The organism is Exiguobacterium sp. N4-1P (genome assembly GCF_002214325.1).
Genome location: NZ_CP022237.1, coordinates 57,672 through 113,808, shown reverse-complemented (window position 1 = coordinate 113,808; position 56,137 = coordinate 57,672). Strand labels below are relative to the sequence as shown.

The 56,137-nt window shown below is 47.5% G+C and carries 70 protein-coding genes, 1 rRNA gene and 3 other annotated features (2 of these 74 only partly in view); all 71 genes read right to left on the bottom strand.

Annotation, left to right across the window (positions count from 1 at the left end; translation table 11 throughout):
* Positions 1–311, bottom strand: partial view of a 30S ribosomal protein S11 gene (gene rpsK / locus A0126_RS16215; protein WP_029332272.1) — the 5' portion only. 85 nt of this gene lie to the left of the window's left edge; 311 of the gene's 396 nt are visible here — the first part of the coding sequence; it begins with the start codon at positions 309–311; the stop codon falls past the left edge of the window.
* A 16-nt stretch (positions 312–327) separates the two neighbouring features.
* A complete protein-coding gene (gene rpsM, locus A0126_RS16210) occupies positions 328–693 on the bottom strand; it encodes a 30S ribosomal protein S13 (protein WP_012369033.1) in 366 nt (121 codons plus the stop codon).
* A gap of 20 nt (positions 694–713) precedes the next feature.
* Positions 714–827 carry a 50S ribosomal protein L36 gene (gene rpmJ / locus A0126_RS16205; protein ID WP_003156543.1) on the bottom strand — a complete coding sequence of 38 codons (114 nt, stop codon included), beginning with the start codon at positions 825–827 and terminating at the stop codon, positions 714–716.
* Positions 828–860: 33 nt separating this feature from the next.
* Positions 861–1,079, bottom strand: a complete 219-nt coding sequence (gene infA, locus A0126_RS16200; RefSeq protein ID WP_012369032.1) for a translation initiation factor IF-1 — start codon at positions 1,077–1,079, stop codon at positions 861–863.
* A 150-nt stretch (positions 1,080–1,229) separates the two neighbouring features.
* Complete coding sequence (map, locus tag A0126_RS16195; protein ID WP_088836009.1) at positions 1,230–1,982, bottom strand: type I methionyl aminopeptidase; 753 nt, start codon at positions 1,980–1,982, stop codon at positions 1,230–1,232.
* Complete coding sequence (locus tag A0126_RS16190; RefSeq protein WP_026834297.1) at positions 1,982–2,629, bottom strand: adenylate kinase; 648 nt, start codon at positions 2,627–2,629, stop codon at positions 1,982–1,984. Before A0126_RS16190 ends, map begins: the two co-directional genes overlap by 1 nt.
* A 72-nt stretch (positions 2,630–2,701) precedes the next feature.
* Complete coding sequence (gene secY / locus A0126_RS16185) at positions 2,702–3,991, bottom strand: preprotein translocase subunit SecY (protein ID WP_088836008.1); 1,290 nt, start codon at positions 3,989–3,991, stop codon at positions 2,702–2,704.
* Complete coding sequence (gene rplO, locus A0126_RS16180) at positions 3,991–4,431, bottom strand: 50S ribosomal protein L15 (protein WP_029332269.1); 441 nt, start codon at positions 4,429–4,431, stop codon at positions 3,991–3,993. Before rplO ends, secY begins: the two co-directional genes overlap by 1 nt.
* A 35-nt stretch (positions 4,432–4,466) precedes the next feature.
* On the bottom strand, positions 4,467–4,652 hold the full coding sequence (gene rpmD / locus A0126_RS16175) for a 50S ribosomal protein L30 (protein WP_012369027.1): 186 nt from the start codon (positions 4,650–4,652) through the stop codon (positions 4,467–4,469).
* A gap of 18 nt (positions 4,653–4,670) precedes the next feature.
* The gene (gene rpsE, locus A0126_RS16170) at positions 4,671–5,171 is read right to left on the bottom strand and encodes a 30S ribosomal protein S5 (protein ID WP_012369026.1); all 501 of its coding nucleotides are present in this window, start codon (positions 5,169–5,171) and stop codon (positions 4,671–4,673) included.
* Positions 5,172–5,193: 22 nt separating this feature from the next.
* The gene (rplR, locus tag A0126_RS16165; protein WP_029332268.1) at positions 5,194–5,544 is read right to left on the bottom strand and encodes a 50S ribosomal protein L18; all 351 of its coding nucleotides are present in this window, start codon (positions 5,542–5,544) and stop codon (positions 5,194–5,196) included.
* Between the two features lie 37 nt (positions 5,545–5,581).
* Positions 5,582–6,118, bottom strand: coding sequence for a 50S ribosomal protein L6 (gene rplF / locus A0126_RS16160; protein ID WP_029332267.1), 537 nt, complete (start codon positions 6,116–6,118; stop codon positions 5,582–5,584).
* Between the two features lie 31 nt (positions 6,119–6,149).
* Positions 6,150–6,548, bottom strand: a complete 399-nt coding sequence (gene rpsH / locus A0126_RS16155) for a 30S ribosomal protein S8 (RefSeq protein ID WP_012369023.1) — start codon at positions 6,546–6,548, stop codon at positions 6,150–6,152.
* Positions 6,549–6,579: 31 nt separating this feature from the next.
* Positions 6,580–6,849: a 30S ribosomal protein S14 gene (gene rpsN, locus A0126_RS16150; RefSeq protein WP_012369022.1), complete on the bottom strand. Its 270-nt coding sequence runs from the start codon at positions 6,847–6,849 to the stop codon at positions 6,580–6,582.
* Between the two features lie 14 nt (positions 6,850–6,863).
* Entirely contained in the window at positions 6,864–7,403 is a 540-nt protein-coding gene (gene rplE / locus A0126_RS16145; RefSeq protein WP_029332266.1) for a 50S ribosomal protein L5, read from the bottom strand.
* Between the two features lie 31 nt (positions 7,404–7,434).
* Positions 7,435–7,746 (bottom strand): 50S ribosomal protein L24, encoded by a 312-nt coding sequence (rplX, locus tag A0126_RS16140; RefSeq protein WP_029332265.1) that lies wholly within the window; start codon positions 7,744–7,746, stop codon positions 7,435–7,437.
* Positions 7,747–7,780: 34 nt separating this feature from the next.
* Positions 7,781–8,149, bottom strand: a complete 369-nt coding sequence (gene rplN / locus A0126_RS16135; RefSeq protein ID WP_012369019.1) for a 50S ribosomal protein L14 — start codon at positions 8,147–8,149, stop codon at positions 7,781–7,783.
* Positions 8,150–8,197: 48 nt separating this feature from the next.
* Positions 8,198–8,461, bottom strand: a complete 264-nt coding sequence (gene rpsQ / locus A0126_RS16130; RefSeq protein ID WP_014969155.1) for a 30S ribosomal protein S17 — start codon at positions 8,459–8,461, stop codon at positions 8,198–8,200.
* 31 nt (positions 8,462–8,492) lie between these two features.
* Positions 8,493–8,696: a 50S ribosomal protein L29 gene (gene rpmC / locus A0126_RS16125; protein ID WP_012369017.1), complete on the bottom strand. Its 204-nt coding sequence runs from the start codon at positions 8,694–8,696 to the stop codon at positions 8,493–8,495.
* Positions 8,683–9,120 (bottom strand): 50S ribosomal protein L16, encoded by a 438-nt coding sequence (gene rplP, locus A0126_RS16120; protein ID WP_012369016.1) that lies wholly within the window; start codon positions 9,118–9,120, stop codon positions 8,683–8,685. Before rplP ends, rpmC begins: the two co-directional genes overlap by 14 nt.
* A gap of 33 nt (positions 9,121–9,153) precedes the next feature.
* On the bottom strand, positions 9,154–9,810 hold the full coding sequence (rpsC, locus tag A0126_RS16115; protein ID WP_026834299.1) for a 30S ribosomal protein S3: 657 nt from the start codon (positions 9,808–9,810) through the stop codon (positions 9,154–9,156).
* Positions 9,811–9,822: 12 nt separating this feature from the next.
* The gene (gene rplV, locus A0126_RS16110) at positions 9,823–10,155 is read right to left on the bottom strand and encodes a 50S ribosomal protein L22 (protein WP_029332264.1); all 333 of its coding nucleotides are present in this window, start codon (positions 10,153–10,155) and stop codon (positions 9,823–9,825) included.
* A gap of 20 nt (positions 10,156–10,175) precedes the next feature.
* Complete coding sequence (gene rpsS / locus A0126_RS16105) at positions 10,176–10,454, bottom strand: 30S ribosomal protein S19 (protein WP_012369013.1); 279 nt, start codon at positions 10,452–10,454, stop codon at positions 10,176–10,178.
* A gap of 63 nt (positions 10,455–10,517) precedes the next feature.
* The gene (gene rplB, locus A0126_RS16100; RefSeq protein WP_029332262.1) at positions 10,518–11,348 is read right to left on the bottom strand and encodes a 50S ribosomal protein L2; all 831 of its coding nucleotides are present in this window, start codon (positions 11,346–11,348) and stop codon (positions 10,518–10,520) included.
* A 32-nt stretch (positions 11,349–11,380) separates the two neighbouring features.
* On the bottom strand, positions 11,381–11,665 hold the full coding sequence (rplW, locus tag A0126_RS16095) for a 50S ribosomal protein L23 (RefSeq protein ID WP_029332261.1): 285 nt from the start codon (positions 11,663–11,665) through the stop codon (positions 11,381–11,383).
* Positions 11,665–12,288: a 50S ribosomal protein L4 gene (gene rplD, locus A0126_RS16090; protein WP_029332260.1), complete on the bottom strand. Its 624-nt coding sequence runs from the start codon at positions 12,286–12,288 to the stop codon at positions 11,665–11,667. Before rplD ends, rplW begins: the two co-directional genes overlap by 1 nt.
* 29 nt (positions 12,289–12,317) lie before the next feature.
* Positions 12,318–12,944 carry a 50S ribosomal protein L3 gene (gene rplC, locus A0126_RS16085; RefSeq protein ID WP_029332259.1) on the bottom strand — a complete coding sequence of 209 codons (627 nt, stop codon included), beginning with the start codon at positions 12,942–12,944 and terminating at the stop codon, positions 12,318–12,320.
* 68 nt (positions 12,945–13,012) lie between these two features.
* Positions 13,013–13,321: a 30S ribosomal protein S10 gene (gene rpsJ, locus A0126_RS16080; RefSeq protein WP_029332258.1), complete on the bottom strand. Its 309-nt coding sequence runs from the start codon at positions 13,319–13,321 to the stop codon at positions 13,013–13,015.
* 316 nt (positions 13,322–13,637) lie between these two features.
* Complete coding sequence (tuf, locus tag A0126_RS16075) at positions 13,638–14,825, bottom strand: elongation factor Tu (RefSeq protein ID WP_088836007.1); 1,188 nt, start codon at positions 14,823–14,825, stop codon at positions 13,638–13,640.
* Between the two features lie 117 nt (positions 14,826–14,942).
* Positions 14,943–17,021, bottom strand: coding sequence for an elongation factor G (fusA, locus tag A0126_RS16070; RefSeq protein ID WP_029332256.1), 2,079 nt, complete (start codon positions 17,019–17,021; stop codon positions 14,943–14,945).
* Positions 17,022–17,145: 124 nt separating this feature from the next.
* Positions 17,146–17,616, bottom strand: coding sequence for a 30S ribosomal protein S7 (rpsG, locus tag A0126_RS16065; RefSeq protein ID WP_023466623.1), 471 nt, complete (start codon positions 17,614–17,616; stop codon positions 17,146–17,148).
* Positions 17,617–17,665: 49 nt separating this feature from the next.
* Positions 17,666–18,088 carry a 30S ribosomal protein S12 gene (rpsL, locus tag A0126_RS16060; protein WP_012369004.1) on the bottom strand — a complete coding sequence of 141 codons (423 nt, stop codon included), beginning with the start codon at positions 18,086–18,088 and terminating at the stop codon, positions 17,666–17,668.
* A gap of 125 nt (positions 18,089–18,213) precedes the next feature.
* Entirely contained in the window at positions 18,214–18,465 is a 252-nt protein-coding gene (locus tag A0126_RS16055) for a ribosomal L7Ae/L30e/S12e/Gadd45 family protein (RefSeq protein ID WP_088836006.1), read from the bottom strand.
* Positions 18,466–18,545: 80 nt separating this feature from the next.
* Positions 18,546–22,145, bottom strand: a complete 3,600-nt coding sequence (rpoC, locus tag A0126_RS16050; RefSeq protein WP_088836005.1) for a DNA-directed RNA polymerase subunit beta' — start codon at positions 22,143–22,145, stop codon at positions 18,546–18,548.
* Positions 22,146–22,165: 20 nt separating this feature from the next.
* Entirely contained in the window at positions 22,166–25,723 is a 3,558-nt protein-coding gene (gene rpoB, locus A0126_RS16045; protein ID WP_088838389.1) for a DNA-directed RNA polymerase subunit beta, read from the bottom strand.
* Between the two features lie 231 nt (positions 25,724–25,954).
* Positions 25,955–26,551: a class I SAM-dependent methyltransferase gene (locus A0126_RS16040; RefSeq protein WP_088836004.1), complete on the bottom strand. Its 597-nt coding sequence runs from the start codon at positions 26,549–26,551 to the stop codon at positions 25,955–25,957.
* An 81-nt stretch (positions 26,552–26,632) separates the two neighbouring features.
* Positions 26,633–26,998 carry a 50S ribosomal protein L7/L12 gene (gene rplL, locus A0126_RS16035; protein ID WP_012368999.1) on the bottom strand — a complete coding sequence of 122 codons (366 nt, stop codon included), beginning with the start codon at positions 26,996–26,998 and terminating at the stop codon, positions 26,633–26,635.
* A 76-nt stretch (positions 26,999–27,074) separates the two neighbouring features.
* Positions 27,075–27,581, bottom strand: a complete 507-nt coding sequence (gene rplJ / locus A0126_RS16030) for a 50S ribosomal protein L10 (RefSeq protein ID WP_029332251.1) — start codon at positions 27,579–27,581, stop codon at positions 27,075–27,077.
* A gap of 50 nt (positions 27,582–27,631) precedes the next feature.
* Positions 27,632–27,786: a sequence feature (ribosomal protein L10 leader region), on the bottom strand.
* A gap of 54 nt (positions 27,787–27,840) precedes the next feature.
* Positions 27,841–28,527, bottom strand: a complete 687-nt coding sequence (gene rplA / locus A0126_RS16025) for a 50S ribosomal protein L1 (RefSeq protein WP_029332250.1) — start codon at positions 28,525–28,527, stop codon at positions 27,841–27,843.
* A 117-nt stretch (positions 28,528–28,644) separates the two neighbouring features.
* Positions 28,645–29,070 carry a 50S ribosomal protein L11 gene (rplK, locus tag A0126_RS16020; protein ID WP_012368996.1) on the bottom strand — a complete coding sequence of 142 codons (426 nt, stop codon included), beginning with the start codon at positions 29,068–29,070 and terminating at the stop codon, positions 28,645–28,647.
* 149 nt (positions 29,071–29,219) lie between these two features.
* On the bottom strand, positions 29,220–29,771 hold the full coding sequence (gene nusG, locus A0126_RS16015; protein ID WP_088836003.1) for a transcription termination/antitermination protein NusG: 552 nt from the start codon (positions 29,769–29,771) through the stop codon (positions 29,220–29,222).
* Between the two features lie 18 nt (positions 29,772–29,789).
* Positions 29,790–29,960 (bottom strand): preprotein translocase subunit SecE, encoded by a 171-nt coding sequence (gene secE, locus A0126_RS16010; RefSeq protein WP_029332248.1) that lies wholly within the window; start codon positions 29,958–29,960, stop codon positions 29,790–29,792.
* Positions 29,961–30,004: 44 nt separating this feature from the next.
* Positions 30,005–30,151: a 50S ribosomal protein L33 gene (gene rpmG, locus A0126_RS16005; protein WP_029332247.1), complete on the bottom strand. Its 147-nt coding sequence runs from the start codon at positions 30,149–30,151 to the stop codon at positions 30,005–30,007.
* Between the two features lie 156 nt (positions 30,152–30,307).
* The gene (gene sigH, locus A0126_RS16000; RefSeq protein WP_088836002.1) at positions 30,308–30,952 is read right to left on the bottom strand and encodes an RNA polymerase sporulation sigma factor SigH; all 645 of its coding nucleotides are present in this window, start codon (positions 30,950–30,952) and stop codon (positions 30,308–30,310) included.
* 179 nt (positions 30,953–31,131) lie between these two features.
* Complete coding sequence (locus A0126_RS15995; protein ID WP_088836001.1) at positions 31,132–31,662, bottom strand: NYN domain-containing protein; 531 nt, start codon at positions 31,660–31,662, stop codon at positions 31,132–31,134.
* Positions 31,659–32,420 (bottom strand): 23S rRNA (guanosine(2251)-2'-O)-methyltransferase RlmB, encoded by a 762-nt coding sequence (rlmB, locus tag A0126_RS15990; protein WP_088838388.1) that lies wholly within the window; start codon positions 32,418–32,420, stop codon positions 31,659–31,661. The genes A0126_RS15995 and rlmB overlap by 4 nt, the downstream gene beginning before the upstream one ends.
* Before the next feature lie 79 nt (positions 32,421–32,499).
* Positions 32,500–32,904 (bottom strand): Mini-ribonuclease 3, encoded by a 405-nt coding sequence (locus A0126_RS15985; protein WP_088836000.1) that lies wholly within the window; start codon positions 32,902–32,904, stop codon positions 32,500–32,502.
* Positions 32,901–34,298 carry a cysteine--tRNA ligase gene (gene cysS / locus A0126_RS15980; RefSeq protein ID WP_088835999.1) on the bottom strand — a complete coding sequence of 466 codons (1,398 nt, stop codon included), beginning with the start codon at positions 34,296–34,298 and terminating at the stop codon, positions 32,901–32,903. Before cysS ends, A0126_RS15985 begins: the two co-directional genes overlap by 4 nt.
* A complete protein-coding gene (gene cysE / locus A0126_RS15975; protein WP_088835998.1) occupies positions 34,252–34,935 on the bottom strand; it encodes a serine O-acetyltransferase in 684 nt (227 codons plus the stop codon). Before cysE ends, cysS begins: the two co-directional genes overlap by 47 nt.
* Positions 34,936–34,980: 45 nt before the next feature.
* Positions 34,981–35,198, bottom strand: a binding site (T-box leader).
* Positions 35,198–36,643, bottom strand: a complete 1,446-nt coding sequence (gene gltX, locus A0126_RS15970; RefSeq protein ID WP_088835997.1) for a glutamate--tRNA ligase — start codon at positions 36,641–36,643, stop codon at positions 35,198–35,200. (Overlaps the previous feature by 1 nt.)
* 44 nt (positions 36,644–36,687) lie before the next feature.
* On the bottom strand, positions 36,688–37,170 hold the full coding sequence (gene ispF, locus A0126_RS15965) for a 2-C-methyl-D-erythritol 2,4-cyclodiphosphate synthase (RefSeq protein WP_029332239.1): 483 nt from the start codon (positions 37,168–37,170) through the stop codon (positions 36,688–36,690).
* A gap of 2 nt (positions 37,171–37,172) precedes the next feature.
* A complete protein-coding gene (gene ispD, locus A0126_RS15960) occupies positions 37,173–37,856 on the bottom strand; it encodes a 2-C-methyl-D-erythritol 4-phosphate cytidylyltransferase (protein ID WP_088835996.1) in 684 nt (227 codons plus the stop codon).
* Between the two features lie 51 nt (positions 37,857–37,907).
* Positions 37,908–38,999, bottom strand: a complete 1,092-nt coding sequence (locus A0126_RS15955; RefSeq protein WP_088835995.1) for a PIN/TRAM domain-containing protein — start codon at positions 38,997–38,999, stop codon at positions 37,908–37,910.
* Positions 39,000–39,129: 130 nt separating this feature from the next.
* Positions 39,130–40,506 (bottom strand): DNA repair protein RadA, encoded by a 1,377-nt coding sequence (gene radA / locus A0126_RS15950; RefSeq protein ID WP_029332236.1) that lies wholly within the window; start codon positions 40,504–40,506, stop codon positions 39,130–39,132.
* 77 nt (positions 40,507–40,583) lie between these two features.
* Positions 40,584–43,031 carry an ATP-dependent protease ATP-binding subunit ClpC gene (clpC, locus tag A0126_RS15945; protein ID WP_088835994.1) on the bottom strand — a complete coding sequence of 816 codons (2,448 nt, stop codon included), beginning with the start codon at positions 43,029–43,031 and terminating at the stop codon, positions 40,584–40,586.
* Positions 43,031–44,104: a protein arginine kinase gene (locus A0126_RS15940; RefSeq protein ID WP_088835993.1), complete on the bottom strand. Its 1,074-nt coding sequence runs from the start codon at positions 44,102–44,104 to the stop codon at positions 43,031–43,033. The genes clpC and A0126_RS15940 overlap by 1 nt, the downstream gene beginning before the upstream one ends.
* Positions 44,097–44,525, bottom strand: coding sequence for a hypothetical protein (locus A0126_RS15935; protein WP_088835992.1), 429 nt, complete (start codon positions 44,523–44,525; stop codon positions 44,097–44,099). The genes A0126_RS15940 and A0126_RS15935 overlap by 8 nt, the downstream gene beginning before the upstream one ends.
* 17 nt (positions 44,526–44,542) lie before the next feature.
* Entirely contained in the window at positions 44,543–44,998 is a 456-nt protein-coding gene (locus A0126_RS15930; RefSeq protein WP_088835991.1) for a CtsR family transcriptional regulator, read from the bottom strand.
* A 140-nt stretch (positions 44,999–45,138) separates the two neighbouring features.
* Positions 45,139–45,254: ribosomal RNA gene (rrf, locus tag A0126_RS15925) — 5S ribosomal RNA — on the bottom strand.
* A 55-nt stretch (positions 45,255–45,309) separates the two neighbouring features.
* Positions 45,310–45,606 (bottom strand) — a sequence feature (most likely nonfunctional fraction of RNA operon).
* Positions 45,607–46,046: 440 nt separating this feature from the next.
* A complete protein-coding gene (gene lysS, locus A0126_RS15920) occupies positions 46,047–47,528 on the bottom strand; it encodes a lysine--tRNA ligase (RefSeq protein ID WP_157898521.1) in 1,482 nt (493 codons plus the stop codon).
* 170 nt (positions 47,529–47,698) lie between these two features.
* Entirely contained in the window at positions 47,699–48,694 is a 996-nt protein-coding gene (gene dusB, locus A0126_RS15915) for a tRNA dihydrouridine synthase DusB (protein WP_088835990.1), read from the bottom strand.
* Between the two features lie 31 nt (positions 48,695–48,725).
* On the bottom strand, positions 48,726–49,223 hold the full coding sequence (gene folK / locus A0126_RS15910) for a 2-amino-4-hydroxy-6-hydroxymethyldihydropteridine diphosphokinase (RefSeq protein ID WP_088835989.1): 498 nt from the start codon (positions 49,221–49,223) through the stop codon (positions 48,726–48,728).
* Positions 49,220–49,591, bottom strand: coding sequence for a dihydroneopterin aldolase (gene folB / locus A0126_RS15905; RefSeq protein WP_088835988.1), 372 nt, complete (start codon positions 49,589–49,591; stop codon positions 49,220–49,222). The genes folK and folB overlap by 4 nt, the downstream gene beginning before the upstream one ends.
* Before the next feature lie 2 nt (positions 49,592–49,593).
* Positions 49,594–50,385, bottom strand: a complete 792-nt coding sequence (gene folP, locus A0126_RS15900) for a dihydropteroate synthase (RefSeq protein WP_088835987.1) — start codon at positions 50,383–50,385, stop codon at positions 49,594–49,596.
* The gene (gene pabC / locus A0126_RS15895) at positions 50,382–51,221 is read right to left on the bottom strand and encodes an aminodeoxychorismate lyase (protein WP_088835986.1); all 840 of its coding nucleotides are present in this window, start codon (positions 51,219–51,221) and stop codon (positions 50,382–50,384) included. The genes folP and pabC overlap by 4 nt, the downstream gene beginning before the upstream one ends.
* Positions 51,205–51,786: an anthranilate synthase component II gene (locus A0126_RS15890; RefSeq protein WP_088835985.1), complete on the bottom strand. Its 582-nt coding sequence runs from the start codon at positions 51,784–51,786 to the stop codon at positions 51,205–51,207. The genes pabC and A0126_RS15890 overlap by 17 nt, the downstream gene beginning before the upstream one ends.
* Positions 51,783–53,171, bottom strand: a complete 1,389-nt coding sequence (locus A0126_RS15885; protein ID WP_088835984.1) for an anthranilate synthase component I family protein — start codon at positions 53,169–53,171, stop codon at positions 51,783–51,785. The genes A0126_RS15890 and A0126_RS15885 overlap by 4 nt, the downstream gene beginning before the upstream one ends.
* Before the next feature lie 92 nt (positions 53,172–53,263).
* Positions 53,264–54,208: a cysteine synthase A gene (cysK, locus tag A0126_RS15880; RefSeq protein WP_088835983.1), complete on the bottom strand. Its 945-nt coding sequence runs from the start codon at positions 54,206–54,208 to the stop codon at positions 53,264–53,266.
* 80 nt (positions 54,209–54,288) lie between these two features.
* A complete protein-coding gene (locus A0126_RS15875; protein ID WP_029332222.1) occupies positions 54,289–54,600 on the bottom strand; it encodes a SurA N-terminal domain-containing protein in 312 nt (103 codons plus the stop codon).
* Between the two features lie 12 nt (positions 54,601–54,612).
* Positions 54,613–55,539, bottom strand: coding sequence for an Hsp33 family molecular chaperone HslO (gene hslO, locus A0126_RS15870; protein WP_029332221.1), 927 nt, complete (start codon positions 55,537–55,539; stop codon positions 54,613–54,615).
* 11 nt (positions 55,540–55,550) lie between these two features.
* Positions 55,551–56,137: the 3' portion of a type III pantothenate kinase gene (locus A0126_RS15865; protein WP_088835982.1), read on the bottom strand. The gene runs 175 nt beyond the window's last position; only the last 587 of its 762 coding nucleotides appear in the window; its start codon lies beyond the right edge, outside the window — the gene reads right to left on this strand; it ends in the stop codon at positions 55,551–55,553.

Genomic DNA, 56,137 nt, shown 5'->3' with positions numbered 1-56,137 from the left:
GCTTGAAGCGCACGGATAGCAGCTTCACGACCTGCACCAGGACCTTTAACGTTGACTTCTACAGTACGCATACCGTTGTCCATTGCAGTTTTTGCAGCTGTTTCAGAAGCAAGTTGTGCTGCGAATGGAGTCGATTTACGTGAGCCTTTGAAGCCCATGTTACCTGCAGTTGCCCAAGAGATTGCATTCCCTTGCACATCAGTGATCGTAACGATTGTGTTGTTGAATGTTGAACGGATATGCACGATACCAGACTCAATATTCTTTTTGACTTTACGTTTACTACGAACGTTCTGTTTACGTTTTGCCATATTAGTTTACCCTCCCTTACTTCTTCTTGTTCGCTACTGTACGGCGTGGGCCTTTACGAGTACGCGAGTTGTTTTTAGTGTTTTGACCACGAACTGGAAGACCACGACGGTGACGAACACCACGGTAGCAACCGATTTCGATCAAACGTTTGATGTTGAGTGAGATTTCACGACGAAGGTCACCCTCAACTTTTACTTTATCTAAACCATCACGAAGTTGGTTGAGTTGTTCTTCAGTCAATTCACGAGTACGAGTATCTTCAGAGATACCAGCTTCTTTCAAGACTTTCTGAGCAGTCGTTTTACCAACACCATAGATGTAAGTGAGTGAGATAACGATGCGTTTCTCACGTGGAATATCTACACCAGCAATACGTGCCATGTGTGCACCTCCTTGTTTAATTACCCTTGTTTTTGTTTATGCTTAGGGTTTTCGCAAATAACCATTACTTTGCCTTTACGGCGGATAACTTTACACTTTTCACAGATCGGTTTAACCGAAGGTCTTACTTTCATTGTGAATACCTCCTCCTGAAAAAATCGGAGTTTTTATTTGAAACGGTATGTGATCCGTCCGCGAGTTAAGTCGTATGGTGACAACTCAACTGTTACTTTATCTCCTGGTAAGATCCGAATGAAGTGCATCCGAATTTTTCCTGAGACGTGCGCGAGGACCGTGTGGCCGTTTTCTAACTCCACCTTAAACATCGCATTTGGAAGTGGTTCGATAACCGTACCTTCCACTTCGATTACATCTTGTTTCGCCATCAATTATACCCCTTTCTCTATAAAGTTGATTGGGAGCCCAGACGATTTGTAGCGCTTAGGGGCTTTCTACAGTAGCCGTTGAGAGATCATCGGTCACAAACACGAGTGGATAGCGGCTTATAGAAAGGTGACACCAATAACGCGCACAGCTCACTCTGCATCGACCGTTAAGATCTCGTAGCCGTCGTCTGTGATGGCGATGGTGTGCTCAAAGTGGGCGCACATGCTACCGTCCACTGTCACTACCGTCCAATTGTCGGATAGTGTGCGAACATAGCGTTTCCCGACGTTGACCATTGGCTCAATCGCCAGTGTCATGCCGGTTTTCAGGCGCGGCCCTTTCCCCGGTGGTCCATAATGTGGGATTTGCGGATCTTCATGCAAATTTTGTCCCACGCCGTGGCCCACATATTCGCGGACTACAGAAAAATTCGCTGCTTCGACATGTGACTGAATCGCATGCGAAATATCTGTCAGGTGCACACCAGCTTTGGCGCGCTCCAATCCTTTATACAGAGATTCTTCAGTTACGTCAAGTAACTGCTTTGTCTCTTCAGAGATTGTACCGACCGGATATGTCCAGGCTGAATCTCCGTGATATCCATTATACTCCGCCCCGATATCAATCGAGATGATGTCTCCATCGTGGAGTACGCGGTCACCCGGAATACCATGGACAAGTTCTTCATTTACTGATGCGCAGATGCTACCAGTAAACCCATTATAACCTTTAAACGATGGTGTTGCCCCTTGACTTCGAATATAACGTTCAGCGATCGCGTCGAGTTGCCCCGTCGTGATGCCTGGACGAATGTGAGCTTTAAGCGCCTTATGCGTCCGAGCGACGATTTGTCCTGCCTTACGCATAATGTCGATTTCACGCGGCGCTTTCGTAATGATCATTACTGACCACCAAGAAGTGCTTGAACATCGGAGTAAACTTCATTAATCGGACGATCACCGTCCAAATTACGAAGATACCCTTTTTCAGCGTAAAAGTCAATCAAAGGTTGCGCTTGCGCGACGTTGACTTCAAGACGACGGCGAACCGTTTCTTCTTGATCATCTTCACGTTGAACAAGTGCTGATCCGTCGATATCACAGACACCTTCCACTTTTGGTGGGTTATAGATGACGTGATACGTTGCTCCACATGTCGGGCAAATCCGGCGGCCTGTCAAACGAGGGACAAGTTTCTCCGGGTTGACACCGATGTGAATGACGTGATCGATTTGTTTGTTAAGATCCGCAAGTAATGCTTCAAGAGCATCTGCTTGTTTCACTGTGCGTGGGAAACCGTCAAGAAGAAAACCATTTGCACAGTCTTCTTTGGCGAGACGTTCACGTACGATGCCGATTGTGACTTCATCCGGAACGAGTTCCCCTTTATCCATGTACGATTTCGCTTCCTGCCCGAGCGGTGTTTGATCTTTGATCGCCGCGCGGAACATGTCGCCTGTCGAGATGTGTGGAATGGCGTAGTCTTCGATAATTTTCGCAGCCTGCGTCCCTTTTCCAGCACCCGGCAAGCCCATCAATACAAGATTCATGTCGGTAGCCTCCACTTCTATAGACTCTATAGACACAACAGAAAGGAAAGGGATGGTCCCCTTCCTCCCGCCTTATCGGATAAAGCCTTTGTAGTGTCGTTTAACCAGTTGACTTTCAATCTGTTTCATCGTCTCAAGACCTACACCGATGACAATCAGCAAGCTTGTTCCACCAATTTGCACCGAGTTCGGTAAACCAGCGAACTTAATAAAGAACGTTGGCGTTACCGCGATGACAGCAAGGAAGAGCGAACCGAAGAATGTCAGACGATAGAGGATCTTCGTGATGTATTGTTCCGTTTGCTTACCAGGACGGATACCAGGAATGTACCCGCCTTGTTTTTGAAGGTTCTCTGCCATTTGTTCCGGGTTGACCTGAACGAATGTGTAGAAGTACGAGAAGGCGATGATCAATGCAACATAAATCGACATTCCGATTGGACTCGTATAGTCGAAGATGTCACGAATTTTCGTCGCGTTTTCCGGACTCGCAAAGAAACTTGCAATCGTTGGTGGAGTCACCATGAACGATACCGCGAAGATAACTGGGATAACACCAGCAGCATTCAGCTTCATCGGCAAGTGTGTCGATTGGCCGCCTACTGGCGCACGGTTCACCGTACGCTTAGCGTACTGAATCGGAATCTTACGTGCAGCTTGCTGCACATAGATGACACCGACGATGACCGCAATGATGATTAAAAGCAACAGTACGATATAAAGCACATTGACGAACAAAGCATCCCCTGCATTTTGGAGCTTTGTTTCGTAAATCTGGCGGAACGCGTTCGGGAAGCCTGCGACAATCCCAGCGAAGATGATCATTGATATCCCGTTACCAATGCCCTTCTCCGTAATGAGTTCACCGAGGAACATCAAGAACGCTGTACCAGCCGTCAAAACAAGTGCAATCATAACGTACGTCCAGGTGCCAAAATCTTCATTGACAAGACCTGGATAGATACGGTTAAATCCAAGCGCGATTCCAAACGCTTGGACTAAGCCGAGTACGATCGTTCCATAGCGCGTTACCGTTGCTAACTTCTTACGGCCCGCCTCTCCTTGTTTTGCCCATTCGGCAAACTTTGGAACAACGTCCATCTGTAAGAGTTGGACAACGATCGAGGCCGTAATATACGGCATGATTCCCATCGCAAAGAGTGAGAAATTCTGCAAAGCATTCCCGCCGAAGGAGTTCAAGAATCCGAGAATACCATTCTCGTCAATCTTGAATACTTCAGTGTTTACCATCGGCACTGGGATATGCGCTCCGATCCGGAACACGATAATCAGGGCCAAGGTAAAGAGAATGCGCCGACGGATGTCGGCTACGCGCCACATATTGGAGATCGCTTGAAACATTAGATCACCTCAACCGTACCGCCGGCAGCTTCGATCGCTTGCTTCGCAGCTTCGGAGAACTTGTGAGCTTTTACTGTCAGTTTCTTTTCAATCTTGCCGTTTGAAAGGATCTTAACGCCGTCTTTCATACCTTTGACTGCGCGAGTCTCGATAAGAAGTTCAGGAGTTACTTCAGTTCCTTCTTCAAAACGGTTAAGTGTGTCAAGGTTGATAACCGCGAACTCTTTACGAGTCGGGTTGTTGAAGCCGCGTTTTGGTAAACGACGGAAAAGTGGGTTTTGTCCACCTTCGAAACCTGGACGAACACCACCGCCTGAACGAGCTTTTTGACCTTTGTGACCACGGCCAGAAGTCTTACCGTTACCAGAAGACATACCGCGACCTACACGGTTGCGTTCTGAACGTGAACCAGCAGCTGGTTTCAATTCATGGAGTTTCATAGTGGGGCACCTCCTCATAAAATTATATCGTTCTATTACTCTTGAATTTCTTTAACTGTCAATAAGTGTGACACGTGGTTAATCATCCCACGCATAGCAGCGTTGTCAGGTACGACAACCGTTTGGTGCATCTTACGGAGACCAAGCGTACGAGTAGTAACGCGTTGGTTCTCCGGACGACCGATCATGCTGCGTGTGAGGGTAACTGCGAGTTTCGCCATCTGTATTCCCTCCCTTTCTTAACCGCGAAGTTCTTCGACGGTTTTACCGCGGAGTTTCGCAACGTCTTCAGCACGTTTAAGTGAAGTGAGACCTTTAACAGTCGCACGAACCATGTTGATTGGAGTGCTTGATCCAAGTGATTTCGAAAGAATGTCGTTGATTCCCGCTAATTCGAGAACCGCACGAACTGGGCCACCAGCGATGACTCCAGTACCTTCAGAAGCAGGTTTCAAGAAGACGTGACCTGCACCGAAAATTCCGTTGATTTCGTGTGGAATTGTAGTGTTAACGATTGGGACGTTAACCATGTTTTTCTTTGCATCTTCGATTGCTTTACGGATCGCTTCAGGCACTTCCTGAGCTTTACCCGTACCGAAACCTACGTGACCATTCTTGTCACCTACGACGACGAGTGCAGCAAAACGGAAGCGACGGCCACCTTTTACTACTTTCGCGACGCGGTTTACAGTAACAACGCGTTCTTCGAGTTGATCCATGTTAATTTCTAACTGGCGCATGTAGAGGTTCCCTCCTTTTCTATTAGAATTTGAGACCAGCTTCACGAGCTGCTTCAGCTACAGCTTTGATACGTCCATGATAGAGATATCCTCCACGGTCGAAAACGACTGTTTCAATACCTTTTTCAAGAGCGCGTTCAGCTGCGAGCTTACCGACTGCTGTTGCAGCGTCAGCTGTGTTGCCTTTTTCAAGATCGAGTGATGATGCAGATGCGAGTGTTGCATGTGTTGCATCGTCAATGACTTGTACGTAAATGTTCTTGTTCGAACGGAATACGTTCATGCGTGGACGTGTTGCAGTCCCGATGATTGTACGACGTACACGACCATGACGCTTTTTACGCGTAGCGTTTTTGTCTGCCTTTGAGATCATTTATGCCACTCCTTTCCGGTCAATTCGTATCAACGAATTACTTACCTGTTTTACCTTCTTTACGACGAACGACTTCATCACTGTAACGAATTCCTTTACCTTTGTACGGCTCAGGTTGACGGTACGAACGAATCAATGCAGCAACGTGTCCAACACGCTCTTTGTTGATTCCGCGGATGATGATTTGCGTATTCGTAGGAACTTCGACTTCAATGCCTTGTTCCGGAGTGTACTCGATTGGGTGTGAGTAACCGAGGTTGAGTACGATTTTGTTACCTTGCTTTTGAGCACGGTAACCAACACCTTGGATATCAAGTGTCTTAGCAAAACCGTTGTTTACACCTTCGACCATGTTCGCGATAAGCGCACGAGTCGTTCCGTGAATTGTACGGTTAGCCTTTTCGTCGTTTGGACGAACGACAGTCAATTCATTACCTTCTACGTTGATAGCCATAGTCGGGTTGAACTCACGTGTGAGTTCACCTTTAGGACCTTTTACTGTAACTGTGCTGTTTTCAACTGTTACTGTAACGCCTGCTGGGATAACGACCGGCTTTTTACCAATACGTGACATTTAAGACACCTCCGTTCTTTTTATGCGTGAATTACCAGATGTATGCGATCACTTCGCCGCCGACTTTTTGTTGGCGAGCTTCTTTGTCTGTCATAACACCTTTAGATGTTGAAACGATAGCGATTCCGAGACCACCGAGTACTTTCGGGATTTCATCAGCTTTCGCGTAAACGCGAAGACCTGGTTTCGAGATACGTTTGAGTCCAGTGATAACGCGTTCGTTGCTTGCGCCATACTTAAGGAATACGCGGAGCGTACCTTGTTTGCTGTCCTCGAGATATTCAACATCGCGGATGAAACCTTCACGTTTGAGGATTTCAGCGACTTCACGTTTGATTGTAGAAGCTGGCATTTCCAACTTCTCATGGCGAACCATGTTTGCATTACGAATGCGTGTAAGCATATCTGCAATCGGATCTGTCATAACCATGCGATGTACCTCCTTTCACAACTTTAATGAATTACCAGCTTGCTTTTTTAACACCAGGGATTTGACCTTTATGAGCAAGATCACGGAACTTAATACGGCTGATACCGAATTTACCAATGTAACCGTGTGGACGGCCAGTGATACTGCAACGGTTGTGTAAACGAACCGCTGAAGAGTTACGTGGGAGTTTGCTCAAGCCGATGTAGTCGCCTTGTGCTTTCAATTCTGCGCGTTGTTCAGCGTAGCGCTCTACGAGTGCTTGGCGTTTTACTTCACGTGCGATCATTGATTTCTTAGCCATGTGTGCGGCCTCCCTTATTTTTGGAATGGCATGCCGAGTGCTGTGAGAAGCTCACGAGACTCTTCATCCGTATTAGCAGTAGTTACGATAACGATGTCCATACCACGGACTTTAGATACGCGATCGTAGTCGATCTCTGGGAAGATCAATTGTTCCTTCACGCCTAGCGTGTAGTTACCACGGCCATCGAATGATTTCTTCGATACACCACGGAAGTCACGTACACGTGGAAGTGACACGTTGATCAACTTGTCGAGGAATTCGAACATGCGCTCTCCGCGAAGTGTAACCTTCGCACCGATTGGCATACCTTCACGAAGTTTGAAACCAGCGATTGATTTCTTAGCTTTCGTGATGAGTGGCTTCTGACCAGTGAGGAGCTGAAGCTCTTCTACTGCCATGTCAAGTGCTTTCGTGTTCGTAACAGCGTCACCAACACCCATGTTGATTACGATCTTATCGACTTTCGGCGCTTGCATTACAGAAGTATAGTTGAATTTCTCCATCATTACTTTGACGATTTCGTCTTGGTATTTAGCTTTTAAACGGTTCATCAGAAAGTGGACCTCCTTTCTTTAAATCTTCTTATTTATCTAAAGCTTCGCCCGATTTTTTAGCGATACGTACTTTCTTGCCGTCAACCACAGTGAAACCAACGCGTGTTGGAGTTCCTGTCTTAGGGTCGATGAGCATAACGTTCGATACGTGAATCGGTGCTTCTTTCTCGACAATTCCGCCTTGCGGGTTAAGTTGAGAAGGTTTTGTGTGTTTTTTGATCATGTTAACGCCTTCGACGATAACGCGATCTTTTTTAGGCATAGCAGTAAGAATAACGCCTTGTTTGCCTTTATCTTTACCAGTCATAACCTGAACTTTATCACCTTTTTTGACATGCATCGTTAGAGCACCTCCTTGTAGGAATTCTTTGGAATTAAAGTACTTCCGGTGCCAACGAGACGATCTTCATGAAGTCTTTTTCACGAAGTTCGCGTGCGACTGGTCCGAAGATACGTGTGCCACGTGGGCTTTTATCATCTTTGATGATGACTGCTGCATTTTCGTCAAAACGGATGTACGAACCGTCTTTACGACGAACGCCACGTTTAGTACGAACGACTACTGCGCGTACAACTTCACCTTTTTTGACAACGCCACCTGGTGTTGCTTGTTTAACTGTGCAAACAATTACGTCACCGATGTTAGCAGTTTTGCGACCAGATCCACCGAGGACTTTGATCGTCAAGACTTCACGAGCTCCTGAGTTGTCTGCTACTTTCAAGCGAGATTCTTGTTGAATCATACGATTGTACCTCCCTCCGGATGTTTATTCATCCGAACTAATTAGAGTTTAGATGATTACTGCTTTTTCGACGACTTCTACGAGACGGAAACGTTTGTCCTTAGAAAGTGGACGTGTTTCTTGAATGCGTACAACATCACCGATTTTAGCTGTGTTGCTTTCATCATGCGTTTTATACTTCTTAGAGTAGTTTACGCGTTTGCCGTAGAGCTTGTGCTTTACTTTAGTCTCAACTGAAACAACGATCGTTTTATCCATTTTGTCAGATACGACGCGTCCAGTTAATACTTTGCGGTTGTTAGTGCGTTCCATTGAGTGTTCCTCCTCTCAGAATCCGAGTGAATTATGCGTTGTTGATGCCGAGTTCGCGTTCACGAAGAACGGTTTTCGCGCGTGCAATCGACTTGCGCACTTCACGGATACGAGCAGGGTTCTCAAGCTGACCAGTCGCGAGTTGGAAACGAAGGTTGAACAACTCTTCTTTCCACGAACCGACTTTACCGTTGAGCTCTTCTGTAGTTTGCTGACGGAGATCAGTTGCTTTCATTCGTATCACCACCATTTTCTTCACGTTTTACGAACTTACATTTTACTGGAAGTTTGTGTGATGCAAGACGGAGAGCTTCGCGTGCGATCTCTTCCGATACTCCTGCGATTTCGAACATTACTTTCCCCGGTTTAACGACTGCAACCCAGCCCTCCGGAGCACCTTTACCTGAACCCATTCGGACTTCAAGAGGTTTTTTAGTGTATGGTTTATGTGGGAAAATCTTGATCCACACTTTACCACCACGTTTCATATAACGAGTCATCGCGATACGCGCTGATTCGATTTGACGGCTAGTGATCCAGCTAGCTTCTTGAGCTTGGATACCGAACTCGCCGAAGTGTACTGTAGTACCACGTTTCGCTTTACCACGCATGTTGCCGCGGTGAACACGACGATATTTTACACGTTTTGGTAACAACATGTTGTGTTGCCTCCTTCCCTAGACGGATGTGGATTATTGTTCGTTAGATGCTGCTTTTTTAGTAGGAAGCACTTCACCGTGGTGGAGCCATACTTTTACGCCAATTTTGCCGTAAGTTGTATCAGCTTCAGCAGTACCGTAATCGATGTCTGCACGGAGTGTATGAAGTGGAACTGTTCCTTCTGAATACTTCTCTGAACGAGCGATATCAGCGCCACCAAGACGACCAGAAACTTCAGTCTTGATTCCTTTGATACCTGAACGCATAGAACGTTGGATTGATTGCTTCATTGCACGACGGAAAGATACGCGGCCTTCAAGTTGGCGAGCGATGTTTTCAGCGACAAGTTTAGCAACTGCATCCGGGTTTTTCACTTCAACGACGTTAACGTGAACGCGTTTGCCTTTTGCAAGGTTAGTGATGTCTGTACGAAGTGTTTCGATTTCAGAACCGCCTTTACCGATAACCATACCAGGTTTAGCAGTGTGAAGTGAAATGTTCAAGCGGTTTGCAGCGCGCTCGATTTCAATTTTAGAAACACTAGCGTCTTTAAGACGTTTTTCGATATATTCACGAACTACGTAGTCTTCATGAAGGAGATCAGCATAGTCTTTATCTGCGAACCAACGTGATTCCCAGTCTTTGATGATACCTACGCGAAGACCAGTTGGGTTAATCTTCTGACCCACGGTAATCCCTCCTTATTTTTCAGATACCACGATGTGAACGTGGCTCGTACGTTTGTTGATACGGCTTGCGCGACCCATTGCACGTGGGCGGAAACGTTTGAGCGTTGGACCTTCGTTGACGTAAGCCTCTGTTACTACGAGGTTTTCGATGTTCATGTCGAAGTTGTGCTCAGCGTTCGCGATTGCCGATTTCAATGCTTTTTCAACGATTGGCGTTGCTGCCTTGTTCGTGTAAGCAAGAATCGAAAGAGCTTCGCCGATTTGCTTCCCGCGGATTAAGTCTACTACGAGACGTGCCTTACGAGGAGCAATGCGAACCATATTAGCCGATGCTTTTGATTGCATAATGAGTACCTCCCCTCAGATTAACGTTTCGTCTTCTTATCGTTACCAGCATGTCCTTTATAAGAACGAGTTGGCGCGAATTCACCAAGTTTGTGACCGACCATATCTTCTGTCACGTAAACCGGTACGTGTTTACGACCATCGTAGACAGCGATCGTGTGACCGATGAACTCTGGGAAGATTGTCGAGCGGCGTGACCAAGTTTTGATAACATGCTTGTCACCAGCTTCGTTGGCTTTATCAACCTTAGCGAGCAAATGGTGATCTGCAAATGGACCTTTTTTCAAGCTGCGACCCATAGTTGTACCTCCCTTTGGCATGATTCAGGAACGGTTCCTACGAACCGTTCAGAAATCACGTAATTATTTTTTAGAACGGCGGACGATGTATTTATCGCTCGCTTTGTTTTTCTTACGAGTTTTGTATCCGAGTGCCGGTTTACCCCAAGGAGTAAGTGGGCCCGAACGACCGATTGGAGCACGTCCTTCACCACCACCGTGTGGGTGATCAACTGGGTTCATTACAGAACCACGAACTGTAGGACGTTTTCCGAGCCAGCGTGAACGACCAGCTTTACCGATATTGACGAGCTCATGCTCTTCATTACCGACAGCGCCGATTGTAGCACGGCAAGTAGCAAGGATCATACGTGTTTCGCCTGATTGAAGACGAACAATCGCGTATTTACCATCTTTACCGAGAAGCTGAGCAGAAGTACCAGCTGAACGAACGAGCTGACCACCTTTACCAGGCTTAAGTTCGATGTTGTGGATCAACGTACCAACTGGGATGTTTACAAGTGGAAGAGCGTTACCGACTTTAATGTCAGCTTCTGCTCCTGACATGATTTGCATGTCAACTTTCAATCCTTTAGGTGCGAGGATGTAGCGTTTTTCACCATCGATGTAGTGTACAAGAGCGATGTTTGCAGAGCGGTTCGGATCGTACTCGATTGTAGCGATACGGCCAGCGATGCCATCCTTGTTACGTTTGAAGTCGATGATACGGTATTTACGTTTGTGTCCGCCACCTTGGTGACGTACTGTCAAGCGACCTTGGTTGTTACGTCCGCCCTTTTTCGAAAGCTTTTCAGTTAACGATTTTTCAGGACGTGAAGCCGTAATTTCAGCAAAGTCGAGTGCAGTCATGTTACGACGACCGTTAGTGGTCGGTTTAAACTTTTTAATTCCCATCGAGAGTTCCCTCCTTTTCTACAGAGTACCGATTAACCGAGGTAATCGAGTTCTTTGCTATCTGCAGTAAGCGTGACGACCGCTTTTTTGCGGCGTGCTGTGTAACCAGCGTGACGACCTACGCGTTTTGCTTTTGGTTTTGAGATAAGTGTGTTGATTTTTTCAACTTTAACGCCGAAGATCGCTTCAACAGCATCTTTGATTTGAGTCTTAGATGCCTTCACGTCTACTTCGAACGTGTACTTTTTCTCAGCCATTTGGTTCACTGAGCGTTCAGTAATTACAGGACGTTTGATAATGTCGTGTGTATGTGCCATTATGCAAGCACCTCCTCTACTCTCGCAACTGCATCCTTCGTGAAGATGACTTTGTCGTGTCCGACAAGATCAAGGACGTTTACTCCAGCAGCGTCAACGACTGTGACACCAGGAATGTTGCGTGTTGAAAGAACGACTGTCTCGTTGTAATCAGCAGTAACGACAAGAACTTTACGTTCGATTGAAAGAGCAGCGAAGACCGAAATCATATCTTTTGTTTTCGGAGCATCGATTGTCAAACCTTCAAGAACGATGAACTCGTTGTTAGCGACTTTCGAAGAAAGTGCTGAACGTAATGCGAGACGACGAACCTTTTTAGGAAGTTTATAAGCGTACGAACGTGGTGTTGGACCGAAGACTGTTCCACCGCCAACCCATTGTGGCGAACGGATCGAACCTTGGCGTGCACGACCAGTACCTTTTTGTTTCCATGGTTTACGGCCGCCACCGCGAACTTCCGAGCGACCTTTTGTATCATGTGTACCTTGGCGACGTGAAGCTTGTTGCATGACGATTGCATCGTATACGACTGCTTCGTTTGGCTCGATTCCGAAAACGGCATCTGCGAGCTCAATATCTCCAACTTGTGTACCTGTTTGGTTAAGCAAAGCTACTTTAGGCATTCGTTATTCCTCCTTTCCTTGCAAACGGATTAGTTGCCTTTAACCGCAGTTTTGACGACAACTTGGCTCTTACGCGCGCCTGGGATAGCACCCTTGACGAGGAGTAAGCCACGTTCTACATCAACTTTTACGATTTCAAGGTTTTGAACAGTGATTTGTTCTCCACCCATGCGTCCTGGGAGCAATTTCCCTTTGAATACACGGTTTGGAGCGACAGGACCCATTGAACCTGGGCGACGGTGGTAACGCGAACCGTGAGCCATTGGACCACGTGATTGGTTGTGACGCTTGATTGCTCCAGCGAAACCTTTACCTTTCGACGTACCTGTTACATCAACCATTTCGCCTGCAGCGAAAGTATCTGCTTTAATCTCTTGACCGATTTCGAAATCTGTTACAGATGTACGGATTTCTTTAATGAAGCGCTTAGGTGTCGCACTTGCTTTCGCAGCGTGACCTTTTTGCGGTTTGTTTTGACGACCTTCTTTGATATCACCAAAGCCGAGTTGGACTGCTTCGTAACCGTCCACTTCCATTGTCTTCAATTGAAGAACAACGTTACCTTCTACTGAAACGACAGTAACTGGTACTACTTCGCCTGACTCGTTGAAGATTTGTGTCATACCGAGTTTAGTTCCTAAGATTCCTTTAGCCATGAGATACACCTCCTAATATTGAATGATTTTGATCTTCTGGCTAGTATCAACTATTTATAGAAGAAAAATTAAAGTTTGATTTCAATGTCAACGCCCGATGGAAGTTCAAGACGCATAAGCGCATCAACTGTTTTCGGTGTTGGGTTAACGATGTCGATCAAACGTTTGTGTGTACGCATTTCGAACTGCTCACGAGCATCTTTGTACTTGTGAACGGCACGAAGTACTGTGTAGATCGCTTTCTCCGTTGGGAGTGGGATCGGTCCAGATACAGTAGCACCAGAACGTTTTGCTGTGTCGACAATTTTCTCAGCCGATTGATCAAGCACGCGGTGATCGTATGCTTTCAAACGGATCCGAATTTTTTCATTTGCCATGTTGTTTCCCTCCTTTTCGCCTATTTCGTAAATAGACATTCTCCGCGGAAATTTCCACACTAGCCATGGCAATGCCGCCTGGTGTGTCATAACCTCCCGCTTCATCGCGTTGTGTTTGTGACCAACATATTCTAGTTTACTTAATTCCAAGCAAGAATGCAAGCAAAATAAATTAGAACTTGTTTTCAAGTCTCTCACCACTCGCACAAACACTTTCCTCAGTATATAAGATGTCTGACCATGTTGCAAGACTGTTTTTCAGAAAACAAAAAAAGGTCTTCCGTCACGGGAGACGGAAGACCTTTTTGCTTAAAAATTACTCAACGATTTCTGTAACTGATCCAGCGCCTACTGTACGGCCACCTTCACGGATTGAGAAACGAGTTTCTTTTTCAAGAGCGATTGGTGCGATGAGTTCAACAGTCAATTCGATGTTGTCCCCAGGCATAACCATTTCAGTACCTTCAGGAAGTTGGCACATACCAGTTACGTCAGTTGTACGGAAGTAGAACTGTGGACGGTAGTTACCGAAGAATGGCGTGTGACGGCCACCCTCTTCTTTTGAAAGGATGTAAACTTGCGCTTTGAAAGTTTTGTGCGGTGTGATTGTGTTTGGTTTCGCGAGAACTTGTCCACGCTCGATGTCGTCACGTGATACACCACGAAGAAGAGCTCCGATGTTGTCGCCAGCTTCAGCATAGTCAAGAAGCTTACGGAACATCTCTACACCAGTACATACTGATTTTTTAGTTTCTTCGTGAAGACCAACGATTTCGATCTCGTCGTTGACTTTAAGAACTCCACGCTCAACGCGGCCAGTAGCTACTGTACCACGACCAGTGATTGAGAAAACATCCTCAACTGGCATCATGAAGTCTTTTTCAGTGTCGCGAGTTGGCTCAGGGATGTACTCATCAACAGCTGTCATGAGTTCCATGATTTTTTCTTCCCATTTAGCTTCGCCGTTAAGCGCGCCGAGAGCAGATCCTTGGATAACTGGGAGGTCATCGCCTGGGAAGTCATACTCAGAAAGAAGTTCGCGGATTTCCATTTCAACGAGTTCAAGAAGCTCTTCGTCGTCAACCATGTCGACTTTGTTCATGAATACTACGATGAAAGGAACACCTACTTGACGTGAAAGCAAGATGTGCTCACGTGTTTGTGGCATTGGACCGTCAGTTGCAGAAACAACGAGGATCGCGCCGTCCATTTGTGCAGCACCAGTGATCATGTTTTTAACATAGTCAGCGTGACCTGGGCAGTCAACGTGTGCATAGTGGCGTTTTTCTGTTTCGTACTCGATGTGAGCTGTTGCGATAGTGATACCGCGCTCGCGCTCTTCTGGAGCACCATCGATTTGGTCAAACTTAGTTGCAGCTTTACCTTGTGATTTTGCAAGTACAGCTGAGATAGCTGCTGTTAAAGTTGTTTTACCGTGGTCGACGTGGCCAATTGTACCAACGTTAACGTGCGGTTTAGAACGGTCGAATTTTTCTTTACCCATTCTGAATTCCTCCTCTATGTGTCTAATAATTTTTTATAACTAGGAAGGTGAATCGTCGAATAACGTACACCTTCCTTAGCTTACACTAATCAAATAATCGTGACAACCTGTGAAGGATTAGCCGTTTGATTTTTTGATGATTTCTTCAGCAACTGATTTCGGTACTTCTTCGTAGTGATCGAAGTGCATTGAGTACGTACCGCGACCTTGTGTGCGCGAACGAAGTCCTGTTGCATATCCGAACATTTCCGAAAGTGGAATCATCGAGCGAACGACTTGTGCGTTCCCACGAGCTTCCATACCTTCAACGCGTCCACGGCGTGACGTAACGTCACCCATGATGTCTCCCATGTATTCGTCTGGGATGACGATTTCAACTTTCATCATTGGCTCAAGGATAACAGCGCCGCTCTTATCTTTAAGTTGTTTGACTGCCATTGAAGCCGCGATTTTAAATGCCATCTCGTTTGAGTCGACATCGTGGTATGAACCGAAAACGAGTGCTGCTTTAACGTCAACTACTGGATAACCAGCAAGGATACCGTTTTGAAGTGCTTCTTCGATTCCGTTTTCAACCGCTGGGATGTATTCACGCGGAACAACACCACCGACGATTTTGTTGTTGAACTCGAAGCCAGCACCTTCTTCGTTCGGCTCGAATTCTACGACGACGTGACCATACTGACCACGACCACCTGATTGACGAGCGAACTTAGAATCGATTTTCGCTGCTTGGCGAATCGTTTCACGGTAAGCTACTTGTGGAGCACCAACGTTAGCTTCGACTTTGAACTCGCGACGCATACGGTCAACGATGATGTCGAGGTGAAGCTCACCCATACCTGAGATGATCGTTTGACCAGTCTCTGGGTTTGTTTCAGTGCGGAACGTTGGATCCTCTTCAGCAAGCTTAGCAAGTGCTTGACCCATTTTATCTTGGTCGGCTTTCGTTTTTGGTTCGATTGCGACCGAGATAACTGGTTCTGGGAATGTCATTGATTCGAGAACGACGTTGTCTTTCTCAGAACAAAGCGTATCACCAGTAGTCGTATCTTTAAGACCTACAGCTGCAGCGATGTCACCAGCGAAGACCATTGGGATCTCCTCACGGCTGTTCGCGTGCATTTGAAGGATACGTCCAAGACGCTCACGTTTACCTTTTGTTGAGTTCTTAACGTATGATCCTGCCGAAGCTGTACCAGAGTACACACGGAAGAACGTTAATTTACCAACATACGGGTCAGTCATAACTTTGAATGCAAGTGCAGAAAATGGCGCTTCGTCAGTAGACTCACGAACGATCTCTTCATCTGTATCCATGTTAATTCCTGTGATTGCTTTTACGTCGACTGGTGATGGGAGGTAGTCAAGGACTGCGTCAAGCATAAGCTGGACACCTTTGTTCTTGAATGCCGAACCAACGAGTACAGGGTAGAAATCAACTGTAAGAGTCGCTTTACGGATACCCGCTTTTAACTCTTCGATTGAAATTTCCTCGCCCTCGAGGTATTTCATCATCATTTCTTCTTCGTAATCCGCAACAGCTTCGATTAATGATGCACGAAGTTCTTCAGCTTCGTCTGCGAATTCTGCAGGGAAACCATCCGTTACTTCGATATCAGTACCGATGTCGTTACCGTACATGTATGTTTTCTTTTCAACGAGGTCGATGATTCCTTTGAATTCATCTTCAGCGCCGATTGGAATTTGGATTGCGTGTGCGTTCGCTTGAAGGCGATCGCGGAGCGTTCCGACCGAGTACAGGAAGTCTGCACCGATTTTATCCATTTTGTTTACGAAAACGATACGTGGTACGCCGTAAGTTGTAGCTTGGCGCCATACTGTCTCAGTTTGTGGCTCAACACCAGACTGAGCATCAAGTACTGCAACCGCACCATCAAGTACACGGAGTGAACGTTCAACTTCAACAGTGAAGTCTACGTGTCCAGGAGTATCGATGATGTTTACGCGGTTACCTTTCCATTGTGCAGTTGTTGCTGCCGATGTAATCGTGATTCCACGTTCTTGCTCTTGCTCCATCCAGTCCATTTGTGAAGCACCTTCGTGCGTTTCACCGATTTTGTGGATACGACCCGTGTAATAGAGGATACGCTCAGTCGTTGTTGTTTTACCAGCATCGATGTGGGCCATGATCCCGATATTACGGGTGTTCTTAAGGGAGAATTCTCTTGCCATCTTTAAACATTCTCCTTTCGCATTTTAATTTAGTGTACGTGCGTTGCCACACGTCATGACTATACCCGAAAGCCACCTCATATTTCCATACAAAATGGCATAGATGAGGTGGTTAATTCCGGATTTACCAGCGGTAGTGAGCAAACGCTTTGTTCGCTTCCGCCATTTTGTGCATATCTTCGCGCTTCTTAACAGAAGCACCAGTGTTGTTTGCAGCGTCCATGATTTCATTAGCAAGACGAGCATCCATAGTTTTCTCGTTACGGAGACGTGAGTAGTTCACGAGGTAACGAAGTGCGAGTGTCGTACGGCGCTCAGGGCGGACTTCGACAGGAACTTGATAGTTAGCTCCACCTACACGGCGTGCTTTTACTTCAAGAACTGGCATGATGTTGTTCATCGCCTCTTCAAAAACTTCCATTGCATCGCGACCTGAACGTTCAGCGATAGTTTCGAAAGCTTTGTATAAGATTTGTTGAGCAGTACCTTTTTTACCATCTAACATAAGACGGTTGATAAGGCGGGTAACGAGTTTAGAGTTGTAGATCGGATCAGCCATTACATCACGACGTTCTGCTTGACCTTTACGTGGCATTCCGAGTCCCTCCTTTCATATAGTGAGGTGATATCTTCAGATATCTAGATTATTTTTTTGCTGCTTTTGGACGTTTAGTACCATATTTCGAGCGACCTTGCATACGGCCGTCAACTCCAGCTGTATCAAGTGCACCACGAACGATGTGATAACGTACCCCTGGTAAGTCTTTTACGCGGCCTCCGCGAATAAGAACAACACTGTGTTCTTGCAAGTTGTGGCCGATACCTGGGATGTAAGCTGTTACTTCCATTGTGTTCGTCAAGCGTACACGTGCGTACTTACGAAGAGCCGAGTTCGGTTTCTTCGGAGTCATTGTACCTACACGAGTACAAACACCACGTTTTTGTGGTGAGCTGATGTCAGTACGAGCTTTAATGAAGCTGTTGTACCCTTTGTTCAGCGCTGGCGAATCTGATTTCACAACTTTTGATTGACGTCCTTTACGGACCAATTGATTGATAGTAGGCATCTTTGAGATCCTCCCTTCCTGAATTCATGACAAGTTTCAAAACCACCGAGCCGGGTGGTTCATCGAAAGTCATAATGAAACGTTTTGCGTGGCTCAGGCATTCCATCGCCACACAAAACGTATTATCAAACTTTCTTAATGGCAACAGCAGTTGCCGCGACATCGATTCCACAAACCTTACCAAGCTCAAGCTTAGAAGGCACGTTCACAACCGGAACGTTAGCTTGTTTCGCCGCATCGAGCAATGCTTGTTTTACGTGTTCATCTGCGTCATCCGCGATGATCACTTCCGACGCCTTGCCAGATCGCAATGCTTTGAGCGTTTGCTTTTGACCGACAAACTTCAAATCTGCGCCGACTACTTTTTTGTAAGACATGAAGATATCCTCCAAAATAACACGGCCGGTTGGCAACACTATATCATAGTAGCACCGCCATACCGACGTGTCAAGGCGTTTTATTCTACAGGAGAATCTGCTTCTACAGGTGCTTCACCAGCTACTTCGAGTCCGATTTGACGGTAACGTGTCATTCCTGTACCAGCTGGAACTAGTTTACCGATAATAACGTTCTCTTTCAAGCCGCGAAGGTAGTCGCTCTTCCCTTTGATTGCTGCATCCGTAAGGACACGAGTAGTTTCCTGGAACGAAGCAGCTGATAGGAACGAGTCTGTCTCAAGCGATGCTTTTGTAATACCAAGGAGAACTGGTTTAGCGGAAGCGAGTGCTTTTCCTGCACGGAGCGCTTCTTTACATGCTTCTTTAAAGGTACTGATATCAACGAGTGAACCAGGGAGAAGTGTTGTCTCACCTGACTCGATGACGCGAACGCGGCGGATCATTTGACGAACCATGACCTCGACGTGCTTGTCACCGATTTCAACTCCTTGCATCCGGTATACTTTTTGAACTTCCTGAAGAAGGTAGTTCTGAACACCAGATACACCTTTAACGTTTAAGAGTTCTTTCGGATCAATCGATCCTTCTGTGAACACTTGACCGGCAATGACTTCTTCACCGAGTTGAACACGTAGACGCGATCCGAATGGAATCGTGTATGTGCGTGTTTCGCTCAGACCTTGAATCGTCAATTCACGTTTGTCACGCGACTCTGTAAAGTCGATGACTTGTCCGTCGATTTCCGAGATGACCGCTTGACCTTTCGGGTTACGGGCCTCGAACAACTCTTGGATACGTGGAAGACCTTGCGTGATATCATCTCCGGCAACCCCACCTGTGTGGAAGGTACGCATTGTAAGCTGCGTTCCTGGCTCACCGATTGATTGTGCCGCAATGATTCCGACTGCTTCACCGACTTCAACATCGTTACCCGTTGCAAGGTTACGTCCGTAACATTTCTTACAGACACCATGACTCGTGTTACAAGTGAAGGCAGTACGAATTTCAACGTTGTCGATACCAGCGTCCGTAATTGTACGCGCGATATCTTCGTCGATGAGTTCGTTAACAGAAACAAGAACTTCTCCCGTTTCCGGGTGAACGACTTTTTCGAATGCCGTACGTCCGACGAGTCGGTCGTAAAGACTTTCGATTTCTTCCGTTCCTTCGCGAAGAGCCATGACACGGATACCACGATCCGTTCCACAATCATCTTCACGAATGATAACATCTTGCGCTACATCAACGAGACGACGAGTCAGGTAACCTGAATCGGCAGTTTTCAAGGCTGTATCGGCAAGACCTTTACGCGCACCGTGCGTCGAGATGAAGTATTCCTGAACCGTCAGACCCTCACGGAACGAAGATTTGATCGGGAGCTCGATGATCCGTCCACTTGGAGCGGCCATGAGTCCACGCATCCCTGCAAGCTGCGTAAAGTTTGACGCGTTACCACGGGCACCAGAGTCACTCATCATGAAGATCGGGTTTAGACGGTTGAGGGATTTCATCAGACGAGACTGAATTTCATCCTTCGCGTCGTTCCACGACTTGACGACACGCTCATAGCGCTCGTCTTCCGTGATGAGACCACGGCGGTACGATTTCATAACGCGATCCACGTTATCTTGTGCTTCGACCAGGATTTCCTGTTTGTCCGGAAGTACGATGATATCCGAGATACCAACCGTGATACCGGCACGTGTCGAGTGTTTGAAACCAAGGTTTTTCATGCGGTCGAGCATACGGCTCGTCTCCGTCGTTTCGAAACGTTTGAAGACTTCCGCGATGACATTTCCAAGGAATCCTTTTTTGAATGGCTCAATGATTGGACGGTTCTTGATTTCAGCAGCAACATCCGTTCCATTTTCAAGGAAGTACTTCTCAGGCGTTGCTTCCTGTAAGTTGCTCATTGTTGGCTCATTCAAGTATGGGAAAGTCGTTGGGAGGATCTCGTTGAAGATCAACTTACCGACAGTCGTAACCAATAATTTCTCGTTTTGTGACTCTGTAAACGTCGGGTTCTTAAGAACGCCGGCAGGAATCGCAACACGTGAATGGAAGTGAACATACCCGTTTTGGTAGGCGATGAGTGCTTCATTCACAGTCGAGAAGATTTTACCTTCACCGATCGCGTTTTCGCGTTCGAGTGTGAGGTAGTAGTTACCGAGGACCATATCCTGCGATGGTGTAACAACAGGCTTACCGTCTTTCGGGTTCAAGATGTTTTGTGCAGCGAGCATGAGAAGACGTGCTTCTGCTTGTGCTTCTGCAGAAAGTGGTACGTGGACCGCCATTTGGTCACCATCGAAATCGGCGTTGTAAGCCGTACATACGAGTGGGTGTAGGCGAATCGCGCGACCCTCGACAAGTGTTGGTTCGAACGCCTGAATACCGAGACGGTGAAGTGTCGGTGCACGGTTCAAGAGAACCGGATGCTCGCGGATGACTTCTTCAAGTACATCCCAGATTTCAGGTTGAACGCGTTCGATTTTACGTTTCGCACTCTTAATGTTTGGTGCGATACCACGTGAGACGAGTTCTTTCATAACAAACGGTTTGAAGAGCTCAAGGGCCATTTCTTTTGGAAGACCACATTGATACATCTTCAAGTTTGGACCAACGACGATAACCGAACGACCAGAGTAGTCGACACGTTTACCGAGTAAGTTTTGACGGAAACGTCCTTGTTTCCCTTTCAACATATGTGAAAGAGATTTTAATGGACGGTTACCTGGTCCAGTGACCGGACGGCCACGACGACCATTATCGATCAAGGCATCAACCGCTTCTTGTAACATCCGTTTTTCATTCTGAACGATGATGTTCGGAGCGCCAAGGTCAAGAAGACGCTTGAGACGGTTGTTACGGTTGATAACACGACGGTATAAATCGTTTAAATCTGATGTCGCGAAACGTCCACCATCAAGCTGGACCATCGGACGAAGTTCCGGCGGGATGACTGGCAATACTTCGAGAACCATCCATTCCGGGTTGTTGCCTGAGTTGCGGAAAGCATCTAAGACTTCAAGACGTTTGATCGCACGTGTACGACGTTGTCCTTGAATCATTCGAAGGTCTTCACGTAAACCAGCTACTTCTTTTTCGAGTTCAACGTCGCGGAGCAATTTACGAACTGCTTCCGCACCCATTTCAGCTGTGAATGAGCTACCGAATTTCTCACGGTATGCACGGTATTCTTTTTCTGAAAGGAGTTGTTTTTTCTCGAGTGTCGATTCGCCCGGATCTGTAACGACGTACGATGCGAAGTAAATGATCTCTTCGAGCGCACGTGGTGACATATCTAAGACAAGACCCATACGACTTGGGATTCCTTTGAAGTACCAAATGTGCGAAACCGGTGCTGCGAGCTCGATGTGACCCATGCGCTCACGACGGACTTTCGACTTCGTGACTTCAACGCCACAGCGGTCACAAATGATTCCTTTATAACGGATTCGTTTGTATTTCCCACAGTAACATTCCCAGTCTTTCGTTGGACCAAAAATCCGTTCACAGAACAAACCGTCTTTCTCTGGCTTGAGCGTACGATAGTTGATCGTCTCCGGCTTTTTCACTTCCCCGAAAGACCACGAACGGATCTTTTCGGGGGAAGCGAGGCCGATTTTCATATATTCAAATCTATTAACATCTACCAAGGGGTGGACCTCCCTTTCGCTTATTCCTCTTCAGTAACAACTGGTGCGACAGGCGCTTGAACTTCTTCGAGTGCTGGAGTCGCGTTCGGGATGTTGTCCTCGTCGTCGTCCTTCATTTCGATCTCTTCGTCCTCAGCAGACATCATCTTAACGTCCATACCAAGTGATTGAAGTTCTTTAATGAGAACTCGGAACGATTCCGGTACGCCCGGTTGCGGTACATTTTCGCCTTTAACGATCGCTTCATACGCTTTAACACGACCGATCGTATCATCCGATTTGATCGTTAAGATCTCTTGGAGTGTATACGCGGCACCATATGCTTCAAGTGCCCAAACTTCCATCTCTCCGAAACGCTGTCCACCGAACTGGGCTTTACCACCGAGCGGCTGTTGCGTAACGAGTGAGTAAGGACCCGTCGAACGTGCGTGAAGCTTATCATCGACCATGTGGGCGAGTTTAATCATATACATGACACCGACCGAGATGCGGTTATCAAACGCTTCACCCGAACGACCGTCATAAAGAACAGTCTTCGCGTCGCGATCCATACCGGCTTCTTCAATCGTTGCCCAAACATCTTCCTCACGTGCACCATCAAATACCGGTGATGCGACTTTGATTCCGAGTTGGCGTGCAGCCATACCAAGGTGAAGCTCGAGCAACTGCCCGATGTTCATCCGTGATGGTACACCAAGTGGGTTCAACATGATGTCGATTGGTGTGCCGTCTGGCATGTACGGCATGTCTTCTTCTGGCAAGATACGTGAGATAACACCTTTGTTACCGTGACGACCTGCCATTTTATCTCCTTCGTGAATCTTACGTTTTTGAACGATGTACGCACGGATCAACTGGTTGACACCAGGAGATAGTTCGTCGCCGTTATCACGATCGAAGATTTTGACGTCAAGGATGATACCGTCGCCGCCGTGTGGTACACGGAGTGATGTATCACGCACTTCACGTGCTTTTTCACCGAAGATCGCATGTAACAGACGTTCTTCAGCTGTCAATTCCGTTACGCCCTTAGGTGTAACTTTACCGACTAAGATATCCCCATCTTTTACTTCAGCACCGACACGAATGATTCCGCGGTCGTCGAGGTTTTTCAGGGCGTCGTCACCGACGTTCGGAATATCACGAGTGATTTCTTCCGGTCCGAGTTTTGTATCGCGTGATTCACATTCGTATTCCTCAATGTGGATCGATGTGTAGACATCATCTTTCACAAGACGTTCGCTCATGATGACGGCATCCTCGTAGTTGTAACCATCCCATGTCATGAAACCGACGAGTACGTTACGACCGAGCGCAAGTTCCCCACCGTCCATTGATGGACCATCTGCAAGAATCTCGCCTTTATCGACAGGATCGCCTGCTTTGATGATTGGTTTTTGGTTATAGCACGTTCCTTGGTTAGAACGAATGAATTTTTGGATTTTATAACGATCAAGTTCACCTTGAACGATGTTGCCATCGACTTCCGTCGTACGACGGACAAGGATTTCACGAGCCGTTACGCGCTCAGCGATACCAGAGTGTTTTGCAACAACGGCAGCTCCTGAGTCTTTCGCAGACACGTACTCCATCCCAGTTCCAACAATCGGAGATTCTGGATCGAGAAGTGGTACGGCCTGACGTTGCATGTTTGCTCCCATGAGGGCACGGTTCGAGTCATCGTTCTCAAGGAACGGAATACATGCTGTCGCTGCCGAAACAACCTGTTTCGGAGAAACATCCATGTAATCGACACGTGATGGCTCAACAGACAAGTTTTGTCCACGGAAACGTGAGAGGACGTGTGTATCTTGGAACGTCTTCTCTTCCGTCAACAACATGTTTGCCTGCGCAACGACGTAGAGATCTTCTTCGTCTGCCGTCATGTAGTGAATTTCATCCGTGACAACACCCGTTTCCGGATTGACACGGCGGTATGGTGCTTCGATGAAACCATACTCATTGACTTTCGCGAACGAAGACAGTGAGTTGATCAAACCGATGTTTGGTCCCTCTGGCGTTTCGATTGGACACATACGGGAATAATGCGAGTAGTGAACATCTCGAACTTCAAAGCCAGCACGCTCACGTGTCAAACCACCGGGTCCGAGAGCAGATAGACGACGTTTGTGCGTCAACTCAGCGAGCGGGTTTGTTTGGTCCATGAACTGTGATAACTGTGAGCTACCGAAGAACTCTTTAATTGACGCGATAACAGGACGAATGTTGATCAATGCCTGTGGCGTGATCGCATTCTGATCTTGAATCGACATACGTTCCTTAACGACACGTTCCATACGTGAAAGACCAATACGGAACTGGTTTTGGAGCAATTCACCGACAGAACGGAGACGACGGTTACCGAGGTGGTCGATATCGTCTGTTGTTCCTACTTCATGCAACAAGTTGAAGAAGTAGTTGATTGCAGCAATCATGTCAGCAGGCGTAATGTGCTTGATGTCACGATCGATGTTACCGTTACCGATGATATTGATGATGCGTTCACCTTCAGCATCGTCCGGTGCGAACACCTTGATCGACTGTAAGTTGAAGGCTTCGCCTTGTGTTACGCCGCCAGTTGGCGTCGCTTCGATGTAACCGACAGATCCTTCAAGGAATGGCAAGACTTTGTCGAGCATACGACGGTCAAGAACCGTTCCAGCTTCTGCGATTACTTCACCTGTTTCAGGGTCAACGAGCGTTTCCGCAAGCTTTTGTCCGAACAGACGATTCTTCAGATGAAGCTTCTTATTGATTTTATAGCGACCAACGTTTGCCAAGTCGTAACGTTTCGGGTCGAAGAACCGTGACACGAGAAGTGCTTTCGCATTTTCAACTGTCGGTGGCTCACCCGGGCGTAGACGCTCATAGATTTCGATGAGGGCTTTTTCCGTTGATTCTGTATTATCTTTTTCAAGCGAATTCCGGAGGTACTCATCATCTCCAAGGAGATCGATGATTTCCTGATCCGTACCGAAACCAAGAGCACGTAAAAGAACCGTTACAGGAATCTTACGCGTGCGGTCGATTCGGACATATACGATATCTTTCGCATCTGTCTCAAGTTCGAGCCATGCTCCACGGTTCGGGATGACCGTTGCCGAGAATCCACGTTTACCGTTCTTATCTAACTTATTGTTGTAATACACACTTGGCGAACGAACAAGCTGAGAAACGATAACTCGTTCCGCACCATTAATAATGAATGTTCCCGACTCCGTCATAAGCGGGAAGTCACCCATGAAGACTTCTTGTTCCTTCAATTCACCCGTCTCTTTGTTTTGAAGACGGACTTTAACGCGCAGTGGTGCCGAATAGGTCACGTCGCGTTCTTTCGATTCATCAATCGAATACTTCGGCTCACCGAGCGAGTAATCGATGAATTCTAATACGAGATTTCCTGTGAAGTCGGAAATCGGCGAAATGTCATGAAACATCTCACGAAGACCTTCCCGTAGGAACCATTCGTATGAATTCGTTTGAATCTCAATTAGATTTGGAAGTTCTAATACTTCGCTGATACGTGCATAGCTTCTTCTCTGACGGTGACGACCGTACTGAACAAGTTGACCAGTCAACTGATTCACCTCTCAGACCCACTTCTTCTTCTAGAGAAGGACGGGTGTAATATCGAACATTGAAGCCATTTTTTGACCGATAAGCGCAAAAAAGCGACGTCTTGTCTACTCAATCATCTGTAGTCGAGAACGCCAGCTACTTTCAACCTGCTTATCCAAAAATCACTCCAATGGCATTTTATAATACTATCATAGACACAACACAAGGTCAACGACAAATCACCCGATTTGTCAAGACCGAATTGATTTAAATATTGAATACCCTTTATCGCGGGTTACTGTCTCGCAAGAACCGAAGACTTCTTCCATCAGTTTCTTCGCTGATGGTCCCCCTTGTTTTTTCTGAATGACGACCCAGAGGGCGCCCCCTACTACGAGGTGATCATAAGCTTCACGTAAAATCCGATGAACAACTGCTTTTCCTGCCCGAATCGGTGGATTCGTCACGATCGCTGCAAATGTCTCATCACCTACGCCAACATACCCGTCACTTACACCGGTCGTCACGGAAACACCATTCGCACGTGCATTTTCAGCCGCTAGTTCAAGTGCCCGTTCGTTAACATCAACGAGTTTCGCGTCACGCCCGGTCGCTTTTGCCAGTGAAATCCCCATCGGTCCATATCCGCAACCGACATCTAGAATCGCACCCGGTACATCCGGCTCAACGAATGCCTCAATCAATAGACGCGAACCAAAGTCGACGCCACCTTTTGAGAACACACCGTGGTCCGATGTGAAGCGGAATGTTTCGCCGCGTAGGACGAACTCCCATGATTTCGGATCTCGTTTTGAGGAGGGATCATTCGTATAATAATGGTCTGCCATGTTTCCTTCCCCTCTCTTGATTAAAGATGAAAACAAAAGAAGCCCGCAAAGCGAGCTTCTTTTGTCTGCGGAAGAAGAAAATTACTTAACTTCTACGCTTGCGCCAGCTTCTTCAAGCTTAGCTTTGATTGCGTCAGCGTCTTCTTTCGAAACGCCTTCTTTAACTGGAGCCGGAGTTCCGTCAACGAGTGCTTTCGCTTCTTTAAGACCGAGGCCTGTCAATTCGCGAACTGCTTTGATGACGTTGATTTTACCAGAACCTGCGCTAGTAAGGATTACGTCGAATTCAGTTTGCTCTTCAGCTGCTGCTGCGCCTGCACCTGCTGCTGCTACTGGAGCTGCTGCTGATACGCCGAATTCTTCTTCGATTGTTTTTACGAGTTCGTTAAGTTCAAGAACAGTCATGCCCTTGAGGTCTTCGATAAATTGCTCTTTGTTGAAAGCCATTATGGTTTTCCTCCTTTGATTTAGCCCACGTTGGGGTTTGAAAAATTGTGTGTTTGCCTATCCCGCTAAGCGGACATTAAGCAGATTGTTCTTCTTTTTGCTCTGCGATTGCGTTCGTTGCCACCGCGAGACCGCGGATTGGCGCTTGAAGCACGCTGAGGAGCATTGAAAGGAGACCTTCGCGTGATGGAAGTTCTGCAAGGGCTTTGACATCTTCTACTGAAGTGACTTTGCCTTCGATGATACCACCTTTAAGTTCGAGAGCCTTGTGTTCTTTAGAGAAGTTGTTCAAGATCTTAGCTGGCGCAATAACGTCTTCATTGCTGAATGCGATCGCACTAGGACCAGTGAATACTTCGTCAAGACCTTCAAGGTTGCTTTGAACTGCTGCGCGGCGAAGGAGACCGTTTTTGTAAACTTTGAATTCAACACCCGCTTCGCGGAGTTGTTTACGAAGTTCAGTGACTTCGTCTACTGTGAGACCACGGTAGTCGACGACGATTGTTCCAGCGCTCGCTTGCATTTTCTCAGCGATCTCAGATACGAGATCCGCTTTGACAGCGATAACTTTTTCGTTTGCCATTTCTGTTGCACCTCCTGGTAAATAAATTGTACCGGCGCGAGGGGCTGCTCGATTTCAAATAAAAAGCCTCCTTCTGCAGGGCAGAGGAGGCGTAATCGTCAAAAAGGATACCTGAACAAACAGGCTCTCTGAGCAAGAACACCTCGGAAGGGTTTAAGCTCAATCGATGAGCACCTTCTGTCTACGGTATGTCGAATATATCAACGTTTTATACTGTAACAGCGTTCTTAGAACGTTGTCAAGTTCGTTTTAGACGAAATTATTTCGCGAAGTCAGCTGAAGATACTTTAACACCAGGACCCATTGTAGAAGCGATCGCGATGTTTTTAAGGTAAACACCTTTAGCAGTAGCAGGCTTAACTTTTACGAGAGTTTCCATAACGGTAGTGATGTTTTCAACCAACTTCTCGTTATCGAATGATTTTTTACCGACAGGAACGTGGATGTTACCTGATTTGTCGACACGGTACTCAACTTTACCAGCTTTGATATCGTTGATTGCTTTTGTGACGTCAAATGTAACAGTTCCTGTTTTCGGGTTAGGCATGAGGCCTTTAGGTCCGAGAACACGACCGAGTTTACCAACTTCACCCATCATGTCAGGTGTCGCAACGATAACATCGAAGTCGAACCATCCTTTTTGGATTTTAGCGATATACTCAGAATCACCAGCGTAATCTGCTCCAGCAGCTTCCGCTTCTTTCAATTTCTCACCTTTCGCGAAGACGAGAACGCGTTGTGTTTTACCAGTACCGTGTGGCAATACGACTGCTCCACGGATTTGTTGATCTGCTTTCTTCGGATCGACTCCGAGACGAACAGCAAGTTCGATCGTTTCATCGAATTTCGCTGTTGCAGACTTTTTAGTTAAGTCTACAGCTTCAGCGAGTTCGTATGAAACCGTACGATCGATAAGTTTAGCAGCTTCTTTGTACTTCTTACCCATTTTAGGTTCCTCCTTTGTGGTTGTGCGGAAAATCCTCCCACATAATGAAAGGGTAGCAAGGCTTCAATTAACTATCCGCCTGCGACCCTCATCGTTGTTCATTGTAATTCGAAAGACTTAGTCTTCGATTACGATACCCATAGAACGTGCAGTACCTTCAACCATCAACATCGCTGTTTCAACAGATGCTGCGTTGAGGTCTGGCATTTTCGTTTCAGCGATTTCGCGAACTTTGTCACGTTTGACAGTCGCTACTTTCTTACGGTTAGGCTCGCCTGAACCGCTCTCGATTCCAGCTGCTTTCTTCAAGAGAACTGCTGCTGGTGGAGTTTTAGTAATAAACGTAAATGAACGATCTTCAAAAACCGTGATGACTACAGGGATAATCAAGCCGGCTTGGTCTTGTGTACGAGCGTTGAACTCTTTACAGAAGCCCATGATGTTCACACCTGCTTGACCGAGTGCCGGTCCAACTGGTGGAGCTGGGTTTGCTTTGCCCGCAGGAATTTGAAGTTTAACTAGTTTCATAACCTTCTTCGCCACGAGACACACCTCCTTAATTCTTTAATGTGGTTTAATTGGACGTTGCGCGTCCTCCCACTCATTCTATTCGACGAGTTATTTATCGAAATAAGCACAACATCAAACAGGAAAAATTGTACCATTAAAACAAAACATTCGCAATAGGAAACTTAATCGATTTTTTCAACTTGTGAAAAATCGAGTTCTACTTTCGTTTCGCGACCGAACATATCTACAGAAACTTTCATTTTTTCTGTTTCTGTATCAAGCTCTTCAACCGTTCCTTCAAGGTTCTCGAAGGCACCCTCTTTGATTCGGACGATTTGACCGAGTGAGTAGTCATAACGACTCTTCATGTCGACAAGTCCCATTGAACCAAGGATGTTTTCAGCTTCTTCAGGAAGAAGCGGCGTCGGTTTCGATCCACCACCCACTGAACCGAGGAATCCGGTTACGTTCGGTGTGTTACGAACAACATACCAAGAATCATCCGTCATGACCATTTCAACGAGGACATACCCCGGGAAAATCTTAACTTCACGCTCTTTGATTTTTGTTTCGCCTTTTTTATTCGTTACTTCTTCCTGTACCGTTTCAATCGGAACGAGTACACGGAAGATTTTCTCGTCCATGTTCATAGACTCGATCCGACGTTCAAGGTTAGCCTTGACGTTGTTTTCGAATCCAGAGTACGTTTGGACGACAAACCACTGTTTATCCATGGTACGCCACCTCTTCTTTTACTTAATCAACCAACTCATGAGTGCGCTGAGACCAGAATCGATACCAAAGATGAAGACGCCCATGAAGATAACCATACCGATTACCGTCAATGTGTACTTCGTCAATTCTTTTCGTTTTGGCCAGCTCGTCTTTTTCAGTTCATTCCATACGTCACGCAAAAATTTCATCGTACTTTCCCTCCAGGATGTATTAAATCGGGATAGATGAAGCCTTATTTCGCTTCTTTATGAATCGTATGCGCGTTACAACGCCGACAGAATTTTTTCAATTCCAAGCGGACTGTGACATCCTCTTTTTTCATCGTCGTATAATCGCGGGCACCGCAAATATCACAAGCAAGGCCTACTTTCTTCGCCATCTCAAAAGACCTCCTTCTTTGCCGCTCTCTCTCTCGAACGGAGGAGATTCCTCCAAAAAAGAGCGTAAAAAAAAACGCCTATGAGCGGCGTCTCGCTAGTAAGGCGCTATTTATACAGTAGCATACGGTAGTCGGATTGGTCAATCCACCTCGCGGTTAGACAATCAACTCACGTGCCTCGAGGTATCGCTCCAGTTTCCGTTTGACACGCTGTAACGCGTTATCAATTGATTTGACGTGGCGATCGAGATCATCCGAAATCTCTTGGTACGTTCTTCCGTCGAGATAAAGTGCCAACACTTTTCGTTCTAAGTCACTAAGGATTTCATCCATCTTCGTTTCGATGTCTGCATACTCTTCTCGGTTGACGATCAAGATTTGCGGATCCGATGGTGCCGTCGAAGTGATGATATCAAGCAACGTCCGTTCAGAAGATTCATCATCATAAATTGGTTTATCAAGCGAGATGTACGAATTGAGAGGAATATGTTTTTGACGGGTCGCCGTCTTGATTGCCGTGATCATTTGCCGTGTGATGCAGAGTTCGGCAAATCCTTTAAAAGAAGCCAACTTATCAGTCCGGTAGTCACGTACTGCTTTGTATAGGCCAATCATACCTTCTTGAATGATATCTTCGCGGTCCGCACCAATCAAAAAATATGACCGGGCCTTCGCACGTACGAAGTTACGATAGCGCTCGATCAAAAATTCAAGGGCATCGCTATTATCGAATACCTTCGCTTGTTCCACAAGCGCCTCATCAGACATGCACTCAAACTGGTCGAACGAAACCAAACTCATCCTTCATCCCTCCAAGCTTCTATGACGAACTAATCAATTGCCTACAATTATACAATAATTTCCTATCCTGCGACAGTGAAAATTGGCATGACCTCTTTTTATCTGTATTTCGCCCTTAAAAAAACCGCCTTCTCGACAGGTACGTCAAGAAAACGGTTTATTTTTAAGGGGAGACCCCCTTACTGATCTGAATTTTTTCTTCTTCGGATTTGTTCAAGCCGTTCGATGACATCTGCCGGCAAATCGATAGTCGACCGCGGTTTCTTGCTCGTCTTCGACATCGTCGTCTGTCCCTGAATGACGGCGACCGCTGCTTTCCAGTCCCGTCTCAACTCTTGTGCCGAGATGCGGAGTGCGCCGAGCGTAAAGATCACCCATTGTTCCGTGAAGTCGTTCGTCGCGACCGTCAGCTTGACACGGATGTCTTGTAACCACTCGGCTGCCGTTTTTTCAATCCATTCGTCAGCAGTTTCATTCTCGCGTGTATAAATGACCTCGAGTCCACTCTTTTTTAAGCGTGACTCGCGCCCCGGCTGAAGATAGGCATCAAAGACGATGGTGACACTAATTCCTGTCACTGCCTGATATTCCGCCATTGCATCGACCAATCGTTCCCGTGCTAATTCAAAATCTTGCTCCCGCAATGTCCGGAATTCCGGCCATGCGCCAATGATATTGTAGCCATCAACGATCAGACGGTCATATTTCATCGCGCGTACGGCTTTCTCGTCCGGTACACTTCATACAATAAGAGTGACGCGGCAACGGAAGCATTGAGTGACGTGACATGGCCCGCCATCGGAAGGTGGACAAGGAAATCACATTTCTCTCGGACGAGGCGACTCATCCCTTTTCCTTCACTACCAATGACGATTCCAAGCGGCATCGTTCCGTCAAGCGTCCGGTAATCATCACTTTCACGCGCATCCGTCCCGACGAACCAAAGCCCTTTTTTCTTGAGGTCTTCCATCGTCCGCGTTAAGTTCGTCACGCGAACGACCGGAATATGCTCGATTGCACCCGTCGATGCTTTTGCGACGACTTGTGTCAATCCGACCGAGCGGCGTTTCGGAATGATGACCCCGTGCGCTCCGACAGCGTCTGCCGTCCGAAGAATCGAACCGAGGTTATGCGGGTCTTCCAGCTCGTCGAGTAAGACGATGAGTGGTGTCTCATCCTTCTTCTCTGCTAGGGCAAAGATATCGTCGAGTTCCGCGTATTCATAGGCGGCAACTGCCGCAACGACACCTTGATGGTTGTCGCTCCCTGTCAGACCATGCAGTTTTGAACGGGGGACGATTTGAATTTGGACATTCGCTTCTTGCGCCATCGCGTGGATGACGGCGAGTGGACCTTTTTGTTGACCTTCCTGGATAAAGAGTTTATTCATTTCGCGTCCACTTCGTAACGCTTCGAGAACGGGATTTCGTCCGTAAAGGAAATCCTGCCCTTCCGCGAGTGGTTCGATGACGACCGGGTCCTCTTGTTTCTTTTCAACACGTTTTCGTTTTTCGCCAGTCTTAGGGCGCTGTCCTTGATCGACTGGGTTATTTTCCGTCTGTCGTTTCGGCTTCGAGTAATTCGAACGCTTGCCCGATGAGTTCTTCAAGACGATCCCCTCCTTCTGAAAGATAAATGTAGCCTAACAATGCTTCGAACGCCGTCGCGTAGCGGTACGTATGGACATCCGTACTTTTTGGTACAGAACCGGACTTCGCATTTTTCCCACGCCGGACGACGGCTTGTTCCTCTTCTGTCAGTGTTCCCTGATTGAGCCAATGTGTAACGACGGTCGCCTGTGCTTGCGCCCGGACATACTGGACCGCTGCTTGATGCAACTCGCCTGGTTTGACGAAACCACGGTCAAGTAGTCGCTCTCTTACATGCATCTCATAAACGACATCTCCCATATAGGCGAGCGCGAGCGCGTTCAATTGTTTATAGTTCTTCATCCGCGCTTCCACCGCATCCCTTGTGCTGTATCTTCAAGCAAGATGCCCTGGTCGCGTAACTGATCGCGGATTTCATCTGCCCGTCCGAAATCACGATTTTTCCGTGCTTCGTTTCGTTCTGTGATCAACTGTTCGACTTCTTCGTCGAGCAGTCCGCGGTCGACCGTCAACGTTACACCTAATACGCCCGACAATTCATTGAAAACGGTCAGGAAGCGCTCAAGAACTTCTTTTGACACTTGTGCTTCTGCAAGATAAAGATTTGCTTCTTTCGATAAATCGAACAAATCCGTTACAGCATTCGCTGTATTGAAGTCATCATCCATCGACGTGATGAAATGTTGCTTGATGTCTTCAATCCGCTTCAACCATTTTTCGTTTGCCGTTCCGAGATCTGCCGTCATCGCGAGACGATGCTCGACGTTTGCGACCGACTCCCGAATTCGCGCGAGACCGTTGACCGCTTGATCAATCAGCTCACGGCTGTAGTTGATCGGATGGCGATACTGAACAGACAGCATGAAGAAGCGTAAGACCATTGGATCGACGACTTGAATCGCTTCATGGACCGTCAAAAAGTTTCCGAGTGATTTCGACATCTTCTCGTTTTCGATGTTGACGAATCCATTGTGCATCCAGTAGTTCGCGAATTTTTGAGAATTGCATGCTTCCGACTGGGCAATTTCATTTTCATGGTGCGGGAATTTCAAGTCTTGTCCACCGGCATGGATATCAATCGTATCGCCAAGGTATTTCTTTGCCATCGCCGAGCACTCGATGTGCCAGCCCGGACGTCCTTCACCCCATGGACTTGTCCAAGACGGTTCGTCCGGCTTAACGGCTTTCCAAAGAACGAAATCGAGTGGATCTTCTTTTTTCTCGCCGACTTCAATCCGCGCGCCCGATTGTAATTCATCAATCGATTGCTGACTCAACTGACCATACGTCTCAAAACTCCGTGTCCGGAAGTAGACATCTCCGCCTGAAGCATAGGCATTCCCTTTTTCAACGAGAACTTTGATGAAGTCGATGATATCATCCATCGTCTCCGTAACGAGCGGATGGACGTCCGCTTGTTGGACGTTCAAAGCGCCCGTATCTGCATGATACGCGGCAATGAAACGTTTCGTTAAGTCATGATAATCTTCACCGAGTTCATTTGCCGTCCGAATGATTTTATCATCGACATCCGTAAAGTTCGAGACGTACTGAACCTCATAACCGCGGTACGTAAAGTAGCGGCGGACTGTATCGAAGACAATTGCCGGGCGGGCATTACCAATGTGGATATAGTTATAGACGGTCGGTCCACAGACGTACATCTTGACCTTACCTTCTTCTAACGGTTTAAATGGTTCCTTTTTTCCGGTCATGCTGTTGTAGAGTTGTATCATTCCGAAGTCCTCCTTTGATTCGTTCAATTTCCCGTTTTAGTTCTTCGATTTCAATTTCAATCCGTTCCTGGCACTCACTAACGGGATCCGGTAGACGGTGATCGAGAGGGGCCTCGACTTTCATTCCGTCCTGGATGACGACACGTCCCGGAATCCCGACGACGGTTGCGTTAGCAGGGACGTCTTTTAGGACGACTGAGCTTGCCCCGATTTTTGATGCATCCCCGACCGAAATATCACCGAGTACACGTGCTCCGGCTGAAACGAGCACGCCATTACCGAGCGTCGGATGACGTTTGCCCGTCTCTTTGCCCGTCCCGCCGAGCGTCACGCCTTGAAAAATCGTCACATCGTCGCCGATGATGGCTGTTTCTCCGATGACGACACCCATCCCATGGTCGATGAAGAAGCGACGACCAATCGTCGCACCCGGATGAATTTCGATCCCTGTCAAGAAGCGGCTGAACTGTGAAATGCTTCGCCCCAGTAACTTTAAGTTCAACTTCCATAACCGATGGGCTACACGGTGCATCCAAATCGCATGTAAGCCGGGGTACGTCAAGATGACTTCAATGCTACTGCGTGCAGACGGGTCTTGGTTGAATACATTGCGAATGTCTTCTCGTATACGTGTCATGTTCAATCTCCTCTCCATAAGAAAAAGCGCCTCCGTGCATCGCTGCACAGAGACGCTAATTAGCGCGGTCCCACTCTGTTTGGACGAATCAATCGTCCCTCTCCGTGTCCGTTAACGCCGGAGATACGTCTACGCCTACTCTCACTGATTTCGGGTAGCACTCAGAGGGGCATTTCATGGCAATTTTCTTCAAGCTCTCGCACCACACAAGCTTGTCTCTGGAGAAGAAACATTGACACTACTTTCCTCATCTACGCTTTATTTATACGTCTAGTCGCGCAAGTACGCGGTCTTTTCCTAATAGTTGAATCGTATTCGGAAGTTCTGGACCATGTGTTTGCCCCGTCGTTGCGACGCGGATTGGCATGAACAGATTTTTTCCTTTTTGACCGGTTGCTTTTTGTGTTGCCTTAATCGATGTTTTGATCGCTTCCGGCGTCCACTCTTCAAGTGTCCGCAATTGGTTCGCGAATTCAGCTAAGACGGTCGGAACCGTTTCGCCACTCAAGACAGTGTTTGCTCCTTCATCATACACCACTTCATCTTCAAAAAACATCTCTGAAAGCTCAACGACTTCCGCTCCGTGTGTCATCTGCTCACGGTAAAGTCCGACGAGGTTCTTCGCCCAGTCGAGTTCTTCTGCTGACGGCTCGTTTGAGACGCGTCCTGCTGCTTGAAGGAATGGAAGACTCGCTTCGAATACTTCTTCGAACGATTGATGTTTCATGTACTGCCCATTGATCCAAGCGAGTTTTTGTTGATCGAAAACAGCTGGACTCTTCGACAGGCGGGACGCATCAAAGATCTCGATGAATTCTTCTTTCGTAAAGATTTCTTGTTCTCCGACCGGCGACCAACCAAGCAACGTCACGAAGTTAAGTAACGCTTCCGGGAGATACCCGAGGTCTTTATACTGCTCGATGTACTGAATGATTGATTGATCACGTTTCGACAGTTTTTTATGCTCTTCGTTGACGATGAGCGTCATGTGACCAAATGTTGGATACTCCCAACCGAACGCATCATAAATCATCATCTGTTTCGGCGTGTTCGAGATGTGGTCGTCTCCACGTAAGACATGGCTGATTGCCATCAAGTGATCGTCGACGACAACGGCGAAGTTATACGTCGGAATCCCGTCTTTTTTGACGATGACCCAGTCCCCGAAGTCTTTTGATTCAAACGATACGTCTTCTTTGACGATATCGTTCCACGTATATGTCACGCTTTCCGGTACACGAATCCGAATCGATGGTGTCCGTCCTTCCGCGACGAATGCGTCTTCTTGTTCTTGCGATAAATCTCGGTGTGCACCTGAATAACGCGGTGCTTCACCACGTGCAATTTGTGCTTCACGTTCCGCCTCAAGTTCTTCCGAGGTCATGTAGCAACGGTAGGCGAGTCCTTTTTCAAGTAACTCGTCTGTGTATTTTTGATAAAGATCAAGCCGTTCCATTTGGAAGTAAGGACCGTAATCGCCACCGCGGCCTGGACCTTCATCCCAATCGATTCCGAGCCACTCGAGGTACTTCATCTGACTTTCAACGCCACCATCAATGTTTCGTTTTTGGTCCGTATCCTCAATCCGTAAAATCATTTTCCCGCCCGCATGACGTGCGAACAAATAGTTGAATAAAGCCGTCCGTGCATTCCCAATATGAAGGTGCCCGGTCGGACTTGGTGCATAACGTACACGTACTTCTGCCATTGCCGATCACTCCTTTAGTCTCAAATTCGCTTAATTAGTATACCTTATTCTTCGATTCGTTTCAGCAGAATCACAGCTTGGCACGCAATTCCTTCTTCACGCCCTGTAAACCCGAGCCATTCCGTTGTCGTCGCTTTGACATTGATCTGCTCGATGTCCGCTTCAAGCAGTTCCGCAATCCGCGCACGCATCGTATCGATGTACGGGCGTAATTTAGGCGCTTGCGCGATGACGGTCGCGTCTAAGTTACTCAATTCATATCCTTTACGCTTGACGAGTGCATAGACATGTTCGAGCAGTTTAGCAGAGTCCGCATCTTTGAACTCAGGATCGGTGTCCGGAAAATGTTTGCCGATATCCCCTTCTGCAATCGCTCCGAGTGCTGCATCCGCAATCGTATGGAGCAAGACGTCCGCATCCGAGTGACCGAGTAATCCTTTCGTATGTGGGATTTCAATCCCACCTAAAATGAGTTTCCGATCTTCTGCGAATGCATGTACATCAAAACCTTGTCCAATTCGAATCATTGTTATTTCCCTCGTTTCATTAAGATCGCTTCACCAAACCATAAATCATCCGGTGTCGTCACTTTAATATTTTCATACTGACCGGTGACGAGCGTCACCTTTCCTCCGTCCCATTCTATCAAACTTGCATCATCTGTACCTAAATAGTGTTCTGCTGCTTTTTGATGGACAGTTCGGATCGTGTCGAGATCGAAGGCTTGCGGTGTTTGAGCTGCCATCAGTTCGTCACGCGGAACCGTTTCGACGATCGTCTCTCCGATGATCCGTTTGACCGTATCTTTGACCGGGACGGCGAGAATCGCTGCTTTGTGCTCGACTGCCGCCGCGACGACGGCATGAATCGCTGTCTGTTCGATGAATGGCCGGGCGCCGTCATGAATCAACACGATACCGGGTGCTTCGATGACTTCCAGTCCGCGTAAGACACTTTCTTGCCGTTCCCGTCCTCCGGCAACAAGGCGTACAGGCGTTGCGTATCGGTCCGTCACTTGCTCAAACCAGACTTGTTCCGCCGGATTGATGGCAAGAATGATTTCTTCACATAAGGGATCGGCTTCAAACACATCGAGTGTCCACTCAATGATTGAACGGTCCCGTAACAGCAGCATCAGTTTATTACGATCTGCGCCCATTCTTTTTCCGGCACCAGCTGCCGGAATGACGACGCGGTATGTCTGTTCTATCACTGCATTCCCTCTTTTCTCATAAGTAAAGACTGCCACAGTTGTGGCAGTCCCTTATTTTTCTTGTGGCTTCGCAAAAATCATCCGTCCAGCAGACGTCTGAAGGACACTCGTCACGACAACACCAATCGTTTTCGAAATCAAGTGTTTACCACCTTCGACGACGACCATCGTGCCATCTTCGAGGTAGGCAATCCCTTGCTTTTGCTCTTTTCCTTCTTTGATGACAAGCACCATCATCTCTTCACCCGGAATCACAACTTGCTTGACGGCATTTGCTAAATCATTGATGTTCAAGACGGGTACGTTCCGGACTTCACACACTTTATTCAAGTTGTAATCGTTCGTAACGACAATTCCTTTCATCAACTCTGCCAGCTTAATCAGTTTGATGTCGACTTCTGGTACATCCTCGAAGTCACCATCATAAATTTCGACTTCCATTCCAGGGATTGATTGGAGTTCTTTTAAGACGTCAAGCCCCCGGCGTCCACGATTTCGTTTTAATGTATCCGATGAATCGGCAATGTATTGAAGTTCCCCAATCACGAACTGCGGAACGATCAGTTTCCCTTCAACAAATCCGGTCTTCGCGATATCTGTGATCCGTCCATCGATGATAACACTCGTATCGAGTACTTTACTGTTTGATTTTGCGACAACAACGGGTTCCGGTGTCGACTTTTTATCCGAGTTACTACTGTTTGACCGTAAAAAGATTTTCGTCAACTCATGCCGTTTGCGATATCCGACCGTAAAGCCGAGGTATCCGAATAAGGCAGTCGCGAAAATGGTTAAGACATTACTAAGCAGCGGAATCCCGACAAGTTCGATCAACATGCTGACGAGAAATGCCATCACGAGACCTAGCAAGAGGCCAAATGTTCCAAAGAATAAATCTGCAGCGGGCGCCTTTACTAGTTTTTCTTCTAAAAATCGGAGAAGTCGAATAACCGCATCCGTAATGAATAATCCAATTAATAAAAATATGAGTGCACCAATCGTTCCGGTTACGTATGTCGTCATCAACCATTCCGGGAAAGTCATCCCTGTCGCCGCTTCAATTAATTGAAATAACTGGGGCAATAACAAGACACCAAGCGCAAGACCGAGTAACGCGAAAAAGATTCGAATGATGATTTTCAATCTTCCCACCTCCTTCTATTATTTTAAGTTCATTGTAACATGTATTTATTTGAATCACCTACGCCTTAAGGTGGGGAAACTGTTTACATATCCATTACAGCCTCCCCATCTTTTCCTACATTTCAGGCGTTTAAAACGGGATGGTTTCGCGTAACGCTTCGTCAACACTTTCGACACCGATGACCGTGATGCCGTCCGGATAGGTCCATCCCCCGAGATTGTTTTTCGGAATGATGGCTCGTGTGAATCCGAGCTTCGCAGCTTCTGCGACGCGTTGCTCAATCCGTGAGACGCGCCGGACTTCTCCCGTCAAACCTACTTCACCAATGACGACATCTGTCGGACGTGTCGGCTTGTCGCGAAAACTCGAGGCAATCGCGACACAGACGGCGAGGTCAATCGCCGGTTCATCGAGCTTGACGCCACCAGCTGCTTTCAAATAGGCATCTTGTGTCTGGAGCAGTAAACCAGATCGTTTCTCAAGCACTGCCATCAGCAAGGCCACCTTGTTTTGGTCAATCCCTGTTGCCATACGGCGTGGATTACCGAATGATGTCGGTGAAATCAGGGCTTGTAACTCAACGAGAACAGTCCGTGTCCCCTCCATCGAAGCAACGATTGTCGAACCCGATACACCGGACGTCCGCTCCTCGAGGAAGATTTCCGATGGATTCAAGACTTCTTCTAAACCAGACTCCCGCATTTCAAAGATTCCAATCTCGTTCGTCGAACCAAACCGGTTTTTGACGGCACGGAGGATCCGGAACGTATGGTGACGTTCCCCTTCGAAGTACAGGACGGCATCGACCATGTGTTCGAGCAAACGAGGTCCGGCAATCGAACCTTGTTTCGTGACGTGACCGACGATAAAGATGGCAATGCCGCGACTCTTCGCGATTTTCATCAGCATCGCCGTACATTCACGTACTTGCGTGACGCTACCAGGGGCAGACTGAATTTCATCGATATAGACCGTTTGAATCGAGTCGATGATTAAAAAGCCTGGTTTTTCTTCGTCGACGACCCGCTCAATCATATTCATGTCCGTTTCACTGAGCACGAATAAGTCTTGAGTCGGTAAACCGAGCCGTTCAGCGCGGAGTTTTGTCTGTTTGAGCGATTCCTCACCTGAGATATAGAGGACTTTTTCGCCGCGTTGTGCAAGGCGCGCACTTGTCTGTAACAGAATCGTCGATTTCCCAATCCCCGGGTCACCTCCGACGAGGACCATCGATCCGGGCACAATCCCGCCGCCGAGCACACGGTCAAATTCACTACTCCCCGTGAAGACACGACTTTCTTCTTGTGAGACGATATTTGCGAGACGTTCCGGTTTCAATTGTTTCGTCGTCGTATGGACAAAAGCGGAACCGCGTCGTGCTTTCTTCTCCTCGACGACTTCTTCGACCATCGTATTCCATTCCCCACAGCCGGAGCAGCGTCCCATCCATTTCGGTGACTCCGTCCCACAGCTTTGGCAAACAAATTTCGTCTTCATTTTAGCCACTCTGTTCATCCTTTCTCTATCCAAGAAAAAGCCCAGCTTTCGCTTCGTACTTGCGAAAGCTGGACCCTGTTGATCACTTATTCTGTCGTTGCCGGTTCCACTTGGTGGCGGCGGACGATGAATTCATCGTTTTCTACATCAAGTGCAACACGTTCTCCTTTTTGAATGTCTCCCGCAAGCAATGCTTCCGACAAACGATCCTCAGCTTCTCGTTGAAGTGCACGACGGATTGGGCGAGCTCCGTATTCTGGGTCGTATCCGATGTCGGCAATCTTCGAAAGCGCGGCAGGTGTCAATTCAAAGTGAACCTGTTGTTCCGCAAGGCGTTTTTCGAGAGTCTTCGCCATGAGTTTGACGATTTCTTCGATGTGTTTTTTCTCAAGTGAGTGGAAGACGATCGTTTCGTCAATCCGGTTCAAGAACTCAGGACGGAAGGCTTTCTTCAGTTCGTCCATCACTTTCCCCTTCATGTCTTTGTATTCGCGGTCCGTATCGTCCGACACTGTGAACCCGACGTATTTATTCCGTTTGAGGGCACTTGCACCGACGTTCGACGTCATGACGATGATCGTATTACGGAAATCGACTGTCCGGCCTTTTGAATCCGTAAGACGTCCATCATCGAGCACTTGAAGCAAGATGTTGAAGACTTCAGGGTGAGCTTTTTCAATTTCATCAAGCAAGATGACGGAGTACGGTTTACGGCGTACTTTTTCAGTCAATTGACCGCCTTCTTCATATCCGACATATCCAGGAGGTGAACCGACGAGTCGGCTTGTTGCATGTTTCTCCATGTATTCTGACATGTCGATTCGGATGATGGCATCCTCGTCACCAAACATCGATTCTGCGACGGCACGGGCAAGCTCTGTTTTACCGACACCCGTTGGACCGAGGAAGATGAATGAACCGATTGGACGTTTAGGATCTTTGAGTCCGGCACGTGCGCGACGGATTGCTTTTGAGATTGATTTGACCGCTTCATTTTGACCGATGACCCGACTATGAAGAATTTCTTCGAGACGGAGCAAACGATCGGTTTCTTCTTCAGCGATTTTCGTTACGGGTACGCCCGTCCAGCTCGCGACGACCTGCGCGATATCATCTTTTGTGACTTCAAGCTTCTCATTGCCTTGTTTGTTCTGCCATTCTTCTTTTAAGCGCTCGAGCTCATCGCGAAGTTTTTGCTCTGTGTCGCGTAAGCTTGCTGCTTTTTCGAATTCTTGGCTTTGGACGGCTTCGTCTTTATCTTTTCGGATGCCTTCAAGTTTTGCTTCGACTTCTTTTAAGTTCGGTGGTGCTGTATATGAACGAAGACGAACTTTTGAAGCTGCTTCGTCAATCAAGTCGATTGCTTTATCCGGTAGGAAACGGTCTGAGATGTAACGGTCAGAAAGCGTCACCGCTTCTTGAATCGCTTCATCCGTGATCGTGACACGGTGGTGGGCTTCATAACGGTCACGAAGACCAAACAAGATTTGTGTTGCTTCGTTCGCTGTTGGTTCAGCGACTTGAATTGGTTGGAAACGACGCTCAAGCGCTGCATCTTTTTCGATATATTTGCGGTATTCGTCAAGTGTCGTCGCACCGATACATTGGAGTTCACCGCGCGCGAGTGATGGTTTTAAAATGTTTGACGCATCGATTGCGCCTTCTGCTCCACCTGCACCAATCAATGTGTGCAATTCGTCGATGAAGAGAATGATGTTTCCAGCTTGACGGATTTCATCCATGACCTTTTTCAAACGGTCTTCGAACTCACCACGGTATTTCGTCCCGGCGACGAGCGTCCCCATGTCGAGAACCATGACGCGTTTATTCCGTAACGTTTCCGGCACTTCATTGTTGATGATTTGTTGAGCGAGTCCTTCGACGACAGCTGTTTTACCAACACCTGGCTCCCCAATCAAAACCGGGTTGTTTTTCGTCCGACGACTCAAGACTTCGATGACACGTTGAATTTCTTTTGCGCGTCCGATGACTGGGTCGAGACGTGTCTCACGTGCTTGTTGCGTCAAGTCGCGTGCCAAGCCATCTAGCGTTGGCGTCGCGACGCCTGAGCCTGCTTGTGATGCGTTAGCTGTCGTTTCGCTGTTCCCAAGCAGTTGCAATACTTGCTGACGTGCTTTAGAAAGACTGATTCCAAGGTTGTTTAAGACGCGTGCCGCAACACCTTCACCTTCACGAATCAAGCCGAGTAAGAGGTGCTCCGTGCCGACATACGAATGACCGAGCTTACGTGCTTCATCCATTGAAAGTTCGATGACTTTTTTTGCGCGCGGCGTATAGTGAATCGTCGTCGCACCATCTTGTCCACGACCGATCAATGCTTCGACTTCCATTTGAATTTTATCTGAACTGAGTCCGAGTGCTGTTAAAGCTTTCGCAGCAATCCCGTCTCCTTCACGTACAAGCCCGAGTAAAATATGTTCTGTCCCGATATTATGGTGTCCGAGTCGTACTGCTTCTTCCTGTGCAAGTGCGAGTACGCGTTGGGCACGTTCTGTGAATCGTCCAAACATCATTACGCAAAACCTCCTTGTGTGTGATCCCTGTGTTTCTGTTCGGTTAACATCTGACGAATCACATTCGCTCGCTCGATGTCCCGTTCTCTTGTTGTTAATTGATTCCCGAAATGCTTTTGTAGAAAACCTGTTTGTAAGGATACAAGTAAATGATGAAACACATTCGGTGCGAGATTGACAGCTAATCCTAGCCCATCTGCTAAGCGAACATCGGATAGACGTTCCGTTGCTTCTCGTGCCGTAATTAAACGGGCGGATGTTAAAATGCCATACGACCGGTATAACCGGTCTTCTAGTTCTTCTTGATACATCTCCATTAATCCTTTTCTTGCGGCCTGTTCTGCCTCAATTAATGCTTCAACAGCAAAAAGATAATCCGTAATCAGCATATCTTCACTCGCTCCAAGAGTCCGTTGATTCGACAGTTGAAACATCCGCCCAGAGGCGTCGCTGCCTTCACCATACCGGCCACGAATCGCAAAACCAAGCTGTCTCAAGTGCTTGACGTATCCTTGAATTTGATTCGTCAAGACAAGTCCAGGTAGATGCAGCATGACAGAAGCGCGAAGTCCCGTCCCGACATTGCTCGGACAGGTTGTCAAATAACCGAGTGCATCATCAAAGGCAATCTTAAAACGTTCACTAATCAATTGATCGACTTGTTTCGCGATCCGAAAAGCTTCTTCGAGTTGTAGACCCGGAAACAATGTTTGAATCCGGAAATGATCTTCTTCATTCACCATGACGCTAATCTGTTCATCTTCACTAATGAACAATCCCGTCCGTGGATGGGATGCAAGTGCGGGACTGATTAAGTGTTTTTCCACTAAAGCAGTCCGTGTCAGCGCATCCGCCTGGTCGACCCGTCCAAATCGGAATCCTTTTAGTCCACTCAACTGGCGTTCCGTTTCATCAATCAGTTCATTCGCCTCTTTTTCCGACAGCATCGTCGAGAACGGATATTGCATCGCATTTCGAGCTAAACGAATCCGTGTCGAGACGACGATGTCATCATAAGGGGCTTGTTGATTCATTTTTTCACTTAAAGGATGCGTCAATAATTCTTTAAACATGGCGCAAATCCTCCTCGACGCTAACAATCTGTTGTTTAATCAGTTCAGCTTCTTCGTAATCTTCTGACAAGACCTTCCGATTGAGTTGTTCTTTTAACCGGCTTAACTGTTGCTTCAAACGCTTTTCGACTGATTCTTCATCAGGGCGTGATCCATAATGTTTGGAGTGGCCATGCTGGAATTGACGGACCATTCCATCGACTTCATCCTTAAATACGGTGTAACACGTCGCACAACCAACTTTTCTCAAATGCAACAACTGTTGTCGTGTCATACCACAAGAAGGACACGTTGTACCTTGATACTCGCGCGCAAGCTCTCGGACACATACAGAACATAAAACACGCTCTGCTCCTTCCGTTTCTTGTGGAAGTTTGACACGTACGATTGCCTCGCGCTCTAAACAACGTTGACATCGCATATGGCATTCCTCCAATGCTACAATCGCTTGATGGTTTGGAGAAGTGATTGCATCAGATGCGCTCGCATCCGGTGTTGATCTTCTACATCCATCGGTAGACTTTCTTTTCGTAACAACGCTTGGATGATAATCGCTTCACGTCGCGTTAATAATTGTTCATTCATTAATCGAATCAAATAATCTTCAGCAGCCTGTTCGGTTAATTGATCACCGACCCAGGCACTCATCTCGTCTAAGAGATCGTGACTATCTAGCAAAACGATTTTCTGAATCCGGATATACCCTCCACCACCACGCTTACTTTCGACAAAATAGCCTTTTTCGACTGTAAAACGTGTGTTGATGACATAATTGATTTGGGAAGGGACACAATCAAAACGCTGGGCAATTTCTTGACGTTTGATTTCAACTTTTGTTTCATCATTTAAGATTTGTTTTAAATAGGCTTCGATGATATCTGTGATGTTTTGCATGGGCACCACCTCTCTGACCATCTTTGACTATTGTTTGATTTAATAGTAATCATCTTAAAAGTGAATTGCAAATAATTTAACTCTAAATGAACATACACAAAAAGACCGACCTGCAAGATGCAGATCGGTCCTTTTCAATTGCCTGGCAACGTCCTATCCTCACAGGGGGAAGCCCCCAACTACTTTCGGCGTTCAAGTGCTTAACTTCCGTGTTCGGCATGGGAACGGGTGTGACCACTTGGCTATCGTCACCAGACGACAGGGCTCGCGCCCTCAAAACTGAAGTCATCAACAATCATCTGCTAGAACAAGGCCTCGACCGATTAGTATCACTCAGCTCCGCATGTCACCATGCTTCCACCCGTGACCTATCTACCTCATCGTCTCTGAGGGGTCTTTCTTGATTACTCAAAGGGAAATGCGCCTTTCATCATCGGACCATGCGGTCCGAAGAACTATCCGGTATTAGCTCCGATTTCTCGGAGTTATCCCAATCCTTGAGGCAGGTTCCTTACGTGTTACTCACCCGTCCGCCGCTCATTCCACTCACTTCCCTCCGAAGAGTTCCGTGAGCTTCCTGCGCTCGACTTGCATGTATTAGGCACGCCGCCAGCGTTCGTCCTGAGCCAGGATCAAACTCTCCATAAAGTGTTTGACTTGCTCGTTTTTGTGACTAAGAGTCACGTTGACGAAGCTTGCGCTTCATTCATTGTTTGTATCCGAAGATACGTTTTTTGCCTCATCGTTCAGTTTTCAAAGTTCGTCGTGTCGTTTTCAGCGACTTTAATATCTTACCAAGTTATCAACACAATTGTCAACAACTTTTTTTGATATTTTTTTCGGTGTGTCACAACCATTTGCGGCACAAGAAATAATATACCATGGCTTTTTCGATTGTACAAGCATTTTATTAGAAAAACATTTAAAAAGATTATTTACCCGTTTTATTGCTGATTGATTCCAATTCATCATGTCTTTTCGAGCCTTCATTTTTCATAATAAAGCTCCCTCTCTACTATATATAGAAGAAAGGGAGCAAACGTGTTTGTTAGTTTTGTTGGTGGCGCATCGTTGGGAATAAGAGAACGTCACGAATCGATGGTGCGTTTGTTAGCAACATGACAAGGCGATCGATTCCGATTCCAAGTCCACCTGTTGGCGGCATTCCGTATTCCAATGCTTCGATGAAATCATTATCCATCTCGTGTGCCTCATCATTTCCAGCTTCCTTTTCAACAAGCTGTGCTTCGAAACGTTCACGTTGGTCGATTGGATCGTTTAACTCCGTGAAGGCATTCGCATGTTCACGACGCACGATGAATAATTCGAAACGATCCGTAAAGCGTGGATCTTCTGGGTTTTTCTTCGCGAGTGGTGAAATTTCAACTGGGTGACCATAAACGAAAGTCGGTTGAACGAGTGTCTCCTCGATTTTTTGTTCGAAGAATTCATTTAAGATATGCCCCGTCGACATATGTGACTGAACTTCGATTCCGTGTTCATGGGCAAGTTCGTGGGCCCGCTCTTTCGAAATATCATCAAAGAAATTGATTCCTGTCGCTTCTTTAACGAGATCTGCCATATGGGCACGTTTCCAACCAACCGTTAAATCGATGACGTCTTCGCCATACGTAACTTTTGTTGTCCCAAGTACTTCTTGAGCGACGTGAGCAATCAGGTTTTCTGTTAAATCCATGATATCTTCATAGTCCGCATATGCCTCATACAACTCAATCATCGTGAACTCTGGGTTATGGCGTGTTGAAATTCCTTCATTTCGGAAGACACGACCAATTTCATATACTTTTTCGAGTCCACCGACGATAAGACGTTTTAGGTGCAACTCAATCGCGATTCGCATGTAAAGCGTCATATCAAGAGCATTGTGGTGCGTGATGAACGGACGGGCAGATGCTCCACCTGCGATTGTGTGTAACATCGGTGTTTCGACTTCCAAGTAGCCGAGACTATCGAGGTATTGACGGATGCCTCGAATTACTTTGCTTCGGGCGATGAATGTCTCCCGTGATTCCGTATTTGTAATGAGATCGAGGTAACGTTGACGGTACCGTTGTTCTACATCTTTTAATCCATGATATTTATCTGGAAGCGGACGAAGTGCTTTCGTCAACAATGTAAACGACGTGACATGGACTGATAACTCGCCGACGTTCGTTTTAAAGACATAACCACTGATTCCGATGATATCACCTAAATCACATGTCTTGTAAATTTCATACGCTGCTTCTCCGACATCGTCTTTCCGGACATATAACTGAATTTGACCTGTCACATCCTGAACGTTCGTAAATCCAACTTTCCCTTTACGGCGTGTTGTCATGACACGTCCCGCAATCGTTACTTCCGGTTTTAATTCAGCTAATTCCTCTTTTTCGTTCTCGCCGTAAGCTGAACGAATGCTTGCTGTATCCGTTGACCGTTCAAAACGAGCACCGAACGGGTCGAGTCCTTGCTCACGCATCGCGTTCATCTTACCGAGACGCACCTGCATTTGATCATTCATTTCCATGTCCTGACTCACTGTATTCACTCCTTCTAAAAATTGTTCACGACGGTCTTCATCATTCTGCATCAAAAAGCTGCCGGCATGACCGACAGCACCTTGAAAAAAACCGATTCGCTCATCTTTAATGCAATTAGCGTACCATAAAACGGGTAATGCCGACTATACTTTACCTGTCACGCATGTACTACGGTTGTTTCCAAGGTTTCGACATACTGACGTAACAACTCTTGAAGACCGGCATGGGTATCAATATCGAATAAGGCTTTTCGGACTTGCCCGTTCCCACTTAATCCTTTGAGATACCACGCGACGTGGGTACGCATTTCACGAACGGCTAGTTTCTCACCCTTCAGTGCAACGAGTCGTGCCGCATGCAACAAGCAAATATCAATCTTTTCACGTGGTGTCGGCTCGGCTGGTAACGTCCCGGATTCGAGATACTGGATGGTCTGATAGAGCATCCATGGATTGCCGAGCGCCGCCCGACCAATCATCACACCATCTACACCGATTTCATCAATCATCCGTTGCGCGTCTTGCGGCGTTTGCACATCACCGTTTCCGATGATCGGAATCTGCACTGCCCGTTTTGCTTCCCCGATGATGTTCCAGTCCGCAACGCCCTCATACTTTTGCGAACGGGTCCGCCCGTGAATAGCAACCGCCTTTGCTCCACCCGCTTCCGCTGCCCGGACATTATCGACACAATAAATATGATGACTGTCCCAGCCTGTCCGCATCTTGACCGTGACGGGCTTCTCGACCGCTTGCGATACAGCATGAACCATTTCATATACTTTATCGGGATCAAGCAACCATTTTGCACCGGCATCACATTTCGTGACTTTTGGAACCGGGCATCCCATGTTGATGTCAATGATATCCGCATTCGTGTTGGCATCGACATACTGTGCCGCCTTTACGAGTGTCTCCTTCGATCCGCCGTAAATCTGCAGACTGAGCGGCTTTTCGCGTTCGTCGACATACAGCATCTCTAACGTCCGTTCATTTTCATACAAAATCCCTTTATCGCTGACCATTTCCGCACAGACGAGTCCTGCCCCGAATTCTTTTGCAATCAAACGAAACGCAGGATTGCAGACGCCCGCCATCGGTGCGAGGATGACACGATTGTTCAGTTCGACGTCACCAATCTTAAAACCTGACATGTAGCGCTCTTCCTCTCTTCTTCAATACCCTCTATTCCTTCACGATTCGTCTGACGCCCGCTCGTTCCGTTTCCGGTAGTTGCGCGTAGAGTTCCTCGACCGTCCTCTTTAAATGCGGTACCTCATATTGCGGATTCAATTCCTGCAACGGCGCGAGGACAAATGCCCGCTCTTGCATCCGTGGATGCGGCACCGTTAATCCTTCTGAATGTATATCATCTGTATTATAAAGGATGATGTCAAGGTCTAACGTTCTCGGTCCATTCTTGAACAATCGCTTCCGTCCTTCTTGGCGTTCGATGCCCTGCAAGTGCTCGAGCAACACCTCCGCGGACCAACTCGTCTCAAGTTCGACGACCATGTTGTAGAATAAATCTTGATCGAGGTAACCGACAGGAACGGTCTCATAAATCGAGGACGGGCGAATCGCTTGAATCTCCGGGTACGCCGTCATCGCTTCAATTGCAGCATGTAAGTGCCCGGCCTTATCCCCGATGTTCGACCCAAGGGCGATGTAAGCACGGTTCATGCATAATCCCCCCGAACCCGATTGATTTCTACCGCGACATGCTCATAGTGCCCTGCGATCGGTGGATCAGGTTTGATGACTTTGACGGTCGCTTCCAAAATTCGTGGATCGAGCAAAAAGACGTGTCGGACGATTCGGTCCGCGAGCGCCTCGACCAACTGAACGGCCTCCCCTTCGACGACATGTTTCGTCGCTTCATAGAGTTCCGCATAATTGACACTTTCCCGTAAATCGTCCGTCTCGCCGGCGCGTGATAAATCAAGTCCGATGGATAAATCCACATTAAAGCGCTGTCCTAACTTCGTTTCTTCTGCGAACACTCCATGATAACCATAAAAACGCATCCCTGAAACGTGTATGCGATCCATCTTCATTCCCCCTTCGGTAATTCTGCTGCAAGCATCGCGTCCATCATCAGAGCGGCCCGCTTGATTTCTTTCACGTCATGGACACGCATCCACTCGCAACCTTGTTGGATGCCGTAACAGACGGTCGCAATCGTCCCTTCCACCCGTTCCGCCGCCGGGAGTCCGAGCGTCAATCCGATGAGTGACTTTCTCGACGTCCCGAGCAGGACGGGGTATCCGAAATCTGTCGCGATCGCGAGGTGACGCATCAAAAATAAATTCTCTTCATACGTTTTCATGAAACCAATCCCTGGATCGAGCCAAATCCGATTTTCCGAGACACCCGCCTGTTTCGCTAATCGGATTGATTCTTCAAGGTCGGCGCGGACTTCAGCTAAGACGTCTGTTCCGTGTGGTTCCGTCCGATTATGCATCAGGATGATTGGGACTTCGTGCCGGGCGGCGACCGTTACCATTGAACGATCCCCCCATTTCGAACCCCAGACGTCATTGATGAGATCTGCACCGGCACGGACAGCGGCTTCAGCGACTTCCGGTTTATACGTATCAATCGAAATCAAGACATCGAGCTCACGCTTCAAGCGACGAATCACTGGAACAACGCGGTCGATTTCATCTGCTGCTGAAACAAATGTCGCACCCGGTCGCGTCGATTCTCCACCAACATCGATTGCATCTGCACCGTCCGCAACAAGTTGCCTAGCATGACGAACAGCGAGTTCGACATCAACGTATTGTCCACCATCTGAAAACGAATCCGGCGTCACATTTAAAATTCCCATGATTTTTGTCAACGTTTTTCCCTCCTCGACCACCGCGTCTCGACGGCCTCATCGAATAGCTGACGCACACGTTGATAGCCGCTTCCCGATTGACCCGGGAACGTTCGTCCGTCAAGTGATGAAACGGCGACTGCTTCTTGAACGGAATTCGTGTAGAGAATTTCGTCTGCCTCCATCAACTGTGGCAATAAAGCAAGGCGTTCTTCGACCATAAGTTGCTCCATCAAGAACTGGCGGGTGATCCCATTCAAGGCACCCGTCTCAAGCGACGGTGTATACCACTTCTCCCCATAACGCCAAAAAATGTTCGAAGTGATGCCTTCACAAATGAATCCTTCCTTCGTCAAGAAGAGCCCTTCCGCTTCCGGATTAAACAGTTGGCGTTTCGCAACTAGATTGTTCATGTAGTGATGCGACTTTAAGCGATACGCCGTTTCCGGTGTACTGCGTGGCAACCGGACCGTTTCAAGCGCCCGCTCCGTCGCTTGTCGCGCACCAATCGGTCTCGCATAAATCACGACCGTCGGCGTGTCATACCGCTCAACGGAGAGTCCGATATCACGGGGACCAGCCGAGACATTTAAGCGGATGTATAAATCAGTCGTCGCATGGGCACGGTATAAGGTCTCAATCGCAACTAACAGTTCATCCCGCGTATAGGGGATGACGATTCCAATCGCGGCACAACTCATCTGTAGCCGTTTAATATGATCATCAAATAAAAATGGATGTCCTGCATACGTACGAAATGTCTCAAAAATCCCCATTCCATATAAATAACCATGGTCAAATGGTGAAATCCGAACGTCTTCTTCTTTTACTACCTGTCCATCATGCCAAAGATACATATCGATTCAACTCCAAAAAGTTTTTTAACATCCGTTTCCCGTCTCGGGTCAAGATTGCTTCCGGATGAAACTGGACACCGACGATCGGTAACTCGCGATGTCGCAGGGCCATGATTTCTCCCCCTGCTTCTGCTGTCACTTCCAGGGCATCCGGAAAGGTCTCCCGCTCGACGACAAGCGAATGGTACCGTGTCACTGGTGTATCTTGAGCGATGCCTTCAAACATCCCGGTCGCGTCGTGAGACAATAACGAAACTTTTCCGTGCATTAAGTCTTGTGCCCGGACGACTTGTCCGCCGAAGACTTGTCCGATTGCTTGATGACCGAGGCAGACACCAAGGATAGGCAACTTGCCTGCGAAGTATTCGATCGCAACAAGGCTGATGCCCGCCTCGTTCGGAGTACAAGGTCCTGGCGAAATCACTAGGTGATCGGGTTTGAGTTGTTCAATCTCCTCGAGTGTAATCGCATCATTCCGAAACACCTGGATCTCTTGCCCGAGCTCCCCAAAGTATTGGACTAAGTTGTACGTAAATGAGTCATAGTTATCAATCAATACAATCATGTCGTTCCCTCCGCCATTTCTTTTGCGACCCAAAGTGCCTTTGCCTTACTTAGTGATTCTTCATATTCGCTCACTGAACTAGAATCGGTGACGATTCCTGCTCCCGCCTGAATATAAGCGACGCCATCTTTGGCGACGAGCGTCCGAATCAAGATGTTGAAGATCGCATCGTCCGCCCAACTGATAAATCCGAGTGACCCTGTATAAATACCACGCCGGACCGGTTCTAACTCCTCGATGATCTCCATCGTCCGGATTTTTGGTGCACCGGTGATCGTCCCACCGGGGAACATCGCTGCGAGAACATCGCTCGCACCTTGGTGTTCCGCTACTTTCCCACGGACATTCGAGACGATATGTTGGACATGAGAATATTTTTCGATCACCATCAATTCATCGACATGAACGGACCCATACCGGCTGACCCGTCCTAAATCGTTGCGTTCTAAATCAACGAGCATGACGTGTTCCGCCCGCTCTTTTTCATTATCGAGCAGCGTCTTCGCAAGCGCTAAGTCTTCCGCTTCATCCTTCCCGCGCGGACGTGTCCCAGCAATCGGACGCGTCGCGAGATCGTCTCCAATTTTTTCGACGAGCAACTCGGGTGACGCTGAGACGAGCGTCAACTCTTCATCGACGAAGTAGCCCATGTACGGCGACGGGTTCACCTGCCGCAACACGTCATAGACATGAGCCGGCGATGTTAAGAGACGTTCATGTTGACGAACCGCAAGATTGACTTGAAAGACGTCACCCGCTTCAATATAACGTTTGACGCGGTCTGCCGCCTCGACAAAGTCGGCTTGTTCGAACGACCGACCCCGTTCTAACCGTTCATTCAAAACCGGGCGAAAGACTGGCGCAGGACTCTCCACTTTCCAAGCAAGTACTTCAGTTTCAAGTGCTGCTTCCGCTGCCTCGACCGTATCACGCGTCACGGCAACGAATAACTGACCTGCCTGTTCGTCATACACGGCGACTTCATCGTACCAATACAACGAAATATCTGCTGTTTCTAAATCGTCCTCCGCTTCGTCCGGTAATCGCTCTAAATACCGGACAGCGTCATAACTGACGTAGCCTGCCAGTCCACCGAAAAATGCAGGCATCCCGTCCGGACGAGCCGATGCATGACGCGCGCGTACTTCTTCAATTAATGAAAACGGAGAATCTGTTCGTTCTTCGACACCATCACGTGTTGTAATCGTCGTTTGTCCGGATTTCGTGCGTAACTGCCCGACCGGGTGCACACCAGCCATCGTATAGGAACCGATACGACCACTTTCGAGCCAGATATGACCGGTTTGTTCTTTTGTCCGCTCCACATAACGGTTATAAAATTGTTCCTTCGTCCATGTAAATGCTACATATCTCGTCTGTCGCACTTGCGTCCCCCACCTCTGTACGTATTCTGTCCTCATTATACGCAAAAAAAAGGCACGCGGGAGTCGAATGACTTCCGTGTGCCTGAAAAAAATTATAGTTTCGAACCTTCTTCTTCCTCGACTTGATAGAGTGGCGTACTGAGGTAACGTTCTCCATTCGAAGGAATGATCGCTAACACATTTTTGCCTTTTCCAAGACGTTTGGCCGTTTTAAGAGCTGCAGCGATTGCAGCACCTGAAGAAATCCCACCGAGAACTCCGTTTGATTTCGCGGCACGGCGCGCATGATCAAATGCTTCTTCCGTCGTGATTTGTTCGACACCGTCATAGATGTGTGTATCGAGAATCGAGGGTACGAATCCAGCACCAATTCCTTGGAGCTTGTGCGGACCCGGTTTACCACCCGAAAGAACAGGTGAATCCGTTGGTTCGACAGCGATGATTTCGATTCCCGGGAAGGCGTCGCGTAATACTTTACCAGCACCCGTGATCGTCCCACCTGTTCCGATTCCGGCGATGAAGGCATCCAGTGATAGTCCTTCGAACGCTTCAACGATTTCAGGTCCTGTCGTCTGTTCGTGGACGACGGGGTTCGCTCCGTTGTTGAATTGTTGCGGCATGAAATGACCATGTTCCTCTGCTTCCGCCGTCGCTCGCGCGATTGCACCCTTCATTCCTTCCGGACCAGGTGTTAAAATCAACTCCGCGCCGTACGCACGAAGAAGAGTTCGACGTTCCATGCTCATTGTTTCTGGCATGACGAGAATGGCCCGGTATCCTTTCGCTGCTGCGACCATCGCTAGACCAATCCCGGTGTTGCCACTCGTTGGTTCGATGATCGTATCGCCCGCTTTCAGTTTCCCAGCATCCTCTGCCGCTTCAATCATCGACAGCGCAATCCGGTCTTTGACACTTGACCCGGGATTCATGTACTCCAGTTTCAAGTAGACATCTGCATCCTCTGGTCCTGTCAGATGGTTCAATTTGACGATCGGCGTGCGGCCGACTAAATCTAGTACTGAATTTGCAATACGCATGACCATTCCTCCTCATAATGAAAAACCTTTAATTCCAAGTAATCCGATAAATCAATTATCAATGGACTGGATGAAATCTGTCAATCAAAGCGCTCCACGGTAGGTTTCGTTCCATTTTTGGATTGACGTTCTACCGCTTCTTGAATCAAACGATCGAGTGTATCTTGTTCGTGTTCTTTACGCATTACTTGATAGACATCCGCTCGTGTGATGTCTTCGTCTCCGACTGTCGCGACGACGTCTTCAAGCGGTCCACCGATACTTTCTTGGACGATCTTCGGAGAATCAACTTTCGGTAGTTCTCCCATGAAGGCATATGCTCCCGTTAAAAAGTTCGTCAACAGTAAGATGAAAATCAACATCCACAAGTACTTAGAGTTTACATTTCCCATTTTCAGACCCTCTTATGCTCGTTCGAGCGATTTTTCACGAAGTGATTGTAATTCTTCGACGCCATACTGATAGTGTTCTGAACAGAAATGACAAACTGCCTCTGCTCCACCATCTTCATCAATCATCGATTGAATCTCGTCAGGTCCGAGCGCCACGATGGCTGTCGCGAGCTTTTCGCGATCACATGTGCAACCAAACGTAACCGGCACTGTATCGAGGACTTCGTATGATTCACCGAGGACGAGTTCAAGCATTTCTTCCGGTGTTTTTTCTTCTCCGACAAGAATCGAGATTGGTTTTAATGCGGCCACTCGTGCTTCGAGTGCGGCAATCGTTTCTTCCGATGCACCTGGCATCAATTGCACGATTAACCCACCTGCTGCGATGACCGACTCATCTTCCGGATAAACGAGCACACCTGCACCGACGACAGATGGACTTTGTTCTGAGACTGCGAAGTAATACGTAAAGTCTTCACTGATTTCACCGGTTTGGATCGGTGATTGCCCTCCGACGAAGTCACGAAGTCCTAAATCTTTGATAACGGAAATATTTCCGCGACCGACTGCATCGCCGACTTTTAATTTCGTCAGACCGTCTGCATTGACGTACGTATCCATTTCGACACGTGGATGGCTGACGTATCCACGGACCGTTCCTTTTGCATCGGCATCGACGATGATTTTTCCGATCGGACCGTCCCCTTCAACTTTCAGGGTCACACGTGTGTCGCCTTTTTGCATCGTTCCCATCATCGCACCGATTGTCAGCGTCCGGCCAAGCGCCGCCGTGACGACCGGAGTCGTTTGGTGCCGGAGCTGTGCTTCATACACCGACTTTGTCGAACGGATTGCAAATGCACGGACTTCGCCGTTAAAACCGAGCGCCCGTACTAAATAATCATCTTTTAGTTGTGCTAATAATTCTTCACGTTTCATTATTTATTCCCTCACTTATTTCGTTCGTAGATAATACGCAACCCGTCAAGCGTCAAAAATGGATCGACGATTTCAATCGTTGCGGATTCCTCGCTGATTAATCGGGCAAGCCCACCAGTCGCGATGACTTTTGCTTCACCCATTTCTTCTTTCATCCGGTGGACAAGACCGTCCACTTGCGCGACATATCCAAAATACGTCCCTGACTGCATCGCATGAATCGTATTCCGCCCAATCGCGGATTGTGGTTTCGCAATCTCAATGCGCGGCAGTTTTGCTGCTTTGTTATAGAGTGCCTCAGTCGACACCATGACACCCGGTGAAATGATTCCACCGTAATAGCGTTTTTGTGAATCGATATAACAATAGGTCGTTGCTGTCCCAAAGTCGACGATGATCAATGGACCATCATATTTGACCGTCGCGGCGACCGCATTGACGATTCGATCCGCCCCGACTTCCCTTGGGTTATCGACTTTTAAGTCGAGCCCGGTTTTAATACCTGGTCCAATCACGAACGGGCGTCGATTGAAATAACGGACGCACATATTCTCCAGTGGAAACACGACGGGGGGTACGACAGATGATAACACGATTC

Excerpts from the sequence above, each read along its gene's own strand:
- cysS (WP_088835999.1), bottom strand. The coding sequence starts at position 34,298 with ATGATACAACTCTACAACAGCATGACCGGAAAAAAGGAACCATTTAAA.
- rplD (WP_029332260.1), bottom strand. The coding sequence starts at position 12,288 with ATGCCTAAAGTAGCTTTGCTTAACCAAACAGGTACACAAGTTGGAGAT.
- pabC (WP_088835986.1), bottom strand. The coding sequence starts at position 51,221 with ATGTATCTTTGGCATGATGGACAGGTAGTAAAAGAAGAAGACGTTCGG.
- A0126_RS15930 (WP_088835991.1), bottom strand. The coding sequence starts at position 44,998 with ATGCAAAACATCACAGATATCATCGAAGCCTATTTAAAACAAATCTTA.
- rpmD (WP_012369027.1), bottom strand. The coding sequence starts at position 4,652 with ATGGCGAAACTCGCAGTTACCCTCACACGCAGCATGATCGGTCGTCCG.
- nusG (WP_088836003.1), bottom strand. The coding sequence starts at position 29,771 with ATGGATAAACAGTGGTTTGTCGTCCAAACGTACTCTGGATTCGAAAAC.
- A0126_RS15985 (WP_088836000.1), bottom strand. The coding sequence starts at position 32,904 with ATGAAGAACTATAAACAATTGAACGCGCTCGCGCTCGCCTATATGGGA.
- rplN (WP_012369019.1), bottom strand. The coding sequence starts at position 8,149 with ATGATTCAACAAGAATCTCGCTTGAAAGTAGCAGACAACTCAGGAGCT.
- A0126_RS15935 (WP_088835992.1), bottom strand. The coding sequence starts at position 44,525 with ATGCGATGTCAACGTTGTTTAGAGCGCGAGGCAATCGTACGTGTCAAA.
- rplO (WP_029332269.1), bottom strand. The coding sequence starts at position 4,431 with ATGAAACTCCATGAATTGAAACCAGCTGCTGGTTCACGTTCAGAACGC.
- folK (WP_088835989.1), bottom strand. The coding sequence starts at position 49,223 with ATGAACCGTGCTTACATCGCCCTTGGGTCGAACATCGGGGATAAGGCC.
- fusA (WP_029332256.1), bottom strand. The coding sequence starts at position 17,021 with ATGGCAAGAGAATTCTCCCTTAAGAACACCCGTAATATCGGGATCATG.
- rplL (WP_012368999.1), bottom strand. The coding sequence starts at position 26,998 with ATGGCTTTCAACAAAGAGCAATTTATCGAAGACCTCAAGGGCATGACT.
- tuf (WP_088836007.1), bottom strand. The coding sequence starts at position 14,825 with ATGGGTAAAGAAAAATTCGACCGTTCTAAACCGCACGTTAACGTTGGT.
- rplC (WP_029332259.1), bottom strand. The coding sequence starts at position 12,944 with ATGGCTAAAGGAATCTTAGGAACTAAACTCGGTATGACACAAATCTTC.
- rpsE (WP_012369026.1), bottom strand. The coding sequence starts at position 5,171 with ATGCGCCAGTTAGAAATTAACATGGATCAACTCGAAGAACGCGTTGTT.
- rpsM (WP_012369033.1), bottom strand. The coding sequence starts at position 693 with ATGGCACGTATTGCTGGTGTAGATATTCCACGTGAGAAACGCATCGTT.
- rplF (WP_029332267.1), bottom strand. The coding sequence starts at position 6,118 with ATGTCACGTATTGGTAAAAAGCCGGTCGTTATCCCAGCAGGCGTTACA.
- rplW (WP_029332261.1), bottom strand. The coding sequence starts at position 11,665 with ATGGCACATACACACGACATTATCAAACGTCCTGTAATTACTGAACGC.
- rpmG (WP_029332247.1), bottom strand. The coding sequence starts at position 30,151 with ATGGCGAAGAAAGTAGGCCTTGCTTGTGATATTTGCGGTGCCCGCGAT.
- folB (WP_088835988.1), bottom strand. The coding sequence starts at position 49,591 with ATGGATCGCATACACGTTTCAGGGATGCGTTTTTATGGTTATCATGGA.
- A0126_RS16055 (WP_088836006.1), bottom strand. The coding sequence starts at position 18,465 with ATGTCTTACAAAAAAGTAGTCGGCGCAGATTTGAAGTTTGTCGGTCAA.
- infA (WP_012369032.1), bottom strand. The coding sequence starts at position 1,079 with ATGGCGAAACAAGATGTAATCGAAGTGGAAGGTACGGTTATCGAACCA.
- rplA (WP_029332250.1), bottom strand. The coding sequence starts at position 28,527 with ATGGGTAAGAAGTACAAAGAAGCTGCTAAACTTATCGATCGTACGGTT.
- cysK (WP_088835983.1), bottom strand. The coding sequence starts at position 54,208 with ATGCGTATTGCAAATTCAGTACTAGATTTAGTCGGCCGCACGCCGATC.
- rpsJ (WP_029332258.1), bottom strand. The coding sequence starts at position 13,321 with ATGGCAAATGAAAAAATTCGGATCCGTTTGAAAGCATACGATCACCGC.
- secE (WP_029332248.1), bottom strand. The coding sequence starts at position 29,960 with ATGAAATTTTTGCGTGACGTATGGAATGAACTGAAAAAGACGAGCTGG.
- rplP (WP_012369016.1), bottom strand. The coding sequence starts at position 9,120 with ATGTTGTTACCAAAACGTGTAAAATATCGTCGTGTTCACCGCGGCAAC.
- rpsQ (WP_014969155.1), bottom strand. The coding sequence starts at position 8,461 with ATGGAACGCACTAACAACCGCAAAGTATTAACTGGACGCGTCGTATCT.
- rplR (WP_029332268.1), bottom strand. The coding sequence starts at position 5,544 with ATGATCTCAAAGGCAGACAAAAACGCTACGCGTAAAAAGCGTCATGGT.
- rpsH (WP_012369023.1), bottom strand. The coding sequence starts at position 6,548 with ATGGTTATGACAGATCCGATTGCAGATATGCTTACACGCATTCGTAAT.
- ispF (WP_029332239.1), bottom strand. The coding sequence starts at position 37,170 with ATGATTCGAATTGGACAAGGTTTTGATGTACATGCATTCGCAGAAGAT.
- A0126_RS16190 (WP_026834297.1), bottom strand. The coding sequence starts at position 2,629 with ATGAATCTTGTATTGATGGGCTTGCCGGGTGCTGGAAAAGGGACGCAG.
- gltX (WP_088835997.1), bottom strand. The coding sequence starts at position 36,643 with ATGGCAGAAGTACGTGTACGTTATGCACCAAGTCCGACCGGGCACCTT.
- clpC (WP_088835994.1), bottom strand. The coding sequence starts at position 43,031 with ATGATGTTTGGACGATTCACAGAACGTGCCCAACGCGTACTCGCACTT.
- A0126_RS15890 (WP_088835985.1), bottom strand. The coding sequence starts at position 51,786 with ATGATTGTATTGATTGATAACTATGACTCATTTACGTACAACTTAGTC.
- rpmC (WP_012369017.1), bottom strand. The coding sequence starts at position 8,696 with ATGAAAGCAACTGATCTCCGTCAGCAAACTACAGAAGAGCTCAACGGT.
- rplJ (WP_029332251.1), bottom strand. The coding sequence starts at position 27,581 with ATGGCAAACGAAAAAGTTATCGCTGTCAAAGCGGATCTCGTATCTGAG.
- rplB (WP_029332262.1), bottom strand. The coding sequence starts at position 11,348 with ATGGGAATTAAAAAGTTTAAACCGACCACTAACGGTCGTCGTAACATG.
- rplX (WP_029332265.1), bottom strand. The coding sequence starts at position 7,746 with ATGCATGTCAAAAAAGGTGATAAAGTTCAGGTTATGACTGGTAAAGAT.
- A0126_RS15995 (WP_088836001.1), bottom strand. The coding sequence starts at position 31,662 with ATGAAATATGACCGTCTGATCGTTGATGGCTACAATATCATTGGCGCA.
- A0126_RS16040 (WP_088836004.1), bottom strand. The coding sequence starts at position 26,551 with ATGGCAGACCATTATTATACGAATGATCCCTCCTCAAAACGAGATCCG.
- rpsN (WP_012369022.1), bottom strand. The coding sequence starts at position 6,849 with ATGGCTAAGAAATCAATGATCGCACGTGAAGTAAAACGCCAAGCACTC.
- A0126_RS15875 (WP_029332222.1), bottom strand. The coding sequence starts at position 54,600 with ATGGGAAATGTAAACTCTAAGTACTTGTGGATGTTGATTTTCATCTTA.
- sigH (WP_088836002.1), bottom strand. The coding sequence starts at position 30,952 with ATGAGTTTGGTTTCGTTCGACCAGTTTGAGTGCATGTCTGATGAGGCG.
- rpsG (WP_023466623.1), bottom strand. The coding sequence starts at position 17,616 with ATGCCACGTAAAGGTCAAGCAGAACGTCGTGATGTAATGGCTGATCCG.
- lysS (WP_157898521.1), bottom strand. The coding sequence starts at position 47,528 with ATGGAAATGAATGATCAAATGCAGGTGCGTCTCGGTAAGATGAACGCG.
- map (WP_088836009.1), bottom strand. The coding sequence starts at position 1,982 with ATGATCATTACGAAAGCGCCGCGTGAAATCGACATTATGCGTAAGGCA.
- rpsL (WP_012369004.1), bottom strand. The coding sequence starts at position 18,088 with ATGCCTACTATCAATCAATTGGTCCGTAAAGGACGTCAATCAAAAGTT.
- A0126_RS15940 (WP_088835993.1), bottom strand. The coding sequence starts at position 44,104 with ATGTTTAAAGAATTATTGACGCATCCTTTAAGTGAAAAAATGAATCAA.
- cysE (WP_088835998.1), bottom strand. The coding sequence starts at position 34,935 with ATGACACGTATACGAGAAGACATTCGCAATGTATTCAACCAAGACCCG.
- rplE (WP_029332266.1), bottom strand. The coding sequence starts at position 7,403 with ATGAACCGTTTAAAAGCTAAATACCAAGACGAAATCGTCAAAGTAATG.
- secY (WP_088836008.1), bottom strand. The coding sequence starts at position 3,991 with ATGTTTCAAGCGATCTCCAATATGTGGCGCGTAGCCGACATCCGTCGG.
- rplV (WP_029332264.1), bottom strand. The coding sequence starts at position 10,155 with ATGCAATCAAAAGCATCGGCTAATATGGTTCGCATTGCTCCTCGTAAG.
- hslO (WP_029332221.1), bottom strand. The coding sequence starts at position 55,539 with ATGAAACGTGAAGAATTATTAGCACAACTAAAAGATGATTATTTAGTA.
- dusB (WP_088835990.1), bottom strand. The coding sequence starts at position 48,694 with ATGTCAGGTTTTAAGATTGGTGACGTCGAACTGAACAATCGTGTCATC.
- rpsS (WP_012369013.1), bottom strand. The coding sequence starts at position 10,454 with ATGGGTCGCAGCTTGAAAAAAGGTCCATTTGCAGATCACCATTTGCTC.
- rpmJ (WP_003156543.1), bottom strand. The coding sequence starts at position 827 with ATGAAAGTAAGACCTTCGGTTAAACCGATCTGTGAAAAGTGTAAAGTT.